At 69.6% G+C, this 55,684-nt stretch carries 55 protein-coding genes (2 of these 55 cut by a window edge); 23 read left to right on the top strand and 32 right to left on the bottom strand.

Features of this window, described 5'->3' with window-relative positions:
* Positions 1-507, top strand: partial view of an ABC1 kinase family protein gene (locus N2M23_RS13305; protein ID WP_265446135.1) — the 3' portion only. 813 nt of this gene lie to the left of the window's left edge; only the last 507 of its 1,320 coding nucleotides appear in the window; the start codon falls outside the window, past its left edge; its stop codon occupies positions 505-507.
* A gap of 81 nt (positions 508-588) precedes the next feature.
* On the opposite strand, the gene N2M23_RS13300 is transcribed toward N2M23_RS13305, so the two are convergent.
* The 6 genes from N2M23_RS13300 to nudC form a co-directional block, all read right to left on the bottom strand.
* A complete protein-coding gene (locus N2M23_RS13300) occupies positions 589-1,227 on the bottom strand; it encodes a DUF6801 domain-containing protein (protein ID WP_265446133.1) in 639 nt (212 codons plus the stop codon).
* Between the two features lie 325 nt (positions 1,228-1,552).
* Positions 1,553-2,182, bottom strand: a complete 630-nt coding sequence (locus N2M23_RS13295; RefSeq protein WP_265446132.1) for a DUF6801 domain-containing protein — start codon at positions 2,180-2,182, stop codon at positions 1,553-1,555.
* A 493-nt stretch (positions 2,183-2,675) separates the two neighbouring features.
* On the bottom strand, positions 2,676-3,068 hold the full coding sequence (locus tag N2M23_RS13290; protein ID WP_425270233.1) for a WhiB family transcriptional regulator: 393 nt from the start codon (positions 3,066-3,068) through the stop codon (positions 2,676-2,678).
* 105 nt (positions 3,069-3,173) lie between these two features.
* Positions 3,174-3,476 carry a hypothetical protein gene (locus N2M23_RS13285; protein ID WP_265446131.1) on the bottom strand — a complete coding sequence of 101 codons (303 nt, stop codon included), beginning with the start codon at positions 3,474-3,476 and terminating at the stop codon, positions 3,174-3,176.
* 200 nt (positions 3,477-3,676) lie between these two features.
* Entirely contained in the window at positions 3,677-5,830 is a 2,154-nt protein-coding gene (locus tag N2M23_RS13280) for an ATP-dependent DNA helicase UvrD2 (RefSeq protein ID WP_265446130.1), read from the bottom strand.
* Positions 5,827-6,735, bottom strand: a complete 909-nt coding sequence (gene nudC, locus N2M23_RS13275; protein WP_265446182.1) for an NAD(+) diphosphatase — start codon at positions 6,733-6,735, stop codon at positions 5,827-5,829. The genes N2M23_RS13280 and nudC overlap by 4 nt, the downstream gene beginning before the upstream one ends.
* Positions 6,736-6,782: 47 nt before the next feature.
* On the opposite strand from nudC, the gene N2M23_RS13270 reads away from it, so the two are divergent.
* Positions 6,783-8,042, top strand: a complete 1,260-nt coding sequence (locus N2M23_RS13270; protein WP_265446129.1) for a phosphotransferase — start codon at positions 6,783-6,785, stop codon at positions 8,040-8,042.
* A gap of 45 nt (positions 8,043-8,087) precedes the next feature.
* Here N2M23_RS13270 and N2M23_RS13265 read toward each other — a convergent pair whose 3' ends face one another.
* The 4 genes from N2M23_RS13265 to moeB form a co-directional block, all read right to left on the bottom strand.
* The gene (locus N2M23_RS13265; RefSeq protein WP_265446128.1) at positions 8,088-11,438 is read right to left on the bottom strand and encodes an ATP-dependent helicase; all 3,351 of its coding nucleotides are present in this window, start codon (positions 11,436-11,438) and stop codon (positions 8,088-8,090) included.
* Positions 11,435-14,551: an ATP-dependent helicase gene (locus tag N2M23_RS13260; protein ID WP_265446127.1), complete on the bottom strand. Its 3,117-nt coding sequence runs from the start codon at positions 14,549-14,551 to the stop codon at positions 11,435-11,437. The genes N2M23_RS13265 and N2M23_RS13260 overlap by 4 nt, the downstream gene beginning before the upstream one ends.
* Before the next feature lie 150 nt (positions 14,552-14,701).
* Entirely contained in the window at positions 14,702-15,019 is a 318-nt protein-coding gene (locus tag N2M23_RS13255; protein WP_265446125.1) for an MGMT family protein, read from the bottom strand.
* Entirely contained in the window at positions 15,019-16,194 is a 1,176-nt protein-coding gene (moeB, locus tag N2M23_RS13250; RefSeq protein ID WP_265446124.1) for a molybdopterin-synthase adenylyltransferase MoeB, read from the bottom strand. The genes N2M23_RS13255 and moeB overlap by 1 nt, the downstream gene beginning before the upstream one ends.
* 78 nt (positions 16,195-16,272) lie before the next feature.
* Here moeB and N2M23_RS13245 point away from each other — a divergent pair, with 78 nt between their 5' ends.
* Both N2M23_RS13245 and N2M23_RS13240 read left to right on the top strand, forming a co-directional pair.
* Positions 16,273-16,902, top strand: a complete 630-nt coding sequence (locus N2M23_RS13245) for a TetR/AcrR family transcriptional regulator (protein ID WP_265446123.1) — start codon at positions 16,273-16,275, stop codon at positions 16,900-16,902.
* A 75-nt stretch (positions 16,903-16,977) separates the two neighbouring features.
* The gene (locus N2M23_RS13240) at positions 16,978-17,199 is read left to right on the top strand and encodes a DUF3107 domain-containing protein (RefSeq protein WP_265446122.1); all 222 of its coding nucleotides are present in this window, start codon (positions 16,978-16,980) and stop codon (positions 17,197-17,199) included.
* Between the two features lie 185 nt (positions 17,200-17,384).
* On the opposite strand, the gene N2M23_RS13235 is transcribed toward N2M23_RS13240, so the two are convergent.
* Both N2M23_RS13235 and N2M23_RS13230 read right to left on the bottom strand, forming a co-directional pair.
* Entirely contained in the window at positions 17,385-19,952 is a 2,568-nt protein-coding gene (locus N2M23_RS13235; RefSeq protein WP_265446121.1) for an ABC transporter permease, read from the bottom strand.
* A gap of 15 nt (positions 19,953-19,967) precedes the next feature.
* Positions 19,968-20,771 (bottom strand): ABC transporter ATP-binding protein, encoded by an 804-nt coding sequence (locus N2M23_RS13230; protein ID WP_265446120.1) that lies wholly within the window; start codon positions 20,769-20,771, stop codon positions 19,968-19,970.
* Between the two features lie 411 nt (positions 20,772-21,182).
* On the opposite strand from N2M23_RS13230, the gene N2M23_RS13225 reads away from it, so the two are divergent.
* Positions 21,183-21,455 (top strand): GlsB/YeaQ/YmgE family stress response membrane protein, encoded by a 273-nt coding sequence (locus N2M23_RS13225; protein WP_265446119.1) that lies wholly within the window; start codon positions 21,183-21,185, stop codon positions 21,453-21,455.
* Between the two features lie 66 nt (positions 21,456-21,521).
* Here the strand turns inward: N2M23_RS13225 and N2M23_RS13220 are convergent, their stop codons facing one another.
* Positions 21,522-22,247 carry a ferritin-like fold-containing protein gene (locus tag N2M23_RS13220; protein ID WP_265446117.1) on the bottom strand — a complete coding sequence of 242 codons (726 nt, stop codon included), beginning with the start codon at positions 22,245-22,247 and terminating at the stop codon, positions 21,522-21,524.
* 222 nt (positions 22,248-22,469) lie between these two features.
* Between N2M23_RS13220 and N2M23_RS13215 the strand changes: the two genes are divergently transcribed.
* Positions 22,470-23,990: a DEAD/DEAH box helicase gene (locus N2M23_RS13215; protein ID WP_265446115.1), complete on the top strand. Its 1,521-nt coding sequence runs from the start codon at positions 22,470-22,472 to the stop codon at positions 23,988-23,990.
* Between the two features lie 12 nt (positions 23,991-24,002).
* Positions 24,003-25,016, top strand: a complete 1,014-nt coding sequence (locus N2M23_RS13210; protein WP_265446114.1) for a LuxR C-terminal-related transcriptional regulator — start codon at positions 24,003-24,005, stop codon at positions 25,014-25,016.
* A gap of 149 nt (positions 25,017-25,165) precedes the next feature.
* On the opposite strand, the gene N2M23_RS13205 is transcribed toward N2M23_RS13210, so the two are convergent.
* Positions 25,166-26,014 carry a PHP domain-containing protein gene (locus N2M23_RS13205; RefSeq protein WP_265446112.1) on the bottom strand — a complete coding sequence of 283 codons (849 nt, stop codon included), beginning with the start codon at positions 26,012-26,014 and terminating at the stop codon, positions 25,166-25,168.
* A gap of 34 nt (positions 26,015-26,048) precedes the next feature.
* On the bottom strand, positions 26,049-26,657 hold the full coding sequence (locus tag N2M23_RS13200) for a trimeric intracellular cation channel family protein (RefSeq protein ID WP_265446111.1): 609 nt from the start codon (positions 26,655-26,657) through the stop codon (positions 26,049-26,051).
* 53 nt (positions 26,658-26,710) lie between these two features.
* On the opposite strand from N2M23_RS13200, the gene N2M23_RS13195 reads away from it, so the two are divergent.
* From N2M23_RS13195 to N2M23_RS13185, 3 genes are read left to right on the top strand one after another with little or no spacing between them, the layout of a single operon-like run.
* Positions 26,711-27,202 (top strand): hypothetical protein, encoded by a 492-nt coding sequence (locus N2M23_RS13195; protein ID WP_265446110.1) that lies wholly within the window; start codon positions 26,711-26,713, stop codon positions 27,200-27,202.
* Positions 27,203-27,216: 14 nt separating this feature from the next.
* The gene (locus N2M23_RS13190) at positions 27,217-27,822 is read left to right on the top strand and encodes a hypothetical protein (protein WP_265446109.1); all 606 of its coding nucleotides are present in this window, start codon (positions 27,217-27,219) and stop codon (positions 27,820-27,822) included.
* Between the two features lie 28 nt (positions 27,823-27,850).
* On the top strand, positions 27,851-29,356 hold the full coding sequence (locus N2M23_RS13185) for an aminopeptidase P family protein (RefSeq protein ID WP_265446107.1): 1,506 nt from the start codon (positions 27,851-27,853) through the stop codon (positions 29,354-29,356).
* A 235-nt stretch (positions 29,357-29,591) separates the two neighbouring features.
* Here the strand turns inward: N2M23_RS13185 and N2M23_RS13180 are convergent, their stop codons facing one another.
* Positions 29,592-30,290 carry a L,D-transpeptidase family protein gene (locus tag N2M23_RS13180; protein ID WP_265446106.1) on the bottom strand — a complete coding sequence of 233 codons (699 nt, stop codon included), beginning with the start codon at positions 30,288-30,290 and terminating at the stop codon, positions 29,592-29,594.
* Between the two features lie 178 nt (positions 30,291-30,468).
* On the opposite strand from N2M23_RS13180, the gene N2M23_RS13175 reads away from it, so the two are divergent.
* From N2M23_RS13175 to N2M23_RS13160, 4 genes are read left to right on the top strand one after another with little or no spacing between them, the layout of a single operon-like run.
* Positions 30,469-30,888 (top strand): hypothetical protein, encoded by a 420-nt coding sequence (locus tag N2M23_RS13175; protein WP_265446104.1) that lies wholly within the window; start codon positions 30,469-30,471, stop codon positions 30,886-30,888.
* A gap of 3 nt (positions 30,889-30,891) precedes the next feature.
* Positions 30,892-32,190: a magnesium transporter MgtE N-terminal domain-containing protein gene (locus N2M23_RS13170; RefSeq protein WP_265446102.1), complete on the top strand. Its 1,299-nt coding sequence runs from the start codon at positions 30,892-30,894 to the stop codon at positions 32,188-32,190.
* The gene (locus tag N2M23_RS13165) at positions 32,190-32,753 is read left to right on the top strand and encodes a DUF1003 domain-containing protein (RefSeq protein ID WP_265446101.1); all 564 of its coding nucleotides are present in this window, start codon (positions 32,190-32,192) and stop codon (positions 32,751-32,753) included. The genes N2M23_RS13170 and N2M23_RS13165 overlap by 1 nt, the downstream gene beginning before the upstream one ends.
* 25 nt (positions 32,754-32,778) lie before the next feature.
* The gene (locus N2M23_RS13160; protein WP_265446100.1) at positions 32,779-33,912 is read left to right on the top strand and encodes an Mrp/NBP35 family ATP-binding protein; all 1,134 of its coding nucleotides are present in this window, start codon (positions 32,779-32,781) and stop codon (positions 33,910-33,912) included.
* A gap of 128 nt (positions 33,913-34,040) precedes the next feature.
* On the opposite strand, the gene N2M23_RS13155 is transcribed toward N2M23_RS13160, so the two are convergent.
* From N2M23_RS13155 to sigE, 3 genes are all read right to left on the bottom strand, one after another.
* Positions 34,041-34,424 (bottom strand): twin-arginine translocase TatA/TatE family subunit, encoded by a 384-nt coding sequence (locus N2M23_RS13155; protein ID WP_265446099.1) that lies wholly within the window; start codon positions 34,422-34,424, stop codon positions 34,041-34,043.
* Positions 34,425-34,530: 106 nt separating this feature from the next.
* Complete coding sequence (locus N2M23_RS13150) at positions 34,531-35,115, bottom strand: zf-HC2 domain-containing protein (RefSeq protein ID WP_265446098.1); 585 nt, start codon at positions 35,113-35,115, stop codon at positions 34,531-34,533.
* Positions 35,112-35,750: an RNA polymerase sigma factor SigE gene (sigE, locus tag N2M23_RS13145; protein WP_265446096.1), complete on the bottom strand. Its 639-nt coding sequence runs from the start codon at positions 35,748-35,750 to the stop codon at positions 35,112-35,114. Before sigE ends, N2M23_RS13150 begins: the two co-directional genes overlap by 4 nt.
* A gap of 204 nt (positions 35,751-35,954) precedes the next feature.
* Between sigE and N2M23_RS13140 the strand changes: the two genes are divergently transcribed.
* Positions 35,955-36,587, top strand: a complete 633-nt coding sequence (locus N2M23_RS13140) for an O-methyltransferase (RefSeq protein WP_265446095.1) — start codon at positions 35,955-35,957, stop codon at positions 36,585-36,587.
* A gap of 88 nt (positions 36,588-36,675) precedes the next feature.
* On the opposite strand, the gene N2M23_RS13135 is transcribed toward N2M23_RS13140, so the two are convergent.
* On the bottom strand, positions 36,676-36,843 hold the full coding sequence (locus N2M23_RS13135) for a DUF3117 domain-containing protein (RefSeq protein ID WP_115923734.1): 168 nt from the start codon (positions 36,841-36,843) through the stop codon (positions 36,676-36,678).
* Between the two features lie 219 nt (positions 36,844-37,062).
* Between N2M23_RS13135 and N2M23_RS13130 the strand changes: the two genes are divergently transcribed.
* From N2M23_RS13130 to N2M23_RS13120, 3 genes are read left to right on the top strand one after another with little or no spacing between them, the layout of a single operon-like run.
* On the top strand, positions 37,063-37,866 hold the full coding sequence (locus tag N2M23_RS13130; protein WP_265446093.1) for an enoyl-CoA hydratase-related protein: 804 nt from the start codon (positions 37,063-37,065) through the stop codon (positions 37,864-37,866).
* A gap of 52 nt (positions 37,867-37,918) precedes the next feature.
* Entirely contained in the window at positions 37,919-38,347 is a 429-nt protein-coding gene (locus tag N2M23_RS13125) for an NfeD family protein (RefSeq protein WP_265446092.1), read from the top strand.
* 2 nt (positions 38,348-38,349) lie between these two features.
* Positions 38,350-39,729 carry an SPFH domain-containing protein gene (locus N2M23_RS13120; RefSeq protein ID WP_265446090.1) on the top strand — a complete coding sequence of 460 codons (1,380 nt, stop codon included), beginning with the start codon at positions 38,350-38,352 and terminating at the stop codon, positions 39,727-39,729.
* 114 nt (positions 39,730-39,843) lie between these two features.
* On the opposite strand, the gene N2M23_RS13115 is transcribed toward N2M23_RS13120, so the two are convergent.
* From N2M23_RS13115 to dapE, 7 genes are all read right to left on the bottom strand, one after another.
* Positions 39,844-41,541: a peptidoglycan DD-metalloendopeptidase family protein gene (locus N2M23_RS13115; RefSeq protein WP_265446088.1), complete on the bottom strand. Its 1,698-nt coding sequence runs from the start codon at positions 41,539-41,541 to the stop codon at positions 39,844-39,846.
* Between the two features lie 161 nt (positions 41,542-41,702).
* Complete coding sequence (locus tag N2M23_RS13110) at positions 41,703-42,977, bottom strand: hypothetical protein (protein ID WP_265446085.1); 1,275 nt, start codon at positions 42,975-42,977, stop codon at positions 41,703-41,705.
* The gene (locus N2M23_RS13105; RefSeq protein WP_265446084.1) at positions 42,974-43,570 is read right to left on the bottom strand and encodes a DNA-3-methyladenine glycosylase I; all 597 of its coding nucleotides are present in this window, start codon (positions 43,568-43,570) and stop codon (positions 42,974-42,976) included. Before N2M23_RS13105 ends, N2M23_RS13110 begins: the two co-directional genes overlap by 4 nt.
* Entirely contained in the window at positions 43,563-44,015 is a 453-nt protein-coding gene (locus N2M23_RS13100) for an SRPBCC family protein (RefSeq protein WP_265446082.1), read from the bottom strand. The genes N2M23_RS13105 and N2M23_RS13100 overlap by 8 nt, the downstream gene beginning before the upstream one ends.
* A 4-nt stretch (positions 44,016-44,019) precedes the next feature.
* Positions 44,020-44,322, bottom strand: a complete 303-nt coding sequence (locus N2M23_RS13095; protein WP_265446081.1) for a DivIVA domain-containing protein — start codon at positions 44,320-44,322, stop codon at positions 44,020-44,022.
* Positions 44,323-44,398: 76 nt separating this feature from the next.
* Positions 44,399-45,154 carry an LOG family protein gene (locus N2M23_RS13090; RefSeq protein ID WP_265446080.1) on the bottom strand — a complete coding sequence of 252 codons (756 nt, stop codon included), beginning with the start codon at positions 45,152-45,154 and terminating at the stop codon, positions 44,399-44,401.
* A 12-nt stretch (positions 45,155-45,166) separates the two neighbouring features.
* Positions 45,167-46,237 carry a succinyl-diaminopimelate desuccinylase gene (dapE, locus tag N2M23_RS13085; RefSeq protein WP_265446079.1) on the bottom strand — a complete coding sequence of 357 codons (1,071 nt, stop codon included), beginning with the start codon at positions 46,235-46,237 and terminating at the stop codon, positions 45,167-45,169.
* Positions 46,238-46,315: 78 nt separating this feature from the next.
* Between dapE and dapD the strand changes: the two genes are divergently transcribed.
* Positions 46,316-47,254 (top strand): 2,3,4,5-tetrahydropyridine-2,6-dicarboxylate N-succinyltransferase, encoded by a 939-nt coding sequence (gene dapD / locus N2M23_RS13080; protein ID WP_265446077.1) that lies wholly within the window; start codon positions 46,316-46,318, stop codon positions 47,252-47,254.
* Positions 47,255-47,264: 10 nt separating this feature from the next.
* The gene (locus N2M23_RS13075) at positions 47,265-48,314 is read left to right on the top strand and encodes a hypothetical protein (protein ID WP_265446076.1); all 1,050 of its coding nucleotides are present in this window, start codon (positions 47,265-47,267) and stop codon (positions 48,312-48,314) included.
* Positions 48,315-48,335: 21 nt separating this feature from the next.
* Here the strand turns inward: N2M23_RS13075 and N2M23_RS13070 are convergent, their stop codons facing one another.
* Positions 48,336-48,974: a hypothetical protein gene (locus tag N2M23_RS13070; protein WP_265446074.1), complete on the bottom strand. Its 639-nt coding sequence runs from the start codon at positions 48,972-48,974 to the stop codon at positions 48,336-48,338.
* Between the two features lie 170 nt (positions 48,975-49,144).
* Here N2M23_RS13070 and N2M23_RS13065 point away from each other — a divergent pair, with 170 nt between their 5' ends.
* Positions 49,145-50,068 carry a lipase family alpha/beta hydrolase gene (locus tag N2M23_RS13065; RefSeq protein ID WP_265446073.1) on the top strand — a complete coding sequence of 308 codons (924 nt, stop codon included), beginning with the start codon at positions 49,145-49,147 and terminating at the stop codon, positions 50,066-50,068.
* A gap of 71 nt (positions 50,069-50,139) precedes the next feature.
* Here the strand turns inward: N2M23_RS13065 and N2M23_RS13060 are convergent, their stop codons facing one another.
* The 3 genes from N2M23_RS13060 to fdxA all read right to left on the bottom strand — a co-directional run bounded on the left by N2M23_RS13060 (position 50,140) and on the right by fdxA (position 52,971).
* The gene (locus tag N2M23_RS13060) at positions 50,140-51,435 is read right to left on the bottom strand and encodes a citrate synthase (protein WP_265446072.1); all 1,296 of its coding nucleotides are present in this window, start codon (positions 51,433-51,435) and stop codon (positions 50,140-50,142) included.
* 99 nt (positions 51,436-51,534) lie between these two features.
* Positions 51,535-52,641 (bottom strand): succinyldiaminopimelate transaminase, encoded by a 1,107-nt coding sequence (gene dapC / locus N2M23_RS13055; RefSeq protein ID WP_265446071.1) that lies wholly within the window; start codon positions 52,639-52,641, stop codon positions 51,535-51,537.
* Positions 52,642-52,647: 6 nt separating this feature from the next.
* Positions 52,648-52,971 carry a ferredoxin gene (gene fdxA, locus N2M23_RS13050; protein WP_171153647.1) on the bottom strand — a complete coding sequence of 108 codons (324 nt, stop codon included), beginning with the start codon at positions 52,969-52,971 and terminating at the stop codon, positions 52,648-52,650.
* Positions 52,972-53,083: 112 nt separating this feature from the next.
* Here fdxA and N2M23_RS21010 point away from each other — a divergent pair, with 112 nt between their 5' ends.
* Both N2M23_RS21010 and N2M23_RS13040 read left to right on the top strand, forming a co-directional pair.
* Positions 53,084-54,121, top strand: a complete 1,038-nt coding sequence (locus tag N2M23_RS21010) for a GNAT family N-acetyltransferase (RefSeq protein ID WP_265446069.1) — start codon at positions 53,084-53,086, stop codon at positions 54,119-54,121.
* A gap of 160 nt (positions 54,122-54,281) precedes the next feature.
* On the top strand, positions 54,282-55,235 hold the full coding sequence (locus tag N2M23_RS13040) for a hypothetical protein (protein ID WP_265446067.1): 954 nt from the start codon (positions 54,282-54,284) through the stop codon (positions 55,233-55,235).
* A gap of 149 nt (positions 55,236-55,384) precedes the next feature.
* Here the strand turns inward: N2M23_RS13040 and N2M23_RS13035 are convergent, their stop codons facing one another.
* Positions 55,385-55,684 carry the 3' portion of a VanW family protein gene (locus tag N2M23_RS13035; protein ID WP_265446065.1) on the bottom strand. The gene runs 1,434 nt beyond the window's last position, so the window shows 300 of its 1,734 coding nt (coding positions 1,435-1,734); its start codon lies off the right edge, out of view — the gene reads right to left on this strand; it ends in the stop codon at positions 55,385-55,387.

Genomic DNA, 55,684 nt, shown 5'->3' with positions numbered 1-55,684 from the left:
CCCGAGCGGGCCGGTCTCTTGCACGCCGACCCGCACCCGGGCAACTTCCGGCTGCTGCCCGACGGGCGACTCGGGGTGCTGGACTTCGGCGCCGTCAACCGATTGCCGGATGGTCTGCCGCCCGCGATGGGTGAGCTCATCACCGCCGCGGTGCGGGGCGACGCGGAGACGCTGCTGGACGGGTTGCGCGACGAGGGGTTCGTCAAACCGTCGATCGACGTCGACGCCGAGGATGTGCTCGACTACCTCGGCATCTTCCTGAAACCGTTGCGCAACAACGATTTCCACTTCGACCGCGACTGGCTGCGCGGCGTCTTCAACTACCTCAACGACCCACGCAACGCGACCTTCACCGTCGGCCTACGCCTCAACCTGCCGCCCAGCTACGTGCTGATCCACCGCGCCTGGCTGGGCGGCATCGCGGTGCTGTGCCAGATCGGCGGCACGGTGCCTGCGCGCGCGATCTTTGATCGCAACGTGCCCGGGTCGGACCTGCCAGTGGTCTGAACCGCACAAGCCGCACGCACGGAGCGGCCCGGAGGACGAATCCTCCGGGCCGCTCCCTGGTGCGGGTGTCCCCCGAGTTGCTCAGTTGATCGGGATGCTGGCCAGCGTGACCGGGGCGGCGAGCGTGCAGGTCACCGCGACGTTCGGGCTGGTCGCGCTGTCAGTGACCAGAGCGATCTCGATCGGACCGGTCACCTGCACCGTTGCGCTACCGGTGCCGGGGCCGGCGGTCTCGCCCTGACCAACTCCCGAGGCCGTGGTGTTCACCGGCTGGCCACCGGTCACCGCGATCGGAGTGTTCTGCACAGTCAGCGACGCGGTTCGACTGCCGCCGTTCACGACGGCACCGCTCACGCTGTAGGTCGAGTCCGCGGTGCCCGACAGGATGTTCTTGGCGCCGACCAGAGACATGGCGCTGGTCGCGCTGCCGGGCACCGTGACATCCGCGCTGATCGGCGGTGAGTTGAGCTGGTCGCCCGGCGCGGCGGACGACGGCAGCTGCGTGCTGATCGTGGCGTCCCAGGTGCCCAGGTCGAGGGCTAGCGGCGCCGTGGCCTTGCACGCCATCTGGATCGGCGCCGAGTAGGTCTGGACCGGGCCCGGGCTGGCGGTGGCGGCAGGAGCGGCGACGGCGGTCGCGACCACCGGGACCGACCATGCCGCGCCCTTGGCGAGCGTGCGTCGGGAGATCTGCTTCTTCACAGGGTTCTGCTGGGTCATGCGTCCTCCAGGGGAGACATCCGAAATGGGGTGCACCGCCCCGAGCCCCCGCCTGTGCTGCATGCGACCCGTCATCGGGTCATGGCTTGTCTCGAGACAGCTACCTACCAGTCAGTAGTGTGAGGAGGCTAACAGTGATCCACGACGCCCGTGGGGATTCTCCTACGATTTCGTAACCCGTTTTTGGTAGGTGTCCAATTTTTCTGGCGCCACGGCACTGGAGTCGGCAGCGACACCTGCCGAGCCGACGAAACGGCCCCGGAGGTCGGTTACCTCCGGGGCCGTTCGCCCGCCCACCCGAGGGGCGTGATGTCGTCGCTTCGCGTCAGCTGACCGGAATCGTCGCCAGCGTCACGGGGCTGGGCAACGTGCAGGTGACGGCGACATTCGGGCTGGTCGGGCTGTCGGTCACGAGCGCAATGCTGATCGGGCTCTGAATCTGCACAACGGCATTGCCCGATCCCGACGCCGTCTCGGCCTGGCCGACACCGGTCGCGGTCGTGGTCACCGGCTGACCCCCGGTGATCGGGATCGGCGTGTTGGCGACGGTCAGGTTCGCGCTGCGATTGCCCGGGCTCGCAACCGCACCGGTCACGCTGTACGGCGCCTTGGCCGTCCCGGACAGGATGTTCTTGGCGCCGATCAGGCTCATCGCGGAGGTCGCACTGCCGGGCACATTGATGGTGGCCTTGAGCGGCGGAGGCGCCAACTGGTCACCGGAGGCGGCCGACGAGGGCAGGTCCACCGAGACCGATCCGGTCCAGGTGCCGAGGTCGACCGCGATCGGCGACGTCGCCTTGCAGCCCATGCTGAGCGAGGCGGTGTAGGTCTTGGTCGGGCCGGGAGCCGCCTGCGCGGACGGCGCAACGGCCGCGGTGGCGAGTCCGGCAGCGAGGATCGGCGCCGCGATTGCCGCGCTGCGCCGAAGGGAACGAGACGTGTGCCGCTGCTTCATGAAACCTCCAGGATTGACCGCCGAACGGCGGAGCTGACGCTGGAATACCAGCGAGTAGGTGTGATGAAGCTAACACTGGGCGAGTGTCCGAAAAAACCAATATTACGTATGCGTAAGTTAAAAGTTTGCCAAAGTCAGCGGCTGGCCGCGAACAGCACGAAGCCGGCCACGGTGAGCCGTGGCCGGCTTCGGGTCGCACTGTCGGTGCCGCGTTATCGCGGCGTACTTGCTCACTTGGCGGGAACGGTCGTCGGGACCGGCCTGCGCACCGGAGGTGTCCGGTGCGGTTGCCGTCCCGGCGGCGGAGCGCCCGGCTGCCGAGCCCGCAGGGGCTCGACCCTCAGCAACTGAAACATGATGAAAGCCTTTTGATAACAAGCATTTTCACGTATGGCGGAGGACCGGCTTCCACCGACGAGGGCTGGCCGGCCCTCCGTCATACGGACTGATGAGTGGGTCGATGAGACGACCCGACGAGCAGACGGCACGGCGATCACGCGGCCACGGTCTGCTTGCGCGGGCGGCCACGGGGCCGCTTGCGGGGGATGACGACGCCGTGCTCGAAGAGCTCGCCGCCCCAGACGCCCCAGGGCTCCTCACGCTCCAGGGCGCCGCTCAGGCAGGCCTCGCGCAGCGGGCAGTCACTGCACAGCGACTTGGCGAACTCCAGGTCGGCCGGGCGCTCGGCGAACCACAGCTCCGGGTCGTTGACCCGGCATGGCAGCTGTTCGCCGCATTGCGCGGCCAACTCGGTGGCGTCTATCAGATCGGTGAGCATCATCGGTGGCACCTCCTTGTCGTGGCGACCCCGGGTGCGGGGTCCTTCCTGCTCGGCACCGGCCTGGTGGGCCGGTGCTGCGTTCTTCGTGGTCGTGCTCGGCAACATGAGCTGGGCTTCCCTGTTGTGGTTGGACGGCCTGCGACACGAAAAAGGCCGCGGACCCTGGTGTCGGGTTCCGCGGCCTTGGAAGGACCTGTCTGAGTTGTCGCCTCAGACGGGAGGTCTCCCCACTGCGGAACGGCTGACACCGCCGGCAAACTTGGAGTTGTGGTAGGTCGGCACGTCGCGATCGATGACCAGCGCCGACACCTCACCCGTGACACGGGCACCGAAAGCGACAGCGCGGTCACGCACGATGAGCTGACCGCCGATGCCGTTGCTGGCGTCGATCGCCGCGAAGACACTGGTGCCCTGGGATCCAGCACGCGCGGGCTTGAGGGCCGGCATGGCGAGAAGGGCAGGGGTCATCGCGGCAGGTGTTTCACACAGCAGCGGCATCATGATGTTTCCCATCGTTGCCGACCCTCCTTTCGCTTCTCGCGGTCCCCAGCGCGCCACCGAGACGTCTGGGCTGGACGTCGTTCAGGCTACGGCGTGCTCATTGCCGCGAGCAACTTAATTACTGAAAAACTTTGCCCGGCACGTCGCGCTATTTGAAACATGTTGTGAGACAACGGATTTCACCACTCCGAGTCAAAGATCGGCCGCCCGGATCAGGCCGATGCGGCACGGTCCGCGACACATCGGGCGGCGACCTCGGTCGGGTCCTCACCGGCCAGCACCGCTAGGACGTACTCGCCGTAGGTGTCCAGCTTGTGCTTGCCGACGCCGGAGATCCGCGCCAGCGCGGCGGTGTCGGTCGGTAGGCGTTCGGCAATCGCGACCAGCGTCGCGTCGGTGAACACCACGAAGGCCGGCACCTTGCTGCCGGTGGCGACCTCCAGCCGCCAGGTCCGCAAGGCCTCGAATTGCGCCTCGTCATAGGTCGCCGGGCAGTCGTTGCAGCGGCCGATCTTGCGCTCGGCGGCCGACTCCAGCATCTCGCCGCAGGTGCGGCAGGCGCGCGGCTTGACCGACTTGCCGCCCCGGCCGCCCGAGGGCGCGGCTGATTTCGCCGATTTCGGGGTGCTGCGGGCACCCTCCCCGAGCACCGGGGCCGCCGCGTCGAGGAAGCGGGACGGTCGCCGGGTCGCCCGGCCGCCGGGGTTGCGCGCGGCCGCCCAGGTCAGCGTCAGGTGGGTGCGGGCGCGGGTGAGCCCGACATACAGCAGCCGGCGCTCCTCCTCGATCGCCTGCGGTCCCTCGGCCAGTGAGATCGGGATGAGGCCGTCGGAGCAGCCGACGAGGAAGACCGCATCCCATTCCAGACCCTTGGCGGCGTGCAGCGAGGCCAGCGTCACGCCCTCGACGGTGGGCGCGTGTTGTTCACCGGCTCGCCGGTCGAGCTCGGCGACCAGCTCACGGATCCGCACGCCCTCGTCGGCGGCGCTGAGGTCATCGGCGAGTTCGGCAAGTGCGTTGAGCGACTGCCAGCGTTCGAGGACCGCGCCGCCCGTCGGGCGCTGCGGTGACCAACCGGCGCCGGTCAGGATGTCGCGCACCAGTCGGCCGAGCGGTTCGCTGCCGTCGTCGCCGCGCACCGCGCCGCGCAGCAGCACGATTGCCTGCTGCACCTCCTTGCGCTGGAAGAAGCGCTCGCCGCCGCGCACCAGGTAGGGCACGTCGGCTGCGGACAGCGCCTGCTCGATCGCCTCACTCTGCGCGTTGACCCGGTAGAGGACGGCGATCTCACTGGCCGGGACCCCTTGCGCGAGAAGCTTTTTCACCTCCGCAGCGATGTATGACGCCTCGGCGTCGTCATCGGGCTGCGCGCTCAGGACCGGCATGGGCCCGCCATCGCGCTGGGCCTGCAGCTGCACCGACTCCGCGCGGCGCGGCCCGGCGTCGAGCACCAGGTTGGCCAGACCGACCACCTGCGGGGTCGAACGGTAGTTGCGCACCAGCCGGACGGTGCGGGTGTCCGGGCGGCGCCGGGCGAAGTCGAGCAGGTGGCGCGGTGTCGCGCCGGTGAACGAGTAAATGGTCTGCGCCGGGTCACCGACTACGCAAAGGTCGGGCCGCTGCCCCACCCACTGGTCGAGCAGCGCCTGCTGGACGGCGTTGACGTCCTGATACTCGTCGACCACGAAGTGGCGGTATTGGCCGCGCACGGTCGCCGCGATGTCCTCCCGGTCGGCGAGCACGCCGGCCATCAGCAGCAGCACGTCCTCGAAGTCGATCACGCCACGCGCCGACTTCACCTCCTCGTAGGTCTCCCAGAGCCGCGCCATCGCGGTCAGGTCGAGGTCGGCGGGTGACCGGCCGGCCCGGGCGGCGGCGGCGCGGTAGGTCTCCGGGGTCAGCATCGACACCTTTGCCCACTCGATCTCGGCGGCCAGGTCGCGGATCACGACCCGGTCCAGCTCCAGGCGCAGCCGCGCGCCCGCCTCGCCGACGGCCGGCGCCTTCTGCTTCAGCACGGTGGGCGTCGGCCCGCCGATCGCCTGCGGCCAGAAATACTGCAACTGCCGCAGGGCGGCGGAGTGGAAGGTGCGGGCCTGCACGGTGGGCAGGCCGAGGCCGCGCAGCCGGGTGCGCATCTCCCCCGCGGCGCGGGCGGTGAAGGTCACCGCGAGCACGCGATCGGCACGGTAGGCGCCCGAGTGCACGCCGTAGGCGATGCGGTGGGTGATGGCCCGGGTCTTGCCGGTGCCGGCGCCGGCCAGCACGCACATGGGCCCGAGCGGGTTGCTCGCCACCTCGCGCTGCTCGGGGTCGAGGCCGGCGAGGACGTCGTCGGCCGTTGTGGCGCTCGTCTGGGTGGTCATCGGGACGACCGCAGGAACGGCTCGCCGGCGGGCTGGTCGATCGCCCCGCCATACCAATGCTCGATGAGGTGCCGGGCGATCGACAAACGCGGCGACAGACGCAGCTGCCCGTCGGCGACCGCGTCGGCCAGTTCGGTGCGGCTGAACCAGCGGGCGTCGGCGATCTCGACCGGGTCGAGGGTGAGCTTGGTCGCGGTGGCCCGGCAGGTGAACCCGACCATCAGGGATGCCGGGAACGGCCACGGCTGATCGCCGAGGAACTGCACATCCGTGACCGGCACTCCGACCTCCTCCATGACCTCGCGGGCGACGGCGGCCTCCAGCGACTCGCCGGGCTCCACGAAACCAGCGAGCACCGACATCCCCTTGCCGGCGAAGTTGTGCCCGCGGCCGAGCAGGATGCGGTCGTCGGCGTCGATGACCGACATGATGACCGCCGGGTCGGTGCGGGGGTAGTGATCGCGACCGCATCCCGGGCAGTGCCGCAGCCAGCCCGCCTCGGCGACCTCCGTGGCGTGTCCGCTGAACGGGCAAAACCCTTGTGCCGCATGCCAATTGGCGATGCCGATCGCAGTCACCGCGATGCCGACGTCGTCCGGGCCGAGTGAAGCCCCGACGTGGCGCAGCCCCGACAGGTCGTCGCGGTCGTCGCGCGGCAGTGCCACACAGATCACCGCGCGTCCTGCGACCTCGCCGAGATAGATGAGGAGCTCGCCGGCATCCGCCGGAGCGGGTGGCCGCAGGACGAGCGTTTTCCCGTCGTCGCTCACCGGGAAGCGATCGCCGTGCAGTTCGAGCACGCCGGTCATGGGGTCGGCGAGCAGCCGCGGCAGGAGATCGGGGTCACGGCGCAGCTCGGAGCCGCGGTCGAGGGTGGTGTGGGAAAGGGAAAGATCGAAAGCCATGGGCACGGCATCCAGGTTATGCCGCCGGTTCGGCATACCGTGGGGCCGTGCTTCGCAGTCCGCTTGCCCTTGCCGCGCTCGCCAGCGCTGCGGTGCCCCGCATGCGCCCGACCATGGTGCAAGGCACCGAAACTCATCGCGACGATCGCTTCCAGGTGGCCTACCTGACCACCGACGACGACAAGCAGTGGGTGGTGCGCGCCAGTCTCAGCACCGCCGCCGGCGCACAGATGGAGCAGTCCGATGCGTTGCTGAAGCTGCTCGCCAAGCGCCTGCCCTATGCGCTGCCGCGCATCGAGGGCACCATCACCGCCGATGACGGGTCGACCGTGGCGGTCCAGCCGCGGCTGCGCGGCACCCCGTCGGTATGGCGGGAGCTCGCCGCCGGCGGCGACCTCGCCCGGGCGGTCGGCAGCGCGCTCGCGGTGCTGCACGACGTCGACCCGCGCGTGGTCGAGGAAGCCGGTCTGCCGACCTACGACGCCGACGCCTACCGCGCCCGGCGCCTTGCGACCCTCGACCGGGCGGCCGCGACCGGGCAGGTGCCGACCGGCCTGCTCGCCCGCTGGGAGCGCGCGCTGGAGGAGGTCACGCTCTGGAAGTTCGCGACCTGCACCGTGCACGGACCCCTGGAGGGCGCCCACGTGCTGGTCGACGGCGACATCTCGGCGATCACCGGCTGGGAACGGGCCGGAGTCTCCGATCCTGCCGAGGATTTCGCGGTGTTGTCGGTGCTGGCGCCGTCGGAGTCGTTCGACACCGTGCTCGAGGCGTATGCCGCAGCCCGCCGCGACGCGCCCGACCCGCACCTGGAGCGCCGGGTGCGGCTGGCGGCCGAACTGCAGCGGGTCAACGCGCTGCTCGACGCCGTGTCCACCGACGACGACGACCTGATCCACCGCCGGGCGTCCGCGTTGCGGCGGCTCGACGAGGCCACCCAGGACGACGAGTCACTGATGCCGCCCACACCTGGCCGGCGCCGGCCGGCGCCGGTCGAGGAGGAACCAGCGCCCGCGGTCGATCCCGCGGACATCGAGGTGGTGGAGCTCACCGACGCCGAGTCCGACGACGAGACCGTGGAGATCCCCATCGCGCGCGCCCCGGATCAGGAGCCGGAAACCGTTGCTGCGCAGGATGTTTCGGACGACGCCGCGGCGGGGACACCCGCACCGGGCGAGGCCGACGGCGACGCGGCCGAGCCGGAGCAGATCGGGGGCGACGCGGCTGAGCCGGCGGAAGACGTCGACGAAGGCCCGGAGCCCTCGTCATACCCGCTGGAGGACGGCGAGGACGCCGAACGCCGCTGAGGTCGCGGGCGCGCCCAGTCGCACCCGACGGCGCGCGCTCGCCCGTCAGCCGGGGATCTCCGCCAGCAACTGCGCGATCGCGTCGTCGGCCGGCAGATCCGGCCAGACCGTCTCGCCGCTCGCGGCGTAATAGAAGGCGGCGTCGACCTGCTCGGTCGGCACGCCGCGCAATCGGGCGAAGGCCAGCCGGTAGGCCGCGAGCTGCAGCACCCGTGACGCGGCGCGCGCCCCGTGCGGCTTCTTGCCGGTCTTCCAGTCGACGATGACGTAGCCGCCGTCGGCGCGGCGGAAGACTGCGTCGATGCGGCCGCGCACCGAGACGCCGTCCACCCAGGTCTCCACCGCGACCTCGATCTCCTCAGGGGTACGCGCGGCCCATTCGGAGGCGAGGAAATGCGCTTTGAGCGTCTCCAGGTCGGCGCCGTCGTCGGCGTCCTCGTCGGCCGCGCCGGGCAGCTCGAGCACGTCGACCAGCGCCGCCCGGGCGTAGTGCTGCTCGATCCAGGCGTGGAACGCGGTGCCGCGTCGCGCGGCGAGCGCCGGCGGGGACGGCAGCGGCCGGCGGATCTGCCGGGCGAACTCGACCGGGTCGTCGGCGAGCGCGACCACCTGGGAGGCCGACAGGTGCCGTGGCAGCTGGACCGGTCGCTGCTCACGGTTGCGGGCCCGGTCGCGTTCGATCAGCAGCAGGTCGATCTCCTGGTCGCGATCGTCCAGGGGCAGCATGCCGGGGTCGGCACCGGAGGCGATCGCCTCGCGCACCCGCAGCGCCCCATCGGCCAGCTGCCCGCGCCGTTGGGCGAGCGGGTCGGTCGGCCAGGCCAGGGTGTCCTCGTCCTCCCCACGCGGGTTGGCGACCTTCTTCTCCCCCGGCGGCGGCTCAGGCATCGGCTCGGCCGGGTCGAGGTGCACCAGACCGGCGTCGACGAGCTCGGTGAGGTAGCGGGAGGTGATCCGTGGAGTCGCGCCGGTCGACCAGACCGGTGCGGTGAGCAGCAGCTGCGACCTTGCGCGGGTGAAGGCGACATACGCCAGGCGACGTTCCTCGTCGAGATCGTGAGCGCCGGCCTCCGCCCGGAACTCCTTGACCGCATCGCGCAACTCCCGGGCGTCGCTCGCCTCCGCCCAGCGCAGCTGCGGGAGCCCGTCGGCGTCACCGCGCAGGTCGAACGGCACTCCGTCGAGCCCACCGGTCCATTCCGCCGAATTGATCTCCCAGCTGCTCGGATCGCCCGGCAGCCCCTCCTTGCTGATCTTCCAGCCGTGCAGGTCCTCGTGCCAGCTGACCGCGCCCGAGTGACTGGGGAAGGTGCCCTCGACCATGCCGGGCACTGCCACCAGATCCCATTCCAGTCCCTTCGCGGCGTGCACGGTCAGCACCTGCACGGCCCGTGGCTCAGCCTCCAGGCTCGGCCGGTCCAGCCCACGCTCCTCGCGCTCGGCGGCAGCGAGCCAGTCGAGGAATCCGCCGAGGGTCGGTCGGTCGGCTGCGGCCGCGAAACCCGCTGCCACCTCTGCAAATCCGTCCAGGTGGACCCGTGCTGTCTCCGGCGTTTGACCGGGTATGGCGAGGACCTCGATGTCGAGGCCGAGCGCGCGCTCGGCCTCGACCACAAGCTCACTGAGTGGCAATCCGGTCAGTGAACGCAGACGTTTGATCGTCCGGCCCAGCCCCTGCAGCCGCCCGAGCGCCGCCGCGCTGATGCGTTGTCCCGCCGGGCCGCGCCAGTCCTCGTCGGGCAGCTCCTCGAGCGCCTCGATGATCGAGGCGCGGTCGCGGGTGTCACTCTCGATATCCGCCTGCTCGCGCTGCACCGGCGGCCGGTCGCGCTTCTCGACGAAGCGCGCCCACTCGCCGAGACCATCGAGGTCGGCCGCCCCCAGCCGCACCGCCGGGCCGGTGAGCAGCCGCATCAGCTGGTCGCCGCGCGTCGGATCCTGCACTGCCCACAGCAAACTCACGATGTCGGCAACCTCTGGCGTGGTCAGCAGACCACCGACGCCGATCACCTCGACCGGGATGCTTCGAGCGCGCAACGCCTCCACCACTGGCACGAAACTGCTGCGCTTGCGGCACAGCACGGCTGCGGTCCGGCCGGTCCACTCCCCGTCTTCACGAGTGTGCCGCTCGGCGATCCAGTCCGCGACGTATGCCGCCTCCGCCTCCGGGTCGAGCAGCCGGGCTGCGCTGATCAGCCCCACCGACGCCCCGGGCCGCGGTCGCAGGATCTCAACCGGCACCCGACTCGCGGCGCGCAGTGGTCCAGCGGCGCGGTTCGCCGCAGCGAGGATCGACTCGTCGTTACGCCAACTCGTCGACAGCGGAAGGACTTTCGCCGGACCTGACGCGTCGGCGAACAGCTCCGGGAAGCTGCCAAGGGTGGTCGCGCTCGCACCGCGCCAGCCGTAGATCGATTGGTGCGGATCGCCCACGGCGGTCACCCGCACCGGGTCGGTCGATCCTGCCTGGCCGCCCGCGAACAGCGAACGCAGCAGCACCAGTTGCGCCTCGCTGGTGTCCTGGAACTCATCGAGCAGGACAGCACGGAACCGCCGGCGCTCAAGGCCACCGAGCTCCGGGTAGCTTCGGGCAAGCTGCGCGGCAAGCGCCATCTGGTCGGCGAAGTCGAGGGCGGTGCGACGTCGTTTCAGCTCCTGGTAGCGCTGCACGATTGGCACGATCTGCCGACGCTTGGCCAACGCCGCCAGCACCTTGCCGTGCGGTTCGCCGGTGAGGGTCAGTCGCCCGGAGGGCGGCAATTGCTCTGTGTCGGTGAGGAATTGGTCGAGGTATTCGGCCAGTTGGTCGGCACTCACCAGATGTTCGGCCATCTCGCCGGCCAGGCTGACCACAGCACTGGTGACGTTGACGTCGACGTTGTCGACCAGGTCCATCGGGCCGTCGTAGCCGAGCACCGCCTCGGACGCCAGCTGCCAGGCGGCTGCTTCCGACAGCAGCCGGGACTCAGGCTCGATGCCCAGCCGCAGCCCGTGCTCGCCGACGAGCCGTCCGGCGTAGGCGTGGTAGGTCTGCACAGTCGGCAGGTCGTCGAGCGCGGGTGTGCCGTCGACATCGGTGACCGGCGTCCACAGCCCCTCGCGGCGCAATCGGCGCAATCGCTGGCCGATGCGTTCGGCGAGCTGGCTTGCCGCCTTGCGGGTGAAGGTGAGGCCGAGCACTTCATCGGGCTGCACGTGCCCGTTTGCGACCAGCCAGACGACGCGGGCCGCCATCGTCTCGGTCTTGCCGGAGCCGGCACCGGCAACCACCAGCAGTGGCGCATCGGCCGGGGCCTGGGTGACCTCGATCTGTTCGTCGGTGGGTCGCGGCTGACCCAGCGCCTGCGCGATTTCGACTGCGCTGTAACGCTTTTGGGGCCCTGCTGAACTCCTCATAGCACGGTTCCCTCGGGCTGGAGCGGGCAGGACTTGCGCACCGAGCAGGTGCCGCAACGTGTCGAGCGACGCGCCTGGAAGACATCCCCCGCCATACCGTCGGCTGTGTCGGCCAACAGGTCGTAGGCCCACTGCGGGTCTTCCTGATCGGCGAGCGGCTCCTGCACCTGCGTGGCGGCGGACTTGCCGGCGGCCTTGCCGATCTGCACCAGCGCGGCGCCGCCGGACTCGGTGCCCTGCGGGAACGCACCCTCCGCGATCGCCACCTGGTAGGTCCCGAGCTGCGGGTTGGTCGGCAGTTCCGGTGCCGACGGCTTCGCGCTGCCGGTCTTGAGGTCGATGACGCGCAGCTTGCCGTCCCGCTGCTCCAGACGGTCGACCCGGCCGGTCACCAGCGCGCGCCCGACGAGCGCGCGGAAACCGACCTCGACGCCGGCCCGTTGCCAGCCCTGCGCCTTCGCCTCGTCCAGGTATGACGTGAGCCGCGCAAGCATCTGGTGCGCCAGCGTGCGCTTCTGCTCCGACACCCAGGTGTCCCCCAGACCAAGACGCGCCCACCGCCGGTCCAACTCGGCCGGCATCGCTTCGGGGTCGGTGTCGGCGAACTCCTGGGCGATCTCGTGCACCAGCGTGCCGAGCGACGCGGCGCCGACATCGGGACCGTCACCGCCGGCGGTGGTGAGCAGCCAGTTGAGGCCACAGGTGCCGAATCCCTCGACGCGAGAAGGGGATACCTGCACCGGCGTGCCGTCAGCGCGCAGCGGCCGGTCGTCGGACAGCTCGCGCATCGCCCACCACCGCGCCGGGTCGGCGCCGGGCACGCCCTCGGCCGCCAGCCGGGCCAGCCGAGTCGCGGCCTGCTGCCGGCGCTCGTCGTCGCCGACGGCCAGCTCGCGTCGCAGCTCGGCGACCGCCGCCGACAATGTCATCGGCCGAGCCACCTCCGTGAGATCGCGCAGCGCGTCGGGGTCGGTCTCGCCGTGTCCTTCGAGCGGGTCCACCAGGTCGAGGTATGGCGACGGCTGCTCGTCCTCGCTGCGGACCGCGGTCACCAGGAGTCGTTCCCGCGCCCGGGTGATCGCGACGAGGAACTGACGCGTCTCGTCATACCGGACGGCAGTCTGCGCAGCACGCAGCGAATCCCCGCGCTGGGCAAGGACATCCACGAGTCGCTCGGACCCGAGGAGGGACCCGCGCAGCCGCAGATCCGGCCAGACACCCTCCTGCACCCCGGCGACGACGACGAACTGCCATTCCCGCCCGGCGGCCGCCTGCGGGGTGAGCAGCGCCACTGATTCGTCGTCGGGCGCCGCTGCGACCAGCCGGTCGCCGGGAACGTCCTGGCCGCGAATGTGCTCCAGGAAACCGAGCGGGCTCGAACCGGGCAGCCGGTCGACATACGCGGCGGCCGCCCCGAAGAGCGCCACGATCGCGTCGAGGTCACGGTCGGCTCGCGCGCCGGTGACGCCGCCGCCGAGCGCGGTCTCGGCCCACGGGTCGGCGAGTCCCGACGCCTGCCACATCTCCCACAGCACGGTCTCGGCGGTGCCGTCCGGGTCGGCCGCCGCCTCGAAGCCGGCGCGCAGCACCGCGTGCACCCGCCGGGCCGGCGCCGCCTCTGGCCCCAGCAGTTGCAACCAGGGCAGGTCGACCACCGCGGCGGCGAGCAATTCGTCGGACGAACGCGACCCGTCAGCGGCGATCTCCTGCGCGCGCAGCGCCCGCCGCAGCCGGCGCAGCGAGACCGAGTCGGCGCCCCCGAGCGGTGAGGTCAGCACGTCGATCGCGGTCTCGGTCGAGATCGGCGTCGGGTCATCGGTGAGCATCGCGCCGATCGTCTCCAGCAGGGCGAGGAAGGGCCGCACCGCGGGCTCCTCGCGCAGGGGCACGACGGTCGGCGGGGACGTGACCGGCACCCCCGAGGCAGCGAGCGAGCGCCGCAGCGACCCGGCCCGTGCCTGCCCTCGCACGATCACCGCCATCTGTGACCACGGCACCCCGTCGGCCAGATGTGCCCGGCGCAGCCCGGCCGCGATGTGCGCGGCCTCCTGCGGCGCCGCACGCAGCAGGGCGACGTCCACGACACCGCCCGGACGCGACTCGACCTGACGGTGCTCGGCTCCCGCGACGGCGCCGATGCGCTCGCTGACCCGGACCGCGGCGGCGCGCAGTGCCTCCGGCTGGCGGTGCCCGATCGGCAGCACCAGCCGGTCCGCGGCACCGAGCTGGTCGCCGAGCGCACCGAACACCAGCGGGTCGGCGCCACGGAATCCCTGCACGGTCGCGTCCGGGTCGCCGATGAGCACCACCCGCGTGTCGTCGGCGACGACGAGCTCCAGCAACCGCGCGGCGGGTCGGGTGAGCTCGTGTGCGTCGTCGACCACGACGAGCCGGATCTCGCGCTGCACCCGCTCGAGCTCGGCCGGGTCGGTCTCGAGCACGTCCGCTGCGGCGCCGAGGATCCACGCAGGGTCGAAGGCGCCCGGTCGCGACAGCGCGGTCACCCGGTCGTACTCGTCGAGCACACTCGCGGCGGCCCGCCATTGCGGGTGGCCGTGCTCGTCACCGAGCGCGGCGAGATCGTCCGCGCTCAGCCCCCACTCGACCGCGCGCATCAGCAGATCGCGCAGCTCGGCTCGAAAACCCCTGGTGGACAACGCTTCCCGGACGAAATCGGGCCACTGCGGTGGTATGCCGTCACCGGCCGCGTGACCGGCCAGCAACTCACGCAGCACCACGTCCTGCTCGGGTCCGGAAAGCAGTCGCGGGGCCGGCTCCCCCAGCAGAGCGGCGTGCCGGCGCAGGATGCCGAAGCCAAGCGCCTGGTGGGTGCGGGCGAGCGGCTCGGTCGAGGTGCCCTGCAGGCGCGCGGTGACCTGATCACGCAGCGCGGCCGCCGCGAGGCGGGTGGGCGCGAGCAGCACGCACTCGTCCGGTCGCAACCCGCGCTCGACACCGGCGACCACCGCCTCGACGGCGACCGTCGACTTGCCGGTGCCGGGAGCACCGTGCACCACCAGCGCCCGGTCGGTGCTGTCCCGCACCTGCTGCTGCACGTGGTCCAACTGCGGCGGACTCGCCGACACGTCGGGCGCACGTCGCAGGTTCAGCACGTCGTCATCCCATCACGTCGCGCCGACAGTCGTCAGCCCGCGCAAAAGTCGACCCTCGGCATACGGACGCGCCGACGATCGCGACTTTCCCGGCGTGTTCGTATGCCGAGGGTCGAGAAATGCGCGGCCGCGGACGGGCGCCGACGATCGCTAGACCTCGGTGAGCGGGAACCGCGCGCGCCGCAGGTCCACGCGGTCCAGGAACGCGCCGGCGAGTGGCGTGCCCTCCTCGCGGTAGTGCGCGAGCGCCTCGTCCTCGTTGCACTGCGGGGGCCGGCCGTCGGCGCGCAGCACCCGCCACCAACTGACCAGCGAGCCATACTGCGACATCACCTGGCCCACCTGCCGCGGGCCGGCGCCGACGACCTTGCCGATGTCGCCGTACGTGACGACCCGACCCGCCGGCACCCGGTCCACGACGTCGAGCACCGCGTCGGCGAGGTCGGGCAGGTCGTGGACGGTCGCCATCAGTAGCGCGCGAGGGTCGGGTCGACCTCGTCGATCCACGCCAGGATGCCGCCGGCGAGCGACCGCGCCTCGACGCCGGTGGCGTCGCGCACCAGGCGGACCGCCTCCGCCGACCGGGTGCCGCCCTTGCAGTAGAAGACGGTGTCGGCGTCGATCGCGTCGAGCCGGCCAAGACCCGTGCCGTCGCGCAGCGTCTCAATCGGGACGTGTATGCCGATCGGCAGCCGCACGATGTCGCGCTCGGCCTCGGAGCGCACGTCCACCACGACCGGCGGGTGGTCGCCGGCGACCTGGTCGGCGAGCGCGAGCGCGTCGACCTCGCGCACGTCGTCGGCAGCGTCCGGCACCGGCGGTGCGCACGAGGCGACCGTGTCGGTGAGCGTGGTGATCGTCGGGTGCGCCCCGCACACCGCGCACTCCGGGTCGCGCTGCACCGGCACGCTGGACCAGGTCGCGTGCAGCGCGTTGTAGAGCATCAGCCGCCCGGCGAGCGGCTCGCCGATGCCGAGCAGCACCTTGACCGCCTCGGTCGCCTGCATCGCGCCGATCACGCCCGGCAGCGCACCGAGCACACCCGCCTCGGCGCAGGACGGCACGGCCCCCGCCGGCGGAGCCTCGGGGAAAACGCAGCGGTAGCAGGGGCCCTCGTCATACGACCAGACGGTGACCTGACCGTCGAACCGGTGGATCGACCCCCACACCAGCGGCAGCCCGAGCAGCACACAGGCATCGCCCACGAGGTAGCGCGTGGCGAAGTTGTCGGTGGCGTCGACGACCACGTCGTGGTCGGCAAAGAGCGTGAGCGCGTTGTCGGCGGTCAACCGCTCGGGCACGCCGACGATCTCGACGTCCGGGTTGAGGTCGTGCACCGCGCGTATGGCGGATTCGACCTTCGACACGCCGACATCCTCGGTGCGGTGGATGACCTGGCGCTGCAGGTTGCTCAGGTCGACCGCGTCGTCGTCGACCACGGTGACCCGGCCGACCCCGGCCGCAGCCAGATACGACAGCACGGGAGCGGCCAATCCCCCTGCGCCGACGACGATCACGCGGGACTGCCCGAGGCGCTCCTGCCCCGGCATACCGAGTTCGGGCAGCAGCAGGTGCCGGGCATACCTGCGTGGGTCCGGGCGGTCCGGCGTCGTACCGGCGCGTAACTTTGCTGGGCGGGTCACGCTAGGCAAGCGTAGTCCTGGCCATAGGATGCCGGGATGGGTCGCCCTCACGCGGCCCGTGCACGTAAGGAGCCTGAAGTGAGTGTTCCCGACACCGGTGTGCGCGGTGGCCGGTTGCCGCGGTCTGCGCGGCGCGCCCAGTTGTTGGAAGCCGCCCAGTCGGTGTTCGTCGAGTACGGCTACCACGCCGCGGCGATGGACGAGATCGCCGAGCGGGCGCACGTGAGCAAACCCGTGCTCTACCAGCACTTCCCCGGCAAGCTTGACCTCTACCTGGCGCTGATCGATCAGTACACCGCCGAGTTGCCGGCACTGGTGCGCGAGGCGATCGCCTCGACGACCGACAACAAGCAGCGCGTGGCCGCAGCCGTCGGCGCGTTCTTCTCCTTCGTCGAGCGCGAGGATGCCTCCTTCCGGCTCGTCTTCGAGTCCGACCTGCTCGGTGAGCCCGCGGTCGCCCAGCGGGTGCAGCAGATGGGCGCCGAGTGCGCCGACGCCGTCACCAAGGTGATCCAGGAGGACACCGAGCTGCCGCCGGAGCAGAGTCATCTGCTGGGCGTGGCCACCGTCGGCATGTCGCAGATCGTCGCCCGCTACTGGATGCAGGACAAGACGATCCCGCGCGAAGAGGCCGAGCGGCTGGTTTCGATGCTGGCGTGGCGCGGCCTGGCCGGGTTCCCGTTGCACCCCGAGAGCGGTTCGGACTGAGCCGCCCGGTCGCCATACCTGCGGCGCTCGTATCGTGTGCTGCAACTGTTGCCTCTCCCCGCAAAGGAGCTCCTCGTGGAGGTCAGGATCGGCGTCCGGAACGTCGCCCGCGAAGTCGTCATCGAGTCCAACCAGTCCCCCAACGAGGTGCGCACCCTGGTGGGCAAGTCGCTCAACTCCGGTGAGCCGCTCGAGCTCACCGACGAGCGCGGTCACACGGTGATCGTGCCGGCCGACGTGCTCGGCTACATCGACATCGGCAGCGAGCAGCGCGGCCGCGTCGGCTTCGGCGGCTGAGACTTCTGCTGCACTCCTCGCGTGCGCCGACTGACACCGCGCTCGCAAGCTCGCCGCGCCGCCAGCCGTCCCACGGTCGTCGCCGCAGCGTGTCCTTTCCCGCAGGCTGAGCAATCCCGCACAGCAAGGCGCCGACCGGGTCCCCCGAGGATCCGGTCGGCGCCTTGGCTGTTCATGCCGATCTTTTACAGATCGGCGATGGCCTCCAGCGGCTTGGTGCGTGCCGCCCGGATGCCGGGCCACAAGGCCGCCAGCACACCACACACCGCCGCGGCAACGAGCGTGAATGCGATGGTGCCCCAAGGGATTTCCGGTTGTATGCCGGTGAGCCACTCGCGGAAGGTGCGCACCAGGCACCAACCGATCGCGACACCGATCACCATGCCGAGCAGTGCTCCGAAGATGGAGATCAGCATCGACTCCAGGTAGATCGTCCGGCGCACCTGCTTACGGAGCATGCCGACCGCCCGCAGCATCCCGATCTCACGCTTGCGCTCGACCACCGACAGCGCCAGCGTGTTGATGATGCCGAGGATCGCGATGAGCAGGGCCAGCCCGAGCATGCCGTAGAGCACGGTCAGCATCTGGTTGATCGTCGCGGCTTGCGCGTTGGCGAACTCCGCACGGGTCTGCACCTTGACGGTGAGGAAGTCGGCCGTCGCGTCCTCGATGCCGGTCTGCACCTTGCCGCTGTCCGCGCCGTCCTTCAGCTGCACCAGGTCGACGAAGTCGGCGCGCAGCTGCGGCGGGGTCAGCTTCTCGTACGCCGCGCTGCCGATCTGCCACGGGTCGAGCAGCGCCGAACTCTTGTAGACCCCGACCACCTTGACCGGCACCGAGCCACCGAACTTGCTGTCAAAGGTGATCGTCTTACCGAGGGTCCAGCCCTTCTGCTTGGCGGTCTTGTCCGAAACCAGCAACCCGTCGGCGGGCAGCCTGTCGGTGCCGGACACCATGTGGAAGTTGGCCGCGGAGCTCAGGTCGCCGCTGGGCGAGTTGCCCGAGACATCCTTGCCGGCCACCTTGGCGTTGACGCCGCGGATCGAGACCACGCTGGCGACCCCGTCGACCTTGGCGATGTTGCCGCTGACCGTCGGCGGCAACGCACCGGTGCCACCGGAGCCGGTGACGAGGATCGGCGCCTTCACGTCGTTGCTGACCGCCTTGTCGATGGTCGCCTTGAACGACGACCCGAGGGTGCCGATCACCGCGACCAGCATCAGGCCGAGCGTCAGCGCGAACGCGGTCGCAGCGGTACGGCGGGGGTTGCGCATCGAGTTGGTGCGCGCCAGCTGGCCGAGCTTGCCGAACGGCTTGGCGAGCACGAAGCCGAGCAGCCCGATGACCGGCCGGGACAGCGCCGGGGCGGCGAAGACCACGGCGAGGATCAGCAGCACCGCGCCCAGGCCGACCTGACCGGCCGGTCCGCCGCCCTTGCCCTGTGCGCCGATCGCAAGCAGCGCCACCCCGAGCACGGCGAGCACTGCCCCGATCAGGGTGCGCACCTTGAGCGAGGCCGCCCCGTCCGTCTGGCTCTCCCGCATCGCCTCGACCGGCGCCACCTTCGAGGCGCGCCGGGCCGGCGCCCAGGCGCTGACCATCGTGACGATGATGCCGACCGCGAGACAGGCGATGATCGGGGTCGGTCCGACGACCAAGCCGCCGGACGGCAGACCGGAGCCGGTGCTGGACAGCAGTTGCTGCAGCCCGATCGCCAGGCCGGCGCCGATGACCAGGCCGATGACCGAGCCGATCAACCCGACGACGAAGGCCTCGAACAGCACCGACCGGGTGATCTGCTTGCGGGCCGCTCCGATCGCGCGCAGCAGCGCCAGCTCGCGCACCCGCTGAGCGACGATCATCGAGAAGGTGTTGTAGATGATGAACGTGCCGACGATCAGCCCGATCGCGGCGAAGGCGAGCAGGATGTAGTTGAAGATCTGCAGGAACGAGTTGACCGCGTCCTTGTTCTCCTGACGGACCTCGTCGCCGGTCTGCACCTTGTAACCGGGGAACCGCTGCTCGATGCGCTGCTTCAACTGGTCGGCGCTGACCCCCTGCGCGGCACCCAGCTGCACGTTGGCCACATGCGACCCGTCACTGAACAACTTCTTGGCAGTCGCGGTGTCGAAGTCCATCTCGGTGTAGCCCGAGGCGTCGCCCGCGATGTCCATCAGGCCGACGATCGTCACCTCGAAGGGCTTGGCCGTCCCACTGTTGACCACGACCTTGGTGCGCGAGCCGACCTTCAGCTTGGCCTTCTTCGCGGCGCTTTCGTTGAGCACCGCCTCGTTCGGGCCGTTCGGCGCCCGGCCGCCGGGCAGGATTTTCGCGCTGTTCGGGTCGAGTGCCCGATCGTTCGGGATCCAGTTGGCGCCGACGCTCGGCGCGCCGCCGGTCTGGATCGCCTTGCCCTCGGAGTCGGCGATCGTCATCGTCGAGCTGTAGGCGGTGACGATCTTGTCCACCCCGAGTTGTGCCTTGTCCTGCTCGATGGTCCGCACCACCGAGTCCGGCACGCCGAGGGTTTCGGATCCGCCGAACCCGCCGGCGTCATTGCCGCTGGACTTCGGGCTGATCTGGGTGTCCACCCCGACCGCGACCTGGTCGAAGATCCCGTTGAACGAGTTGGAGATGGTGGAGGTGAAGATCAGCGAGCCGGCGACGAACGACGTACCGAGCACCACCGACAGCACGGTCAGGGCGAGACGCAGCTTGTGCGCCGCCAGATTCCGCAAGGAGACCTTGCGCATGGTGTTCGCCATAGCTCAGCCCGCCTGTTCGGGCCCGGCCTGCGCGGCCGGCTCGTCCAGGTGCTTCATGTACTCGAAGATGTCGTCGCTGGAAAGGCCCCGCTGATCGCTGACGATCTGACCGTCGGCCAGGAACACCACTCGATCGGCGTATGACGCAGCCCGCGGGTCGTGCGTCACGATCACTACGGTCTGGTCGAACTCGTCGACCGACCGGCGCAGAATCGACAGCACTTCCCCCGAGGAGCGCGAGTCGAGGTTGCCGGTCGGCTCGTCGCCGAAGATGATCTGCGGCCGGCCGACCAGGGCGCGCGCACACGCCACGCGCTGGACCTGTCCGCCCGACAACTCACTCGGCCGGTGACCCAGTCGGTCGGCGAGCCCGAGCCGGTCGACGACCATGTCCATCCACTGCTTGTCGACCTTGCGGCCGGCGATGTCCAGCGGGAGGGTGATGTTCTCGCGAGCGGTGAGGGTCGGCACCAGGTTGAATGCCTGGAAGACGAAGCCGATCCGGTCCCGACGCAGCTTGGTCATCTGCTTGTCGTTCAGGCCCGTGAGCTCGATGTCCCCGATGCGCACGACGCCACTGGTCGCGGTGTCGAGCCCGGCGAGGCAGTGCATGAGCGTGGACTTGCCCGACCCGGACGGGCCCATGATCGCGGTGAACTCCCCCGCCGCGAAGTCGACCGACACCGAGCGCAGCGCGTGCACCGTGGTCTCGCCCTTGCCGTAGGTCTTCACCAGCTGCTTGGCCGAGGCAGCGGCGGTCGCCTGTCGCGGTACGGCCGCCAGCGGCGCACCTGCTGAGTGGGACATGAGGTTCCTTTCCCCGAATGAACTGCTGATCTGAAGCTGGATGGTCGAGCTGATGGTCGAGCTGATGGTCGATACGACTATGACGGCGCCGGCGGGCCGCGGCCATGAGGGTCGACCCTGATCCTGCCCGGGTCGACCCTGGCCGCGCATCCACCGTTGGTCTGAGCCTGCCGGCACCCGATCAGACCAAGGGCTGAGGTCGCATTGTCGTCGGTTGTTGCTGGCCGTTCGGCAAGAAGCACCCCCCTGCAGCGCCGGTCGACGCACATTCTTCACCCCGAGGGGTGGTTTATCGAACCGATATTCGCCGCGCCCCGAGGAAATGTTGCGGAACGGCCCTCAAAGGGAGCAAAGTCGCTTCGATTGGTCGCGCATCCCCGGCGTGGCCTGTGACCTCAAGGAGTGAAGATCATGATCGGCGCAATTATCGGCGCAATCATCGGTGGCCTCATTATCGGCGCACTTGCCCGCCTCGTGCTGCCCGGAAAGCAGAACATCTCGATCGTGATGACGATCGTCATCGGCATCGTCGCCTCGCTGCTGGCGAGCCTGGTCGTCGGGCTGATCGGTTACCGCAACGCGAGCGGCTTCGCCTGGATCCCGTTCATCGTCGGCATCATCTTCGCCGCGGTCATCATCGTGATCTACGGCAACATGACCGGCCGCAAGCAGGTCGCTCGCTGACCCGCAGCACGTATGACGAGGCCCACGACCGGACCGGTCGTGGGCTTCGTCATACCCCCGCGGGAGTCAGGCGGACAGCCCGAGCGCTGCCATCCGTGCGGTGTGCGCGTCGGTGATCCGGGTGAACATGTGCATCCAGCCGCCGAGGTCCAGCCCGTAGCCGGAGCCGTCGTCGACCAGCAACGCCATCAGGTCGTCATCGTCGGCCGCGACCCGCTGCGCCTGGGACAGCGCCTCGCCGACCATGCGCCGACCCCACAGCGCGAGCCGGCCGGCGACCTTCGCATCCGCTGCGATCGCCCGGCGCAGCTCGCCGGCGGCGAACTCGACCTGGCCGCCGTCCTCCAGCACCTCACGCACCAGCCCGCGGGTCGCCGGGTCGACGTAGTCGGCGACCTCCCGGTAGAAGTCGGTCGCGATCGAGTTGCCGACATACACCTTCATCAGCGCCTCGAGCCAGTCCGACGGCGTCGCGCGGCGGTGCCACTCGTCGACCGCGGTGGTGAACGACGCCATTGCCTCGTGCGGGTCGACGCCGAGCTCGCGCAACCGGGCGACCAGGCCCTCGTAGTGGGAGAACTCGACGGTCGCGACCCTGGCGAGTGCCTCCTTGTCGGTGGAGCGCGGCGCGAACGCCGCCTCCTGCGCGATGGTGAAGAAGCCGACGAGTTCGCCATACGCGAGCACGCCGAGCAGGGCGGCCACCCCACGGCGGTATGCCGGATCGGCGAGGTCCTCCTCCGTCCGGGCTCTGGGCGTGCGGGGAGCGGGTGCGGAGCCGGCGTCGGACATGCCGCAGATGGTAACGGTCCAAGCCTGGCGGCGATTGACGATAGACTTCCTCCGACACCTCCGTCACGACGGTGCCCGGTCGGCATACGACACGACTTGACCGCGGGTCTGGCCCGCACGAAGAAATCCGATCGGCTCCGCTTCACCCACGCGCCCCGCCGCGTGCCCGGCACACCTGCCGCTGCAGCATCCGGGGCCTGCCGATAGGAACTCCACAAGCGAATGTCAGAACAGACCACCGAATCCACCACCGCGCCCGAGCAGACCTTCGCCGACTTCGGCGTGCACGAGGACATCGTCGCGTCTCTCTCCGACGCCGGCATCAAGCACCCGTTCCCGATCCAGGCGATGACCCTGCCGGTCGCCCTCGGCGGCCACGACATCATCGGACAGGCCAAGACCGGCACCGGCAAGACGCTCGGCTTCGCGGTGCCGATGCTGCACCGTGCCGTCGGCCCGAACGACCCCGGTTTTGCGGATCTGCCCGCGCCCGGCAAGCCGCAGGCGCTGGCCGTCGCGCCGACCCGCGAGCTCGCCGTGCAGGTCGCCGGCGACCTCACCACCGCCGCGAAACGGCGCGGCATCCGGGTCGCGACCATCTACGGCGGTCGCGCGTTCGAGCCGCAGATCGAGCAGTTGAAGAAGGGCGTCGAGATCGTCGTCGGTACGCCGGGGCGGCTGCTCGACCTGGCCGCGCAGGGCCACCTCGACCTGTCCTACGTGAAGTCGGTCGTGCTCGACGAGGCCGACGAGATGCTCGACCTCGGCTTCCTGCCCGACGTGGAGAAGCTGCTCGCGCAGACCCCGGCGTCCCGGCAGACGATGCTCTTCTCGGCCACCATGCCGGGTGCGGTGGTCACCTTGGCACGTCGCTACATGACCCAGCCGACGCACATCCGCGCGATGAACGAGGAGGGCGACGACGGCCACACGGTCAAGGCGATCGAGCAGTTCGTCTACCGCGCGCACGCGCTCGACAAGGTCGAGATGCTCTCGCGCATCCTGCAGTCCCGCGACCGCGGTCTGACGATCATCTTCACCCGCACCAAGCGCACCGCCGCCAAGGTCAGCGACGAGCTGACCAGCCGCGGCTTCGCGGCCGCCGCGATCCACGGCGATCTCGGCCAGGGCGCTCGCGAGCAGGCGCTGCGTGCCTTCCGCACCGGCAAGGTCGACACGCTGGTCGCCACGGATGTGGCCGCCCGCGGCATCGACGTGGAGAACGTCACCCACGTCATCAACTACCAGTGCCCCGAGGACGAGAAGACCTACGTGCACCGCATCGGGCGCACCGGCCGCGCGGGCAACACCGGCGTCGCGGTCACCTTCGTCGACTGGGACGACCTGTCCCGGTGGGGCCTGATCAACAAGGCACTCGACCTCGGCATTCCCGAGCCGCCGGAGACCTACTCGGCGTCCGAGCACCTCTACGCAGACCTGGACATCCCGTCGTCGGCCACCGGCACCCTGCCCCGGTCCGAGCGCACTCGCGCCGGCCTCGGCGCCGAGTCGGTGGAGGACCTCGGCGAGACCGGCAAGCGCGCACCCAAGGGCGGCGGCCGCGGTCGTGCCGGGTCGCGCGCCGGTGGCCGTTCCGGCGGTGCCCGGCGCAGCAGCGCCGGCGCGTCGCAGGACGGCCCCCGTCATGCCTCGGGCGAGGGAGGGTCGGCCACCCGCGCTCCGCGCCGGCGGCGTCGGACCCGTGGTGGCGCCAGCGGCTCGCCGCGCGCCGAACAGGGCTAGGACGCCTCGCCGATGGGACGCATTGGCGGCGGGTTCTCCGCGGAGTTCGTCGAGCGGCTGCGCTCGGCCGACCAGCGGTTGAGCACGATCGAGCGCGGGCAGCACGCGACGCGCTACGCCGTGTGCCGGACGACGATCTCCGAGCTCACCCGGGTCGACAGCTTCTACATCGGTTTCTACCGGGACGAGGACACGATCTTCATCCCGTACATCTACGACCACAACCAGTTCCTCCGGCCGGACATCGGCACGTTCGGCAAGCAGGGCGTGTCCTTCTGGGTGCGGGCCAGCAAACGCCCCTACCTGCACAGCGACGACGACGGTGCGCGGCTGGCCAACGCCATACCGTTCGGCGACGAGACGGAGGTGTCCCGCGACGCCGCGGTGGTGCCGCTGCTCGACGCGGGCAATGGCGACGTGGCCGGGTTGATGAGCATCCAGAGCCTGGAGCCCGACGTGTACGACGACGAGGTCGTGCGCGCCTTCGACTGGCTCGGTCGCGCGCTCATGCACTCGTTCGCGCGAGACGCCGCCGAGCAGGACGAGCTGGATCTCTACAGCATCTACCCCGAGCTGAACAGCGCCAACCTGCGCAACGAGCTCGACCTGATCGGCGAGGTCAACGTCCGGCTGGACCGCATCCACGACGCGATCGGCGGCCTGGCCGACCGGGCCAGCGACGACAGCCCGGCGATCGCGGACGACGCCCGGCAACTCCTGGACCTGTGTGAGCAGTTGCAGGTCGAGATCGGCGACCTGGTGGGCCAGTTGCGCAGCAAGGCACCGGCGGGCCCCGATCCGAAGGCCGGGCTGACCAGCCGCGAGGCCGAGATCGCCGAACTCATCGCCCAGGAGGGCCTGAGCAATGCCGAACTGGCCGACCGGTTGCACATCTCGCAGAAGACGGTAAAGACACACGTGGGAAACGTGTTGCGCAAGCTCGGGGTCGCCCAGCGATCCGCGATCGCCTGGACTCTCGGGATGGCCGGCCCCCACGACGCCACGCCCTCACAGTGGACGAACTAGGACTTGGTCTTAGGACCGGGACGGCAAACTTCGGCCGGAGTCCGATGGCGGTCTGACCGGCTGACCGGCAGGATTGCAGTCATCGGGGAATTCGGTCGCCGGCACCTCCAGGGGTGTGCCGGCGGCCTTCCCTTTTGCGGGCGGGCCCGTCAGGGCCGGATGACCTGGGTGCCCGAGGTTGCTTCCTCGACGATCTTGTCGAAGACCGCCGGGTCGGTGGTGTTCTCGCCGAGTTCGTTCTGCTTGCCGCTGCCGTGGTAGTCACTGGAGCCGGTCACCAGCAGCCCGAGCCGGTCGGCCAGCCGCAGTCCGGCGCCGATCTCGCTGTCGGAGTGGTCCCGGTGGTGCACCTCGAGCCCGGCGAGGCCGGCATCCGCCATACGTTCGATCACGGACTCGTCCACGACGCGGCCGCGTGCGCCGGCAAACGGGTGTGCCATGACCGGCACGCCGCCGGCCGACCGCACCAGCCGGGTCGCGAGCGCGGGGTCGGGCGCGTAGTGCGAGACGTGATATTTCGATCCGCTCGCCAGGTATGACGCGAACGCCTCGTCGCGTGAGGCCACCACCCCGCGCCGGACCAGTGCATCGGCGATGTGTGGCCGGCCGATGGTGGTTTCGGCGCCGAACTGCTCTTTCACGTCGGCCCAGGTCAGGCCGGTGTCGGGCGCGAGCCGTTCGACCATCCGCTGCGCACGGGTACGCCGGGAGGCGCGCGCGTGCTCGAGTTCGCCGAGCAGTGCAGCGTCGAGCGGGTCGACCAGGTAACCGAGCAGGTGCACGCTGACACCGTCGACGGCGCAGGAGATCTCGATGCCCGGCATGAGCGCGACACCGACGTCGCGCACCGCCCGGGCCGCCTCGCCCCAGCCCCGCGTTGTGTCGTGATCGGTGAGTGCGACGACATCCAACCGAGCGTCGGCGGCCGACCGCATCAGGTCCGCCGGGGACTGGGTCCCGTCGCTCTGGGTGGAATGGGTATGCAGGTCGATGAGCACGCCGCGAATCTAACTCAGCGTCGGGCGCGCGCCGTCATCGGTCGGGCGCCAGCGGCAGGCGCCACTTCAGCCTGAGGGCAATGAGCCGGAAGCCGGAAGCCAAAACCGTCCCGGCGATGAGCGACTGGCCGTCGCTGATCCCGGTGTCGACCATCAGCACGAGGACGGTCGCACCGGCCATTGCCGGCACGGCGTACAGGTCCCGTTGCTGGACCAGCAGCGGCACCTCGTTGACCAGCACGTCACGCAGCACGCCGCCGCCGACTGCGGTGGTGATGCCGACGAGCACGGCGGCGAACCCGCTGGCGTGATGATGCAGCGCGGTCAGGGCGCCGGTGGTGGCGAATAGCCCCATCCCGAACGCGTCGAGGATCAGCACGCTGCGACGCAATGCCGAGAACTGCGGGTGTAACTCGAACACGACCAGCGCCGCCCCGCTTGCGGTCGCGATCAGCCGCCAGTCCTCGATCGCGGTGGGCGGGTGGATGCCGAGGAAGACGTCCCGCAGGACGCCGCCACCGACCCCGGTCAGCACCGCGACCACCCAGATGCCGAACAGGTCGAGCCGGCGGCGAACACCGAGCAACGCACCGGACGCCGCGAAGACCGCGATACCGGCGAAGTTCAGCACCGAGAGCAGCACCGCAGAACCCTATCGACCGCGCATCGGAGGCGGGATGCTGACAGGCTGTGCGCATGACGCGCACGTCCCCGCCGCGGCCGGTGATCAACGCCCTCCGCCTGATGTATGCCGCGGCCGCCCTTGCCGCGGTCGGCATCGTCGTGACGGCAGCCTCGCGGGGCGCCATCCGGGACAGCCTGCGGCAGTCGAATGCGTCGCGCCCGGCCGGCGACCGGTTGGATGCGGGCGAGTTGCAGCGGGCCGGCGACCTGGCGGGCAACGGCTTCCTCACGATGGCGATCGTGGCGACCGTGCTGTGGCTGGCGATGGCGTTGCTGCTGCGGTCGGGCCGTGCGTGGACCCGGATCGTGGCCACCGTGCTGGCGGTGCTCAACGTGCTGCTCGCGATCGGCATGATCACCCGCGGGGTCGCGGGGATGGCGGTGGTGCAGTCGGTGACGGCGTTGATCGGGGTGTTGGTCGTCGCGCTGCTCTGGCAGCGTCGCAGCACCCGCTTCTTCGACGGCCCCGTGTCGCACGGTGGTGTGGACGCACCGCCCTCGTAGGGTGTGTGCTCGTGATGAGCCGACGACGCCTGGCGACCGGTGCCCTTGCTCTCGCTGGCACGCTCACCCTCTCCGCTTGCTCCGGCGGTTCGGGCTCGACGTCGGCCAGTTCGACGAGCACGCCGCCGGTGGCGACCACGGTCAGCACCTCAGCCTCGCCGTCACCGGTCACCTCGGCCGCCGATGGCAGCACGGCCAGCACGGACAAGACGTTCTCGGTGGTCATGCCGACGGGTTGGAAGTCAGTCAAACGATCCCCGTCGGTGCTGGCCTTGCAGGCGCCCAAACCACAGGACGAGGTCACCACCAACGTCGGCGTGACCGTGCAGTCGCCGAAGACGTTGCCGGAGTTGGACGACGTGATGAGCCAGGCCGCGATCACCTGGCGGCAACAGGGCATCACGATCAAGGAGCTGCCCGACCGCACTGTCGGCGGATTGCCTTCTCGCGGCTACTCATTCGACCGCACCGCGCAGGGCGCGAAGGTCACCCAGACCCAGTACATCGTGATCTTCGACGGCAAGATCTACACGATCACGCTGACCTCCGCCCAGTCTGCCGTCGCACAGGGGACGCAGGCGTTGGACGGCATCTTGGGCACCTGGGCCTGGAAGCAGTGATTTTGCCCACGCGTGCGACGATGAGGCGATGAGCGAGAAGCAAGCCAAGTCGCAGGCCCGTGGAGGGCAGTTGCCGGATGTGTTCCGAGAGTACATGCGCACCGGGTGGGCGCCGCGCGATGCCGCGCCGCCGGAGCGGTCGGCGGTCGCCGACCCCGCCGCGCAGCGCCGCGACGCGGTGTCGCGACAATTCCCCGGCGAGCGTCTCGTCATACCTGCTGGTGGACTGAAGGTCCGCAGCAACGACACCGACTACGTCTTCCGGCCGCACTCGGCGTTCGCGCACCTGACCGGCTTCGGCAGCGACCGCGAGCCGGATGCCGTGCTCGTGCTCGAGCCGCGTGAAGGCGGCGGCCACGACGCGGTCGTCTACTTCCGGCCGCTCGCCGGCCGCGACTCGGACAACTTCTTCGCCGACGGCCGCTACGGCGAGTTCTGGGTGGGTCCGCGCGCGACGCTCGAGGACGTCGAGGCGGAGTTCGGCCTGACCGCACGGCATCTCGACGAGTTCGCCGACGCGGTCGCCAAGGACGCCGGCGAGGTCGGCGTGCGGGTGGTGCGCGATGCCGACGCCGACGTGACGGTCAAGGTCGATCAGGTGCGCGCGACCGAGGGCGAGGCGCAGGACGCCGCGGAGACCCGCACCGAGGCCGACGAGGAGCTCGCCCGCTTCCTGTCGACGTTGCGAATGATCAAGGACGAGTACGAAATCGAGCAGCTGCGCCAGGCCGTCGAGGCGACCGGACACGGTTTCGAGGCGGTCATCGCCGAGCTCGCCGAAGCGGTCCGCCGCGGCCGCGGCGAGCGCTGGGCCGAAGGCGTCTTCGGGCTCTATGCCCGGCACGAGGGCAACGGGGTCGGTTACGACTCGATCTGCGCCTCCGGCGACCACGCCAACACGCTGCACTGGACCCGCAACACCGGCGACCTGCGGGAGGAGGACCTGCTGCTGATCGACGCCGGTGTGGAGCTCGACTCGCTCTACACCGCCGACATCACCCGCACCCTTCCGGTGAGCGGGAAGTTCAGCGAGGCGCAGCGCAAGGTCTACGAGGCGGTGTATGCCGCGCAGCAGGCCGGCATCGACGCGGTCAAGCCGGGGAACAAGTTCTCCGACATACACGCCGCCGCGATGGAGGTCATCGCCAAGTACGTCGCCGAGTGGGACATGCTGCCCGACGGTGTCGACCTGGAGATCACCCTCGACGCGGACAAGGGCCAGTTCCACCGCCGGTGGATGGTGCACGGCACCAGCCACCACCTCGGCCTCGACGTGCACGACTGTGCGCTGGCGCTGCGCGAGGATTACCTGGACGCCGAGCTCAAGCCGGGGATGATCCTGACCGTCGAGCCGGGGCTGTACTTCAAGGCCGACGACGAGTTGGTGCCGGAGCAGTTGCGCGGCATCGGCGTGCGCATCGAGGACGACGTGCTGGTCACGCAGGACGGGCACGACGTGCTGTCCGGTCACCTGCCGCGGACCGCCGATGATGTCGAGGCGTGGATCGCGCGGTTGCGGGCCGACCGCGACTGACGGTGCCGTCGGGGCCGACAAGGTCCGGGCGATGGCGAAACGGCCGGTGCCGGCACTCCCCCAAGGTGCCGGCACCGGCCGTTCCTACCCCTGATACTTCACTCGGCGGCCCCGACCGGCGAGTGTGGTGAGCGCCCCCGAGCGCCCACACCCAAAAAGACGCAACGGCCACCGGATCGGTTGCACGGATCCGGTGGCCGTTGCCAGTTCGTTACCGAACCAACTGCCTCGCCAATCAGTAGACGACGACTTGACGACCGATGGCCATGTACCCGCCGGCGATCAGCATGTCCTGGGTCGACGTCGACAGCCGGCAGCAGCCGTGTGACGCGGGGTACGGCGGGATGCTGGTCGCACCGTGCACCGCGATCGCGCCGTTGAAGAAGTAGGGCCGGTAGAGCGAGCCGAGCGCGTCGTTGGTCCAGCCGTTGACCCTGCGGAACACCTTGAAGTTGCCGCTCGGGGTCTGCCCGTTGTACCAGCGACCCCAGGCGTAGAACGGCTTGTTCGCGCCGGTGCTGGTGTTGAAGGTGTACCGCACCGAACTGCCCCACACCACCAGCAGGAGCTGGCGGCGCTTGTCGATCTCGATCCGGTAGCCGGCGCCGAACCTCGCGCCGGGGCGCGAGTTGGACGCGACCTTGGCCCAGGTGTTGGGGCCGACGATGGCGTCCCGGTAGAGGCCCCACGCCTTCTGCAGTGCGTAGACCGCCTGCTGGGTCTGAGCGCCGAAGATGCCGTCCGCGGCACCGCACCAGTAGCCCACGTAGTTGAGCCGCTGTTGCAGGTAGGTGACGTTGCTGCCCCGGCTGCCGATCCAGATCGTCGGCCGGGTCGCCGCCTCGGCATTCCCGGCGGTCGCAATGCTGAGCGCGCCGAGCGCACCGGCCCCGGCAACCCCGGCCATCACCTGGCGTCGTCCGACTTCAATCATGACGTTCCCCCTCTTGCGATGTACGCCGCGCGAAGCCCCTCCCCGGCGGCACCGGCCTCGCCATACAGCCGGCCGATCTACCAACTAGACGCACGACCGGGCCGAAAGGTTCGCACCCGCCGCCGCTTTTCTTGGCTTCGTCGGACAGTACGCCGGGGCGGCCCGTTAGTGTCGGGGTATGCCCACACTGGCCGATGCGGTGTCGAAGGCGCTGTCCAAGTCGAAGGTGCTCTGGCTGGTGCTGCCGGACGAACGCACGCTGCCGGTCTGGTATGCCGCGGCGGCCGACACGGCGTATGTCGTGGGCGGCCCCGGCGAGCAACACGTGCCGGACCTGCCCGCTGCACTGCGGGTGATCCTGCGCGACAAGGACACCCGCGCAGCCGTGGGACCGGTCGACGCGTGGCCGGTGCGCCTGGAGACCGGCAGCGATCCCTGGGAGGTGGCCGCGACGGCGCTGCTCGCCGCGCGGCAGAACAACCCGCCCTCCGGGCTGCGGGAGCACTGGGCGGCCGAATGCGCGCTCTGGGCAATCGGGTTCACCGAGCCGGCGCCCGACCGGCCTGCCAACGACGAGACTCCGGTCGCCACTGGCTAATCTTTGCTGGTGAGCAGCCGCGTCTTCGTAGCCAGAATCGCCGGACTCACCGTCTTGGACCCGCTCGGCGATCGGGTCGGCCGGGTCCGTGACGTCGTCGTGACCTTCGCCGGCAACTGGCCTCGCGCGATCGGTCTGGTCACCGAGGTGCCGGGCAAACGCCGCGTCTTCGTGCCGATGACGCGGGTGACCAGCATCGACGCTGGTGCGGTGATCACCACCGGGCTGGTCAACATGCGCCGCTTCGAGCAACGTGCCTCCGAAACCCTCGTGCTGGCAGAGCTGTTCGACCGCCAGGTCGAGGTAAGAGCGGACGGCGAGGAGTTCACCGGCGTCGTCGAGGACGTCGCGATCGAGCAGAACGCACGTCGCGACTGGGTGCTGGTCAAGGTGTTCGTCCGGGAGATCGGCGCGTCCTCCGCGATGTCCCGGCTGACCCGGCGCCGCAGCGGCCGCACCATGCTGGTCGATACCCGCGACGTCACCGGGCTGCACCAGCAGGCGGCGGCACAGAGCGCCGAACGGTTGCTGGAGACCTACGACGACCTGCGGGTGGCCGACCTGGCCGAGGTCATCCACGACCTCAACCCCAAGCGCCGCGCCGAAGTGGCCGCCGCACTGGACGACAACAAGCTCGCCGACGTCCTGGAGGAGTTGCCGGGCGACGACCAGGTGGAAATCCTCGCCGGCCTGGACACCGAGCGCGCGGCAGACGTCCTGGAAGCGATGGAGCCGGACGACGCCGCGGACCTGTTGTCCGATCTGCCGTCCGAGCAAGCCGAGCAACTGCTGCAACTGATGGAGCCCGACGAGGCGGCACCGCTGCGCCGGTTGCTGACGTATGACGAGAACACCGCCGGTGGCCTGATGACCACCGAGCCGGTGATCCTCGGCCCGGAGGCGACGATCGCCGAGGCGCTTGCCGTCGTACGCCGGGAGGAGCTCGCGCCCGCGCTGGCGTCGGCGGTCTTCGTCTGCCGGCCGCCGCTGGAGACGCCGACCGGCCGGTTCATCGGCGTCGTGCACACCCAGCGGCTGCTGCGCGAGCCGCCACATACCGCGATCGGGCAGATCGTGGACAAGACCATCGAGCCGGTGGCCGACTCCGCACCGCTCGGCGAGGTGACCCGGATGCTCGCGACATACAACCTGGTCAGCCTGCCCGTGGTGGACGAGCCCGGCCGCCTGCTCGGCGCGGTGACGGTCGACGACGTGCTCGACCACATCCTGCCGGAGGACTGGCGCGAGGCCCGGCACGACGTGCGCTCGGGTGATGGTGCGACGACCGGGAAAGCGGTCTGATGGCCGACCGTGAGGAGCAGTCCCGCACGGGCCGCGGCCGCGGACGGGAGACCCGCCTGGACCAACCGCGCGAGGCGGGGCGCCGCTGGCTGCCGAAGACACCCATGGACTCGGAGACCTTCGGCAAATTCGCCGAGGACTTCGCCCGGTTCATGGGCACCGCGCAGTTCCTGGTGTGGATGACGGTCTTCGTCATCGTGTGGGTGCTGATCAATCTGATCGGCCTGTTCGGGCTGCAGTGGGACCCCTACCCGTTCATCCTGCTCAACCTGTTCTTCTCGACCCAGGCGTCGTATGCCGCTCCGCTCATCCTGCTCGCGCAGAACCGGCAGGACGACCGCGACCGGGTCGCGCTCGAGGCCGACCGGGCGCGCGACGAACGCAACCTGGCCGACACCGAGTTCCTGACCCGCGAGGTCGCGTCGCTGCGGCTGGCGATGCGCGACACCGCGACTCGGGACTTCGTGCGCTCCGAGCTGCGCTCGCTGCTGGACGAGATGGAGGACCGTGGTTACCTGCGCTCCGATCCAGAGCCGGAGGGGTCGGCCGGCGCAGAGGCCTGAGATCGGCCGACCTACCATGGAAGACATGCCGATTCCCTCCGAGGACGCTGTCCGCGACGCGCTCGCGACCGTCCAGGACCCCGAGATCAAGCGACCGATCACCGAGCTCAACATGGTCGAGTCGGTCGACATCAGCGACGGCGGCAAGGTCACCGTGACCGTGCTGCTCACCATCGCCGGTTGTCCGATGAAGACCCGCCTACAGACCGACACCACCGAGGCGGTCGGCAAGGTGGAGGGCGTCACCGAGGTCGAGGTGCGCCTCGGGGTGATGTCCGACGAGCAGCGGGCCGCGCTGAAGGACCAGTTGCGCGGTGGCCAGGCCGAGAAGGAGATCCCGTTCGCCAAGCCGGGTTCGCTCACCCGCGTCTTCGCCGTCGCGTCCGGCAAGGGCGGCGTCGGCAAGTCGTCGGTGACGGTCAATCTCGCTGCCGCACTTGCGGATTCGGGGTTGAAGGTCGGCGTTGTCGACGCCGACATCTACGGTTTCTCGGTGCCGCGCATGCTCGGTGTCGAGCGGCGTCCGACCCAGGTCGACGACATGATCCTGCCGCCGGACAGCCACGACGTGAAGGTCATCTCGATCGGCATGTTCGTGCCCGGCAACCAGCCGGTCGTATGGCGCGGGCCGATGCTGCATCGTGCGTTGCGGCAGTTCCTCGCCGACGTCTTCTGGGGTGACCTGGACGTGCTGCTGCTCGACCTGCCGCCCGGCACCGGCGACGTCGCGATCTCGGTCGCGCAGTTGATCCCGAACGCCGAGATCCTCGTGGTGACCACCCCGCAGCAGGCGGCGGCCGAGGTCGCCGAGCGCGCCGGCGCGATTGCGCTGCAGACCAAGCAGCGGGTGGCCGGCGTCATCGAGAACATGTCCTGGCTGGAGCTGCCGGACGGCACCCGCCAGGAGATCTTCGGCAGCGGGGGCGGCAGCGCGGTCGCCCGCTCGCTCTCCACGTCGGTCGGCGTACCGGTCGAGTTGCTCGGTCAGATCCCGCTGGACGTGACCCTGCGCGAGGGCGCCGACGCCGGCACTCCCGTCGTACTCGGCAACCCCGACTCCCCCGCCGCCGTCGCTCTGCGCGGCATCGCCAAGGGGCTCGGCACCCGCGCCCGCGGACTGTCCGGCCGGTCGCTCGGCCTCACCCCGACCGGCCGCTGAGTGACGGCATACGCCCGTCGCATCCTCCCAGCGCTCCAACCCCCCAGCGAAAGTCACCGATAAGGTGCGCGACGCGCCGCCGATCACGCATTACGCGGCGCGTCGCGCACCTTATCGGTGAAAGCGCGTCAGGTGGCGTCGTAGTCGAACGGCGTCGCGCGGTCCGGGTCGAACTTGTGCGGGTCGTATGCCGGTGCGAGCGCCGGGACAGCCGGCGTCGCCGCACCGGCGGCGTCCGCGGTCGCGGCCGGCTCGGGCTCGGGGTCGAACAGCGCGTCCCGCACGATCTTGCGCGGGTCGTACTGGCGCGGGTCGTAAGCGCGCCAGTTGACGTCCTGGAACTCCGGACCCATCTGGTCCTTCAACTGTGACTTGGCCCCGTCGGCCATGTCGCGGACCTGGCGGATGTAACCGCGCAGCTTTGCGACGTACTCCGGCAGCCGTTCCGGTCCGATCAGGGCTGCGGCCAGCGCAGCGAGGATGAGAAACTCCCATCCGCTGATGCCCAACATGTCGCCTCAATGCCCCTTCTGCCGGCGCGGACTACCGATCCGCCGACGATTGTCGCACCCGCCCCTGCGAGCCGGGGCCTTGCCCGGCGAACTCGACTCGGCGAGGTCAGGGAGTGGCGCGCACCGCAACCTGTTGGATCAGCGGCAGCGGGTCGCTCGGACGGGTGGCCGGTCGGGTGGGTTCGCCCGGGGCTGCGGGCAGCTGGCGCACCAGTCGTGCCGGCGCGTTGCCGCCGCCGAGCTGGGTCGGCTCCGGGCCGCTGGCGGCACCGGTCGCGGTCGAGGCGACGAGCGCGACCCCGACGCAGCCCGCCACCGCGACGAGCGCGCACGCCATCGAGCGACGGGCCGACTGGTACTGCGGGGGCGCACTGGCGGTCACCACCGCCGGCGCCGGCCGGTGCGGCGGTATGACGGGAGCCGCGGCCGAGCCCGACCCCTGCGGCTCGACGGCCGCGAGCGACAGCAGACCGGCCATCAACTGCTGGTGGCCTCCGGAGTCGAAGCGCACCGAGCGCAGTTGGGCGATGATCTCCCGCTCCTGTTGCACCGCGTGCCGGCAGTGCTCACAGATCATCAGGTGCAGGTCGGCCCGGTGCTCCTGCTCCGGGCTCAGGTTGCCGTCGACATACTCGGCGACAGCATCGCCGAGATGCTGTTGTTGCTGTTGCCGGTTGCCGAAACTGATCATCGGGTGCCTGCCGCCGGGGACAGCGTCAGTGCGCCGGTCGCGGCGCGGGTGCGGGCGGGTCGGTTCTCCGGTGCGCGGTGGGCGAGCGCTTCGCGCAACTGGGCGCGACCGCGGTGAATGCGCGATCGCACCGTGCCGAGCTTGATGTCCAGCGTGGCAGCGATCTCCTCGTAGGACAGGCCCTCGATGTCGCACAGGACGACCGCGGCGCGGAAGTCGGGTGCGAGCGCGTCGAGCGCGCGCTGCACGTCGTCGTCGAAGTGCGCATCGGCATACACCTGCTCCGGGCTGCCCTCGCGACTGGGCAGCCGCGCGGCGGCGTCGTCGGCGAGCGCGTCGAAGCGGATGCGCTGCTTGCGGCGCATCTTGTCCAGGAACACATTGGTGGTGATGCGGTGCAGCCAGCCCTCGAAGGTGCCCGGGCGGTAGGAGTGCAGCGACCGGAAGACCCGCACGAACACGTCGTGGGTCAGGTCCTCGGCGTCGTGCACGTTGCCGGTCAGCCGGTAGGCGAGACGGTAGACGCGAGCGGAGTGCTCGGTGACGATCTCTTCCCAGGTCGGCGGCTCCCAGCCGGGCGGTGCCACATCGGGCACCTCGGTCTTGACTGCACCCCGCAGCAGCTGATCGGTCATGACGTGCGATTCACCTCGAAGTAAATAAACCTCATCAGGAAAGGCCATCCTTACCGATCAAGCTATGCGTTCGCTGTGCGCGGGCATTGCCAACCGGTGAGTTGCCTGTAGAACGTCCGGCGTCGGCGATTCGTTACCGCCGGCGGCGCACCCTATTGCCGCCCGCGTCCCGCGGCGCGGCGCGGAGGGTCTAGTTTCGTCGCCATGTCTTCCATGCGACCGGCGACCTGGGGGTATGCCGAAGAGTTCGTCCCCGAGCCAGAGATCGTCGAGCAGGCGCGTCGCCGCGGTGAGGAACTGGGTGCGACGCCGATCGGCGCCGGCACCGGACCGGCACTGCGGATGCTCGCCGCTGCGGTCGGTGCGCGCGCGGTCGTCGAGGTCGGCACCGGAGCCGGCGTCTCCGGCCTGTGGTTGCTGGACGGCATGCCGGCCGACGGCGTGCTGACCACCATCGATGTCAAGACCGAGCACCAGCGCGCCGCGCGACAGGCGTATGCCGAGGCCGGCGTCGCACCGGGGCGCACCCGGATCATCACCGGTGACGCGTTGAAGGTCATGTCGCGCCTCGCCGACGGCGGCTACGACCTGGTGCTGGTCGACGCGCACAAACCCGACTACCCCGCCTACGTCGAAGCGGCCCATAAGCTGCTGCGTCCGGGTGGGCTGCTGGTGATCGACAACATGCTGTGGCACGACAAGGTCGCCGACCCGGCGGTGCGCGACGAGACCACCGTGTTGCTGCGGGACCTGGGTAAGCAACTGCGCGACGACCCGGCGTGGGTGACGAGCCTGTTGCCGGTCGGCGACGGCCTGCTCGCCGCCGTGCGCCGCTGACTGCGGTCGCCCCGTCATACCGAAGACGAGAACGGCCCCGCACCAGTGACTGGTGCGGGGCCGTTGCTCACGTGCGCGGGTGGTCGGGTCAGCCGATGCAACCCTTGATCGCGTCGCCGAGCGCCTGGGCTTCCTCGGCGTTCATCTCGACCACCAGGCGGCCACCACCCTCGAGCGGCATGCGCAGCAGGATGCTGCGGCCTTCCTTGGTGACCTCGAGCGGGCCGTCTCCGGTCCTCGGCTTCATAGCCGCCATGGCTGCTTCCCCTTCCGCCCGCGCGGCGTCAGCGTGCGGCCGCATCTTTGCCACGCGGTGTTTCGGATGCCGGGTGTCCCGGCCGATGCAGCCATCAAGTTGGCTCATTATTTCAGCAACTTCGCTGAGTAGGGAAATCCTGCACCGATCCGATCGCGTCGCGGCATGGCGCAGAATGGCGGGCGAAGCGCACGCCCTCGGACCAAGGAGTCAGCCCGCATGACCGATGCCGCCACCGACCAGCCCGTCGTCGTCGAGTACGCCGAGGGGGTGGCGACCGTCCGGCTGAACCGCCCCGATGCGATGAACTCCCTCGACATTGCCACCAAGGAGGCGCTGCTCACGGCCCTGCAGCAGGTCGCCGGCGACCCGGAGGCACGGTGCGTCGTACTCACCGGCACGGGCCGGGCGTTCTGCGTGGGCCAGGACTTGAAGGAGCACGTCGGGCTGCTGGCGAAGGGTTCGGACAGTCTGTTCACCACGGTCGCCGAGCACTACAACCCGATCGTCGAGTTGCTGTCGACGATGGACAAGCCGGTCATCGCGGCAGTGAACGGCGTGGCGGCCGGCGCGGGGGCCGCGTTCACCTTCGCCTGCGACCTGCGGCTGGTCAGCGACGCCGCCGGCTTCAACCTGGCATTCGCGGGGATCGCCCTCTCCAGCGACTCCGGGTCGTCGTTCTGGCTGCCGCGACTGGTCGGCGTCGCCAAGGCGAAGGAGTTGCTGCTGATGCCGCGCACCGTGAAGGCGGACGAGGCGCTGCAGCTCGGGATCGCGACTCGCGTCATACCCGCCGGCGAGTTCGCGGCGGAGGTGGCCAAGACCGCGGGTGCGCTGGCTGCCGGGCCGACCCGGGCGTACGGCGCGATCCGGCGCGCGGTCGAATACTCCGCGACGCACACGCTCGCCGAGTCGCTCGCCCATGAGGGCCAGCTGATGAACGAGACCGGGGCGACCGCGGACCACAAGGCGGCGGTCGATGCCTTTCTTGCCAAGGAGCAGCCGGTCTTCACGGGTCGGTAACGCACCACCCGTCACATCAATGGTGTGACGTCGCCCATGAAACAATGCCGCCATGGCAGCCATCGTGTGGTTCGCCGCGGGGGTTCTGCTGGCAGCAGCGGAAGCGCTCAGCGGGGATTTCGTGCTGCTCATGCTGGGCGGCGGAGCGCTCGCGGCAGCACTCGCCGCGTGGCTCGGAGCGCCGTTGTGGCTCACCGGTGTCATCTTCGCAATCGTGTCCGTCGGGCTGGTGCTCGGCGTACGACCCGTGCTCAAGCGCCACCTTTTGCGCTCGCCCGGGACGCGGATGGGCATCGAGGCGCTGCGCGGCGAGGAGGCGACCGTGCTCGCCGCCTTCGGCAACACCGGCGGCCAGATCCGGCTGGCCGGTGAGATCTGGTCGGCGAGACCCGCCGACGAGGACGACACGTTCCGCACCGGCGAGACCGTGATCGTCCAGGACATCGACGGCGCCACCGCTGTCGTGAAACGGGGAGATTGAAGATGGAACCAGTGCTGATCGTCGTCGCGATCCTGGTGATCCTGGTGATCGTCGTGGTCGTGAAGTCCGTAGCGCTGATCCCACAGGCGGAAGCCGCGGTGATCGAGCGACTCGGGCGTTACACCAAGACCGTGTCGGGGCAGCTGACGCTGCTGATGCCGTTCATCGATCGGGTGCGCGCCCGCGTCGACCTGCGTGAACGAGTCGTGTCGTTCCCGCCGCAACCGGTGATTACCGAGGACAACCTGACGGTGAACATCGACACCGTCGTCTACTTCCAGGTGACGGACCCGCGGGCCGCGGTCTACGAGATCAACGACTACATCGTCGGTGTCGAGCAGCTGACCACCACCACGCTGCGCAATGTCGTCGGCGGTATGACGCTGGAGGAGACCCTCACCTCCCGCGAGACCATCAACGCGCAGCTGCGCGGGGTGCTGGACGAGGCCACCGGGCGCTGGGGTCTGCGGGTCGCCCGTGTCGAGCTGAAGTCGATCTTCCCGCCGCCGTCGATCCAGGAGTCGATGGAGAAGCAGATGAAGGCCGACCGCGAGAAGCGGGCGACCATCCTGGCGGCCGAGGGCCACCGGGAGGCCGCGATCAAGTCGGCCGAGGGTGACAAGCAGAGTCAGATCCTGGCGGCCGAGGGTGCGAAACAGGCCGCGATCCTGGCGGCCGAGGCCGACCGGCAGTCGCAGGTGTTGCGGGCCGAGGGTGACCGGGCCGCGCAGTACCTGCAGGCGCAGGGTGAGGCCAAGGCGATCGAGAAGACCTTCAACGCGATTCGCGCCAGCAAGCCGACGCCGGAGCTGCTCGCCTACCAATACCTGCGCACGCTGCCCGAGATGGCCAAGGGCGAGGCGAGCAAGGTGTGGGTGGTGCCGACCGACTTCGGGTCGGCGTTGCAGGGCTTCGCCAAGTCGTTCGGGACCAAGGGCGAGGACGGCACCTTCCGTTACGAGATGCCGCCGTCGGAGGACCTTGCGCCGGTCGAGGACGAGGACGTCGCCGAGTGGTTCAAGCTGACGCGCGACCCGGCGGTCGCCAAGGCGGTCGCCGACGCCGAGGCGGTCGCCCGCCAGTCCGCCGACCCCGAGCAGGACAGCCTGGCCGGACGGTTGGCCAAGCGCGCGGCCGAGACTCCGTCACCCGCGTCTCCGGCGACACCCGCGGCTCCCGCCCAGCCGGCGCCGGCCGACGAGCGGTCCAGCGGCGGGCCGGCCGAAGGCTCCCCCGAGACGACGGCCGCCCAGCCGCAGATCGGGCAGGGCGAGCCGCCGCAGCTCGGCCAGGGCGCGCCCCCGGCATACCCGCAGCAGGGTGTGCAACTGCCCGGCCAGCCGCAGCCGCGGCACGGCGACGGCCCGGACCAGCAGGGCTGAGACCCCGCCGCGAGTGACGGCTCCCCCACCGACCGACGGTCGCTCCCGACCGTCAGTCGCCGACAGAGCCGTCACTCGCGAAGCTGTGCCGGCCGGATCGTCAGCTCACCCGGCTCACGGCCAGAGGTTGGGGTCCAGATCGGACCCGTACTGGCCACCGCGCGGGCGCCGCTCCAGGTGCAGGTGCGGACCTGAGACGTTGCCGGTCGCGCCCGAGTAGCCGATCAGCTCGCCGGTCTGCACCCGCTGACCGACGTTCACCACCTTGCGGGACAGGTGGCAGTAGCCCCAGTCGGAGCCGTCGACGTCGTCGTTGATCACCACGAAGATGCCGTACGACCCGCCCCACGGCCGGTCCCGGACATCCCCGCCGATGGTCGCGTAGATCGGGGTGCCGGTCGGGCAGACGATGTCGATGCCGGTGTGGTGACCGGCCTGCCACCGGCTGCCCGGCTGCTTCCAGGGGGTGCCGATGGGGTTCTTGGCCGGATCCTTCACCGGCCGCACGTACTGCGCGGGCGCGGGTGGCGGTGTGCCGCCGGCGACGTCCATCCGGCCGCCCTCGAAGTCCTGCTCCCAACCGGCGTCAGTCCGGCGCTCGTCGCTCACCGGGTAACCCCAGCGGCCGCCTTCCCAGCCGTCCTGGGTGTAGCGCTCGAGCATCAGACCCCACACCGGATGTGCGTCGCCCGCCTGGGTCCAGTACATGACCCCGCCCTGGAATCGCTGCACTCGCCCGCCGGGCTTGCTGCCGTCGAACTCGTCCGAGGTCGGGTAGCCCAAAGCGCCGTTCTCCCAACCGAGTTCACCCCAGCGGTCCCGGATCCGGCCGTACACCGCGTGCGCCTCGGTGGCCGGCGACCAGTAGATGGCGCCGTTCTCGAACTCCTGCCAGCGGCCGTCCTCCTTGATCTGGTATTCGTCGCTGATCGGATACCCGAGCAACCCGCTCTCGTAGTCGTAGTCGGCATAACGCTCGCGGATCGCACCATAGTTGGGGTGCGCGTCCGTCTCCGGTGACCAGATCATCACGCCGTGCTCGAACTGCCGCCACGCACCGCGTGGGGTGGCGACCTCCTCACCGGTCGGATTGCCGAGCGGCGAGTTGGGGCCGCCGAGCTCACGCCACCGCTCCCCGATGCGGCCGGAGACCTCGGGCACCGGCTGCGGTTGCTCGCCGCCGCCGACGTTGCCCGCCCAGTCGATCAGCCGGCCGGGCTCGACGTAGAACTCGTCGAGGTCGAGGGTGCTCGAGTAGCCGTCGAGGTGGCCCTTGTCGGTGAACTGCCAGGCCACCACCCGCCGGAAGGGCGCACCGTTGGGCTGCACAGCCGGTCGGTCGTCATACCCACCGGTCGTCTGCGTTCTGCCGTAGTTGGCGATCCAGAGCGGGTTGTTCTCGGCGATGTCGGTCCCCTCGAACATCGCGAGGTTGGACTGCTGTGCGTAGACCCACGGACGCTTGCCCAGCGCCGGCTCGACGATCTGGCACCAGCGGCGCGCCCAATCGACACCGTTGTCGACGCCGGCGCCCTCCCAGTCCAGGCAGATGCAGTCCTGCGGCCGCAGCCGGTCGCGGACGGTTTCGATGAAGTTGGCCGCCTCCTGCTCGGCCGTGTTGCCGGTCGAGACGAAGTGGTAATAGACCTCGTCGGCGTTCTTGGTGCGGCGGTTCAGGTCGGAGTGGCGTGGCATCCACTGGTCACGGTAGCCCTGACCCTCCGTCGCCTTGAGCCCGAGGATGTCGTAGGGCACGGCGGCCAGATCGATGTCCCCGGTGTTGTTGCTGATGTCAATTCCGTACAAAGGCATCAGACGAATTCCCCTCATTCACAATGTGTTTCGCCGCGAACGCGCCTCCCCAGACGCGAACATCCGTCTCGCCGTATTGCGAGCCCCTCGGACGACAGCCCCCCTGCCGCGACACCGCCAACGTAACTGGCCGAGCGTCCGATGTGTGGATTAGCGGGCGATCAAATCGGGTCGCCCCCGATATGGGTCAGCACCAGCAGCGTCCAACACCACCACACCTGCCAGCCCAGACCGAGCGCCACCCAGATCGCTGTGCGCCAGCCGACGAACAATCGTTTGCCGCGGTCCTGCCAGCCGGCACCGATCAGCACGATCGCGATCGGGAACATCAGCAGCAGGTAGCGATAGGTGCTGGTCCACGCGTCGAGGACCGCCAGCAGGTACAGCCCGTAGGCGAGCACCCAGGTGCGCATGACGGTGCCGAGTCCGGCGGCCCACGGACCCAGCATCAGTGCCAGGAATCCGCCGATCATCACGATCAGCCCGAAGGCCGCTCCGACCGGGCCGAAGAGCCGATCGAAGTTGCCGGCCCACGGCACGAAATAGGTGATCGTGCCGCCGCCGCGCCAGGCCGCCATCGTGTCGGTGTATGCCGAGAAGCTGCCGGTGCGCACTCCCGCGATGACCGGCCAGATCGCCCAGGAGAGTCCGCACGAGGCGAGGGCTGACGCCATACCGAGCCATTCGCGGCGGGCGATCGGTTGCTCCACCCGCTCCTGCCAGCGCTGCCACACCACGACCAGCCCGACGAGCGCCAACGGCACCGCAATCGGGCGCGCCACCCCGCAGGCCAGCGCCGCAACCGTCACCAGCCACCAGTTGCGGCGCTGGAAGCCGAGCAGCGCGATCAGCAACAGCACCATCGCCAGCGACTCGGTGTAGGTCATTTGCAGCACCGGCGACGGTGGTGACGCGGCGTAGACGCACACCGCGCCGAACGCGGCGACCGCACCCACCTGCCGGCGGAAGAGAACTGCCATCAGGAGGGCGGCGACCAGCCCGAGCACCAGCGACAACAACGAACCGACCACCGCGAACGACCCGCCGGTCAGCCACATCAGCCCGGCAACCAGCATCGGATACATCGGGTAGAACGCCCACGCGTTCTGCGCGACATTGCCGTTGCGGTCGAGCGGCAGCGTCGACGGATAGCCGTCCTCGACGATCCGCTGGTACCACCGGCCGTCCCAGACGTGGGTCATCTCCCAGTAGTCCTGGCGACCGGTCGAGTAGAAGACGAAGCCGAGATCCTGGTGCGGCGCCACCAACGTCATGACGATCGCCGAGAACAGCCGAAAGACCAGATAGGCGACCGCTACGCAGAGCAGCAGCCGTTGGTCGACCAGCCGGGCGAGGCGAGTGCGCCACCGCAGCCACGCAGGTATGACGGGGGCCGCGGCCTCTGGCGCCGGCGCCGGGGAGGTACGCACGCTCACGAGCCGCTCCGGAAGCAGCCAGCCACGTGATCATCGACGATCCCGCAGGCCTGCATCGCGGCATACATCGTGGTCGGCCCGACGTGCGCGAAACCGGCCTTCTTGAGCGCCTTCGCCAGGGCGACGGATTCGCTTGTCGTTGCAGGTGTTTCGGCAAAGGATGCGGGACGGGTGTGGGCGGCCGGCCGGTGCGACCAGATGAGTTCGTCGAGGCCACCGGCATCCCGCAGCCGCAGCACAGCGGCGGCGTTGGTGATCGCCGCGTCGATCTTGCGGCGGTTGCGCACGATGCCGGCGTCGTGCATGAGTCGCTCGCGGTCGGCGTCGTCATACCGAGCGACGACCTCGGGGTCGAAGCCCGCGAAGGCGGCTCGAAAGGCCGGGCGCTTGCGCAGGATCGTCAGCCAGGACAGCCCGGACTGGAAGGCTTCCAGGGTGATGCGTTCGTAGAGTGCCTGCTCGCCGCGCACCGGCACTGCCCACTCGGTGTCGTGGTAGACGCGGTAGTCGTCGGTCGATGCTCCCCAGGCGCATCGCGCCAAGCCATCGTCGCCGACGACGAGCGACGCCGGGTCAGGGGGTGCGTCAGCCATGGTCCGCCTCCGCGACGAGTCGGGTGACGGCATGCCGGTAGACCGGCCGCCCGAACACCCGGGAAACGGGCCCGCTCAGCCGGCGAATCCATGCGGCAGCCGGTCCGGCGTCGGTGCGCCAGGTCAGCCGCGAGCCGCGGGGCGTCGGTGTCACCTCGATCGTTGCTCCTCCACCGAGCACCCGCCCGGTCTTGCGGATGGCGAAAACCCCTGGGGCCCCGGCCTCCTGCGGCGCATCCCAACGCGTCACGGTCATCGGGTCGTGCAGCCGCAGCGGCCCGACCCCGGTGACTGCGTCCAACCGCTGACCGACACCGGGCGCGCCGGCGAGCACCGTCATACGGGTCAGTGGGAAGGCGCGCGTGTGGGCGTCCCAGTCGGTGACGACCTGCCAGAGGCGCGCTACCGACGCACTCGAATCTGCACTGATGACAAGCTCTTTCACGGGGTCAGTCGCGCACCGGAAGACCACCGGTGCGGCCGGCCCGCAGGCCGGCGATCTCCTCGTCGCGCGCCTTCAGCTCGGCGCGCAGCCGGTCGAGCACCTCGTCGACTTGGCTCATGCGGTAGCCGCGGAGCGTCTGGTCGAAGCGCACCTGGTCGATGTCGTCGGCGCCGATCTCACCGCGCGGCAGCGGCTCGAACGGCGACGTCGAGGTGGGCGCCTCGAGGTGGGCGCCGAACCGGCCGAGCACCGCGAAGACGACCAGGCCGATCACGACCAGCAGCAGGGCGATGAGAAAGACGAGCACGAGGGACAGCGTACGACGAGGGCGGCCGACGTCGATCGGCGTCAGTCGAGCGCCGACGTCGATCCAGCCGCGAGCATCACTCCGGGCGGCTGACGCCGAGGCCTTCGCCGCCGCCGATGATCAGGCGGACCGCCTCGGCGGGCTCGTCGGTGACCTGCAGCCGGTGCAGATCGGCCTCGCCGATCATCCCCTGCGCGAGCAGGGTGTCGCTGATGAACGTCATCATCGGCTCCCAGAAGGCCCTGCCGAGCAGCACGATCGGGAAGCTGGTGATCTTTTGCGTCTGCGCGAGCGTGACCGCCTCGAACAACTCGTCGAGCGTGCCGAAACCACCGGGCAGCACGACGTAACCCTGGGCGTACTTGACGAACATCGTCTTGCGGGCGAAGAAGTAGCGGAAGTTGACGCCGAGGTCGACATACGGGTTGAGGCCGGCCTCGAAGGGCAGCTCGATGCCGAGGCCGACGCTGGTGCCGCCAGCCTCGCTGGCGCCCTTGTTGGCCGCCTCCATCGCGCCCGGCCCTCCGCCGGTGATCACTGCGTAGCCCGCCTCGACCAGTAGCCGGCCGAGCTCGACGCCCTTGGCGTAATAGTCGCTGTCCGGTTTGATGCGTGCCGATCCGAAGACGCTGACCGCCGGGCCGAGCTCGGCGAGCGTGCCGAAGCCCTCGACGAATTCGGCCTGGATGCGCATCACCCGCCACGGGTCGCTGTGCACCCAGTCGGTGTCCTGCGACTGGTCGAGCAGCCGCTGGTCGGTGGTGGTGTTCGGCACGTGGCGACCGCGCAGTGACGTCGCCCCTTTGCGATAGGTACCCCGCTCAACGCTCACGGTGCCAACCTCTCACGCCGGGTTCAGCCAGCGACGCAGGGCCGTCAGGGCGTCGGTGATCTGCTGCTCCGGGCACCGCTCGTCGTCGGTGTGCGCCAGGTTGGGGTCGCCGGGCCCGAAGTTGACCGCGGGCACGCCGAGCGTGGAGAAGCGCGCCACATCGGTCCAGCCCTCCTTTGCGGTCACCGGCAGATCGAGCGCGGCGACGAACGATTGCGCGGCGGGCTTGTCGAGGCCGGGGCGGGCGCCGTCCGCGAGGTCGCCGAGGCTCACGTCATACCCGGTGAAGACGGTGTGGACGTGCGCAAGCGCCTCCTGCCCGCTCTTGTCCGGTGCGAAGCGGTAGTTGACCGTCACCGTGCAGCGGTCGGGGATGACGTTGCCGGCGATGCCGCCGCTGATGCCGACCGCGTTGAGGGCCTCGTGATAGTCCAGGCCGTCGACCGTCACGGTCGCCGGTTCGTATGCCGAGAGCCGCTGCAGGATCTCCCCCGCATCGTGAATCGCGTTGTGCCCGTTCCACGGTCGCGCCGAATGGGCCGAGATGCCCTTGGTCGACACGTCGACCCGCAACGTCCCCTTGCAACCGCCCTCGATGCCGCCGTCGGTCGGCTCGAGCAGCACCGCGAAGTCTGCGGCGAGCCAGTCCGGATGGTCCCGCGCGATGCGTCCGAGGCCGTTGAATTCGTCCTCGATCTCCTCGCAGTCGTAGAAGACGTAGGTGACGTCGCGGCTCGGCTCGGGCACGGTCGCGGCGAGCGCGAGCTGCACCGCGACGCCGCCCTTCATGTCCGTGGTGCCACGCCCGACGAGCATCCCGTCGACCCGGCGCACGGGCAGGTTGGGCGGATCGGTCAGCGGGACCGTGTCGAGGTGCCCGGCGAGCAGCACGCGTTCGTCGCGGCCGAGGTCGGTGCGGGCCACGACCGTGTTGCCGTCGCGGTCCACCCGCAGGTGCGGCAGCGCCCGCAGCGCCTTCTCGACCGCGTCGGCAAGCGTCTGCTCGTGCTTGCTCACCGACGCGATGTCGCACACGTCCGCGGTGAGGTCGACGACGTCACGGGTCAGGTCCAGGTCTGCCATGCACCCGAGTCTCCCGTATGACGTTCCCCTCACGCGCGCCGCGTCGGCGTCATACTCAGGGTCACCTAGGCTTGCCCCATGACTTCTTCGCCACGGCGCGCCTGGGGCTACGGCCTCGCCACCGAGACGTATGACGGGACGGTCCTCGACACCTGGTTCCCCACACCGGTGCTGGGATCCGCTCCCGATGACGACCCCTACGGCGAACCGGCGGAACTGGCCGCCCTCGCACGCGACTACCCGCAGCGCGAGGTGAAGACCCGGGTCGTGCTCACCGACATCGATCTCGACGCGGCGCCCGCCGACGCGTCCGACGCCTACCTGCGCCTGCACCTGCTCAGCCACCGGCTGGTGCTGCCCAACTCGATCAACCTCGACGGCCTCTTCGGCAAGCTGGCCAACGTGGTGTGGACCAGCGAAGGCCCTTGTGCCGTCGACGGATTCGAGACCACCCGGATGCGACTGAAGCAGGACGGCCCGGTGCAGGTCTTCGGCATCGACAAGTTCCCGCGGATGACCGACTACGTCGTGCCGAGCGGCGTGCGCATCGCCGACGCCGACCGGGTCCGGCTGGGCGCGCACCTTGCCGAAGGCACGACGGTCATGCACGAGGGCTTTTGCAACTTCAACGCCGGCACCCTCGGCACCTCGATGGTCGAGGGCCGCATCGTGCAGGGCGTCGTCGTGGGTGACGGTTCGGACATCGGGGGCGGCGCGTCGATCATGGGGACGCTCTCCGGTGGCGGCACCGAGCGGGTGTCGATCGGCAAGCGCTGCCTGATCGGCGCCGAGGCCGGCATCGGCATCGCGCTGGGTGACGACTGCGTGGTCGAGGCCGGGCTCTACATCACTGCCGGCACCAAGGTGACCCGGCCGGACGGCAGCGTGGTCAAGGCGCAGGAGCTGTCCGGCGGTGACTCGATGCTCTTCATCCGCAACTCCACCACCGGCGTGGTCGAGGTCCGTCAGCGCAAGGGCGACGGGATCGCGCTGAACGACGAGCTGCACGCGAACTGACCACTGCCGCATGCCATTTCGCCGCAACCGAAACCCCGGGGACCGAGAGTTCGACGGGCTCTACGGCGCGCGCACCGAAGACGCCCCGGACGACTACCCCGAGGACTACGAGTACGACGACGCCGACTACGACGAGGAGGATCCGCACCCGGCCGACTCGCTCGGCTTCGGCGACGACGACTACGTCGCCGAGGAACACAAGCCGCGCGGTCCGGTGCGCCGGACCCTCGGGTGCCTGATCCCGGTCGCCATCGTCGGCGGCATCGCGTATGGCGGCTACGCGGCATACCAGCACCTCGTCAACAACTTCGGCTCGCCCTCGTGCAAAGTGGTCGCGAACGGCTTTGACTACCAGTGGGATCCGGAGCAGACGGCGAACGCCTCGACGATCGTCGACGTCGGCGTCTTCAAGAAGGGACTGCCCGCCCGCGCGGCGACCGTCGCGACGACGACCGCGCTGCAAGAGTCGAAGCTGCGCAACCTGACCTACGGCGACCTCGACTCACTGGGGCTGTTCCAGCAGCGCCCCAGCCAGGGCTGGGGCACCGCGGACCAGATCCAGGACCCGATCTACGCCAGCGGCTCGTTCTACAACGCGCTGACCAAGATCCCCGAGTGGCAGTCGCTGTCCATCGGCGCCGCCGCGCAGGAGGTGCAGCGCAGCGGCTATCCCGATGCCTACAACGACCACGAGACGCAAGGCGAGACGATCACCGCGGTGATGGCCGGGACCGCCACGGAGGGTGTGGGCTGCCGGCTCGACCCCGCCAAGTCGGCGAAGACACCGGCGCAGGTCGTCACCGAACTGCAGGCGCAGAGCGCGCTCGTCGCGCGTCCCGGCGATGGCTCGGTCACCTTCACCGGCGCCAACACCGCGACCGCCTGGGCAGTCGCCTCCTGGGCGGTCGCCCACGCCGACGCCGACGGCATCCAGACCGTCACCGTCGGCGACCGCGCCTGGGAACGGCACCGCGGCAAGGACGGCTGGAAGTGGCAGAACGCCAAGCGGGCGACCTCAGGCGTCAACGCCGTGCGGATCGACCTGGCGCAGCCGAAATAGCGGGAGCGCTCAGTCGCGCAATCAGCTCGTGACACCGTCCCAGGTAGCAACCGGCCCATCGACCGTGTTCACCGCAATAGTTAGCGGTTGCCCGACGACGACGGGATACGCAAGGAAGAACCTCAAGGTGCGGCCTGGGAGCATCGTAGACGTTGGCGTGTCGATACCAGCCTCCACGTCCGTCACCATTCCCACCTCGCGGTCCCCCGCCGTGGCTGTGAAGTAGAGGTCATTGGTGTCGAATGGGGCAGCGCTCTTGTTAACGAGCGTTACCTCAAACTTCCGATACTTCGCGCCCGCGGGCACGTTGTCTCCAACATAAGCCGATTCGCCTGGCGTGTAGGGCGCTCCTTTTCCGATAGAGATAGTGCGCCCAGTAGGTGATGTGTAAGTCGCTCCAAATGCGACGGTCCCCGATGAACCGGCATCCACCGTCCCCGAGGCCGAGTCCGACGAAGCACCGACGACTCCGTCCTCGGCACCCTCGACGATCGGACTCTCGGACGAGTCGGTCGCCGCTGACTCCGGAGCGGCGCCTGCTGTAACGGTCTTTGTGACGGTGCCGCCATCGTTCGTTGCAGTGTCGCCATTGCACCCCGCGAGCGCCAGTGACGCGGTTATGGCAACGGTCACCGCTATGCGGCGGGTGAAGGGGGTCATGAGCGAAATGTACCGGCCTACTCCCAGGAAATACTCAGAATGGCAAATCGTGCGTAAAGCTCGCCGCATGCCGGACGCCCACCTCACTGGCCTGCCACCCAATTGAGACACAACTTACCCAAAAGTAGCTAACCTGGAGTGACCTGTCTCACGTCGATGAAGGGTCACTCATGCGCATCCCCCGTCGCTCCCTGACTGCACTCGCCTGCACCGGCGCCACGACCGCGCTGTTCGTCGCGGCCGCCGCACCAGCCCAGGCGGCACCCCTGCCGATCGGCGGCCTGCCCGAGGCCACTGCCGGATACACCCTGTCGCCCGGCACCGTCGCGGGCGCCAACGACTGGAGCTGCAAACCGTCCGCGGCCCACCCGAACCCGGTCGTGCTGCTGCCCGGCACGTTCGCCAACATCGGCTCCAACTTCGTGGCGCTCTCGCCGATGCTGAAGAACGCCGGTTACTGCGTCTTCGCCACCAACTTCGGGATGAGCTGGTTCTCCGCGGACCGCATCGGCGGGATGAAGAGCGAAACCGACTCCGGCAACGAGGTCGCCGCGTTCATCGAGAAGGTGCGCGCCACCACCGGCGCTGCCAAGGTCGACATCGTCGGGCACAGCCAGGGCGGGTCGATGGGCGTCAACTACCTCAAACTGCACGACGGCGGCAACAAGGTCGGCACGTATGTCGGGTGGGGCCAGAGCTCGAACGGCACGACGCTGTCCGGGCTGACCACCCTCGGCAAGGCGTTCGGCGCGCTCGGTTTTGTCAACCTCGGCTTCCAGGCCTTCGGTGCCCCGTCACTGGTCGACCAGCAGGTCGGCTCGGCATACAACACCCGGACGGCGGCGATCCCGCTGCCGCAGGGACCGAAGTACGTGACCATCCAGACCACCAAGGACGCGGTCGTGACGCCATACGCCACCCAGTCGCTGCCCGGTGCACAGAACATCGTGGTGCAGAACCTCTGCCCGAGCGACCCGGTCGGACACGTCGGGTTGTTCCTGGATCAGCCCACCCTGCAGCTGACGATGAACGCGCTCGGCGGCGGCCCGGCGGACTTCAAGCCGGCCTGCTCCGGCTACGGGCCGGCGCTCTGAGCAACGGCGAGCATGCGAAAGGCCCCGATTCCCAAAGGAATCGGGGCCTTCCGTTCTAAAAGCAGGGCCGCTCAGCGGTCACCCATGGCGACATACTTGCGCTCGGTCTCACCGATGTAGACCTGTCGCGGACGGCCGATCTTGGTCGCCGGGTCCTCCATCATCTCGCGCCACTGGGCGATCCAGCCCGGCAGGCGACCGATGGCGAAGAGCACCGTGAACATCTCGGTCGGGAAGCCCATCGCCTTGTAGATGATGCCGGTGTAGAAGTCGACGTTGGGGTAGAGCTTGCGCGAGACGAAGTAGTCGTCGGAGAGCGCGATCTCCTCCAGGCGCATGGCCATGTCGAGCTTCGGGTCGTTGACGCCCATCTGCTTCAGCACCGCGTCGGCCGACTTCTTCACGATGGCGGCGCGCGGGTCGTAGTTCTTGTAGACCCGGTGCCCGAAGCCCATGAGCTTCACGCCGTCTTCCTTGTTCTTGACCTTCTCGACGAACTTGTCGACGTCGCCGCCGAACTGGTTCTCGATGTTGTCGAGCATCTCCAGCACCGCGGAGTTGGCGCCGCCGTGCAGCGGGCCGGACAGCGCGTGGATGCCGGCCGAGATCGACGCGAACAGGTTGGCGTGGCCGGAGCCGACCAGGCGCACGGTCGAGGTCGAGCAGTTCTGCTCGTGGTCGGCGTGCAGGATGAAGAGCTTGTCGAGCGCGTCGGCGACGACCGGGTCGACCTGGTAGTCCTCCGAGGGGAAGCCGAAGGTCATCCGCAGGAAGTTCTCGACCAGACCCAGGCTGTTGTCCGGGTAGAGCGTCGGCTGGCCCTGGCTCTTCTTGTGCGCGTATGCCGCAATCGTCGGCAGCTTGGCGAGCAGGCGCACGGTGGACAGCTCGATCTGGTCCTTGTCGGTGATCGACAGGCTGTCCTGGTAGAACGTGCCGAGTGCGGACACCGCCGCGGACAGCACCGACATCGGGTGCGCGTCACGCGGGAAGGCCGCCAGCAGGTCCTTGAGGTCCTCGTGCAGCATCGTGTGGCGCCGGATGCGCTCGGTGAAGTTCGTCAGCTGCTCCTGGGTGGGCAGCTCGCCGTAGATCAGCAGGTAGGAGACCTCGAGGAAGGTCGAGCCCTCGGCCAGCTGGTCGATCGGGTAACCGCGGTAGCGCAGGATGCCCGCGCCGCCGTCGATGTAGGTGATGGCGGACTCGCAGGACGCGGTGTTGACGAAACCCACGTCCAGGGTTGAGTTGCCGGTTTCCTTCAACAGCGCCGAGATGTCGTAGCCGTTGTTGCCTTCAGTCGCGGGGATCACCCCGAACTCGAGCGTCTTGTCACCCGTTGTGAAGGTGGCGGGCGCCTGGTCAGTCATGTGCTTTCCGTCCTTCGTGGTTACCGGCTCCGATGCCGGAGAAGTCAGCGCTTTCGACGTTACCGCAGAGTCACCTGCCCCTTCGGGGCGACCCCGGCGTCAAGAAACCAATCTCTTTGACGCCGCGGCAATACGTTCGTCCGTTGCGGTGAGCGCTATGCGTACATGCTGCGCCCCGGCCGTTCCGTAGAAGTCGCCGGGGGCGGCAAGTATGCCGAGAGTTGCGAGCCGGTCGACGCTCTCGCGGCACGAATTGCCTTCTGTAGCCCACAGATAGAGCCCCGCGTCGGAGTGATCGATGCGCCAGCCGGCCTGCTCCAGGGCGCCCCTCAGCTGAGCGCGGTGCGCGGCATACAGCTGCTTCTGGGCGGCGACGTGCGCGTCGTCGCCGAGCGCGGCCTTGATGACCCGCTGCACCGGCCACGGCACGATCATCCCGGCGTGCTTGCGGACCTGGACCAGCTGCTGCACCAGCTTCGGGTCGCCGGCCACGAACGCCGCGCGATAACCGGCCAGATTGCTCTGCTTGGAGAGGGAGTAGACCGCGAGCAGGCCCTCGTGGGACCCGCCCGTGACGCGCTCGTCGAGGATGCTCGGCGTGGTCGGGCCGTCGGCGTCCTCTCTCCAGTCGAGCTCGGCGTAGCACTCGTCGCTGGCGACGATGACGCCCCGATCCCGAGCCCAGGCAACGACTTTCGCAAGATGGTCGACCGGGAGCACCTGGCCGTGTGGGTTGGCGGGGGTGTTGAGCCACAACAGCTTGGGCGCCCGCGGGCCGTACTGCAGCAGACCTGCGGCCGGCTCGGGGGTGGCCCCGGCGATGCGGGCGCCGACGTCATACGTCGGGTAGGCGAGCTGTGGGAAGCCGACGCTGTCGCCGGGGCCGACGCCGAGCAGGGTCGGCAGCCAGGCGACCAACTCCTTGCTGCCGATCGTCGGCATGACACCGTTCGGGTCGACACCGGGCGCATTGCGCCGTCGGGCGAACCAACTGGCGACCGCCTCGCGCAGGTCGGGGGTGCCCCACACCTGGGGATAGCCCGGCGCGTCGGCCGCGCCGGCGAGCGCCTCCTGCAGGATGGCCGGGGTCGGGTCGACCGGGGTGCCGACCGACAGGTCGACGATGCCGCCCGGATGCGCGGCGGCCTTCGCCTTCGCGCCGGCCAGTGAGTCCCAGGGAAAATCGGGCAGGTCAGCGACCGGCACGCGAGGTCACTCTTGGTTCTGCGGGGGCAGGTCGGCGATCAGCGGGTGGTCCTTGGCGATGACGCCCATCTTGGCCGCGCCGCCCGGGCTGCCCAGGTCGTCGAAGAACTCGACGTTGGCCTTGTAGTAGTCCGCCCACTGCTCGGGGGTGTCGTCCTCGTAGTAGATCGCCTCGACCGGGCAGACCGGCTCGCAGGCGCCGCAGTCGACGCACTCGTCGGGGTGGATGTAGAGGCTGCGCTCACCCTCGTAGATGCAGTCGACCGGGCATTCCTCGATGCACGCCTTGTCCTTCACATCGACGCACGGCTGTGCAATGACGTAGGTCATGACGAACGGGTCCTCCTGCTTGACGGATATGCGAGCGATGACGTGCGAAGCAGCTGGTCAGGCGCGAAGCGACTGCCCGGCTACGTTGCACACGCTCGCCTAGTATGCCGCCGTGCAGCCCGAGCCCTTCAGCCAGTCTCGACTCGCGGGGTTGCGCCCGGGCTCCCGGGTCGTGCTGCGAGTGCGACTGGCGGCGGACGAGGTGCCACCCGGCGGGCCGCACTTTACAGATGTAGTGGGAGAGCTTGCACACATCGCGGACGGAATGTTCGCCATTCGGACACGGCGCGGTGAGGTCACCGTGCGGGCGTCCGAGGTGGTGGCGGCCAAGGAACTTCCTCCGGCACCCGCACGGCGGGGTCGGCCGCACCGCGCGATCGACATTGCGGATCTGGAGCGAGTGATGGCTGTCGGCATGCCGCCGCTGGACTCCTCACACGTCGGCGACTGGTGGTTGCGGTCTGCACACGGCTACACCGGACGGGCGAATTCGACTCTGCCGCTTGGCGATCCGGGTGCACCGCTGGACCTGGCCGTGCAGCAGGTGACGGACTGGTATGCCGAGCGTGACGCTCCCGCACTGTTCCAGCTCTACGGCCCGGTCGGTGCCGACCCGACGAGCGACCCACTCGGCGCACTGCTCGCCGCCGAGGACTGGCGGATCTTCCAGCGCACGCTCGTGATGACCGCAGACGCCTCGGCTATCGCGTCGGATTCGACTGGTGCGGCTGCGATTTCGGTGACCGATCGACCTGACTCCGACTGGTGGTCGGGTGCGTCGCCACGGGCGCTCGCACACCGGGAGACGCTGAGCGCGATGCTTCGGCTGGTGCCGGACGGTGCGTATCTCTCGTCATACATCAATGAGGAGGTGGTGGGCCACGCGCGGACGGTGCACTCCTCCGGCTGGTGCGGCGTCTTCGACGTGCACACCCGCGCAGACGTGCGTCGACGCGGCGTCGCGCGGGCGCTGCTGGCGGCGAGCGCACGCGATGCGCTCGAGCACGGCTCGCGGCTGCTTTACCTGCAGGTGAGCGCCGACAACGAGCCCGCCACCACGCTCTACCGCTCGCTCGGTTTCGAGGTCCACCACGAGTACCACTACGCCCGCTCCTCCCCTGCCTCTCCTCCCCGGCGTCCCCGACCCTGACGGCGATTCCGGCCGCTCCTCGCGACGCTGACGGTCCTTGCGACGATTGACGCCGAGATCTCACCGTCAACCATCGGAACGGCCGTCAGGGTCAGCAGGGATGCCAGCTGCCTGTGGATAGAGTCCGGGCCACGACGCGACCGAGTGCAAACATGCGCGGATGACCGGCGAGCCCATCAAAGAGTCGGAGATCGCGAGCGCCGCGGAGCTGCTACACCGCGGACTCATCCCGTGGCGCGACGTACGACGGCCCGACAGCCTGCTCCGTCGTATCCGGCCCGGTGACTACGTCGACGCGGACCGCTGGGCAGACCTCCATCCGATCGAGCGACACCGCGCCCTGATCTTCGCGACGCTGCAGCGGATGCGAGAACCGCTACCGATGCTTTCGCACGTCTCGGCTGCGGCCGCGTGGGGTATGCCGATCATCGGCGCCTGGCCGCAGCGGGTCGAGGTGCTCATGGACTCAGCGGCTGCCGGGTCCAGCGCGCTCATCAGGCGTCACCGAGTGCGCAATGTGCCCGAACCGGTGATGTTCGGCCGCATTCCCGTCACGTCGGCGGCGCGCACCGTGATCGATCTGGCTCGCACCTGCGACCTGGCCACGGCATTCGCCGCTGGCGATTGGGCTCTCCGGAGTGGGTTGTGCACCAGCGACGAACTGGCCGACGAGGCGCTCGCCATCCCCCGGCGTGGGTATGGCCGCAAAGCAGCCCTCACCGTCCACCTGCTGGCCGACCCCCGAGCCGAGTCCCCTGGCGAGTCGTTGAGCCGGGCGCGGATGTACGAAGGCGGCTTCCCGCAGCCCGAGCTCCAGGTCGACCTCATCGACTCCGCGGGCACGTTCGGTCGAGGTGACTTCGGCTGGAAAGGTCTGATCGGCGAGTTCGACGGCGAGCGGAAGTACCGCGCGACCGGTGACGCAGGCGACGTCGTGAGCGAGACCATCGTGATCAAGGAGAAGAAGCGCGAAGATCGAGTGCGCCGCACCGGCAAGGACGTCGCGCGTTGGTGCTGGACGGATGCGCTCTATCGGCGGGGACTGTACGAGGTGCTGACCGCCGCCGGCCTGACGCGATCCGGCAATCGCGAGTGGCGGCCTTACCGGCAGTGACATGCGCGAGCCCGACGGTCTTTCCGGCAGGTAGATACGACCCTGACGGCGCTTCCGACGGTTGACGGCGAGATCTCGCCGTCAACCGTCGGAAAGGCCGTCAGAGTTGGAGCTGGGTGGGTATGCAGGTGGTGGGGCGGGCGGGGAGGTCAGTTGCAGGTGACGCGGACTGCGGGCTCGTACTTGGTGGTGACGCTCTCGTCCTTGACCACCTTGCCGGCCCGGTCCTTGACCACGCGGGTGACGGTCACCTTGAAGCCCTCCTGCGGCGGTTGCGCGATGCACTTGTCGCCGGTCAGGTGCTTGGCCTTTCCGGGCTGGACGAACGCGAACTGGTCGCTGGTCGAGGAGGTGACCGAGAAGACCTTGGTGCCGTAGAGCCGGATCACGGCGGCGTCGCCCTCGATGCCGGCTTCGATGCGCACCGGGTGGCCGGAGTCGTTGGTCCA

Source organism: Flexivirga meconopsidis, from assembly GCF_026162425.1.
GTDB classification, from domain to species: domain Bacteria; phylum Actinomycetota; class Actinomycetes; order Actinomycetales; family Dermatophilaceae; genus Flexivirga; species Flexivirga meconopsidis.
The sequence above is the reverse complement of the archived record's forward strand: the minus strand, read 5'-3'. Positions and strand labels throughout refer to the sequence as shown.

Coding starts and splice junctions, on each gene's coding strand:
- N2M23_RS13300 (WP_265446133.1), bottom strand. CDS start 1,227: ATGACCCAGCAGAACCCTGTGAAGAAGCAGATCTCCCGACGCACGCTC.
- N2M23_RS13295 (WP_265446132.1), bottom strand. CDS start 2,182: ATGAAGCAGCGGCACACGTCTCGTTCCCTTCGGCGCAGCGCGGCAATC.
- N2M23_RS13290 (WP_425270233.1), bottom strand. CDS start 3,068: ATGTTGCCGAGCACGACCACGAAGAACGCAGCACCGGCCCACCAGGCC.
- N2M23_RS13285 (WP_265446131.1), bottom strand. CDS start 3,476: ATGGGAAACATCATGATGCCGCTGCTGTGTGAAACACCTGCCGCGATG.
- N2M23_RS13280 (WP_265446130.1), bottom strand. CDS start 5,830: ATGACCACCCAGACGAGCGCCACAACGGCCGACGACGTCCTCGCCGGC.
- nudC (WP_265446182.1), bottom strand. CDS start 6,735: ATGGCTTTCGATCTTTCCCTTTCCCACACCACCCTCGACCGCGGCTCC.
- N2M23_RS13265 (WP_265446128.1), bottom strand. CDS start 11,438: ATGAGGAGTTCAGCAGGGCCCCAAAAGCGTTACAGCGCAGTCGAAATC.
- N2M23_RS13255 (WP_265446125.1), bottom strand. CDS start 15,019: ATGGCGACCGTCCACGACCTGCCCGACCTCGCCGACGCGGTGCTCGAC.
- N2M23_RS13235 (WP_265446121.1), bottom strand. CDS start 19,952: ATGCGCAAGGTCTCCTTGCGGAATCTGGCGGCGCACAAGCTGCGTCTC.
- N2M23_RS13230 (WP_265446120.1), bottom strand. CDS start 20,771: ATGTCCCACTCAGCAGGTGCGCCGCTGGCGGCCGTACCGCGACAGGCG.
- N2M23_RS13225 (WP_265446119.1), top strand. CDS start 21,183: ATGATCGGCGCAATTATCGGCGCAATCATCGGTGGCCTCATTATCGGC.
- N2M23_RS13220 (WP_265446117.1), bottom strand. CDS start 22,247: ATGTCCGACGCCGGCTCCGCACCCGCTCCCCGCACGCCCAGAGCCCGG.
- N2M23_RS13215 (WP_265446115.1), top strand. CDS start 22,470: ATGTCAGAACAGACCACCGAATCCACCACCGCGCCCGAGCAGACCTTC.
- N2M23_RS13210 (WP_265446114.1), top strand. CDS start 24,003: ATGGGACGCATTGGCGGCGGGTTCTCCGCGGAGTTCGTCGAGCGGCTG.
- N2M23_RS13195 (WP_265446110.1), top strand. CDS start 26,711: ATGACGCGCACGTCCCCGCCGCGGCCGGTGATCAACGCCCTCCGCCTG.
- N2M23_RS13190 (WP_265446109.1), top strand. CDS start 27,217: ATGAGCCGACGACGCCTGGCGACCGGTGCCCTTGCTCTCGCTGGCACG.
- N2M23_RS13185 (WP_265446107.1), top strand. CDS start 27,851: ATGAGCGAGAAGCAAGCCAAGTCGCAGGCCCGTGGAGGGCAGTTGCCG.
- N2M23_RS13180 (WP_265446106.1), bottom strand. CDS start 30,290: ATGATTGAAGTCGGACGACGCCAGGTGATGGCCGGGGTTGCCGGGGCC.
- N2M23_RS13175 (WP_265446104.1), top strand. CDS start 30,469: ATGCCCACACTGGCCGATGCGGTGTCGAAGGCGCTGTCCAAGTCGAAG.
- N2M23_RS13165 (WP_265446101.1), top strand. CDS start 32,190: ATGGCCGACCGTGAGGAGCAGTCCCGCACGGGCCGCGGCCGCGGACGG.
- N2M23_RS13160 (WP_265446100.1), top strand. CDS start 32,779: ATGCCGATTCCCTCCGAGGACGCTGTCCGCGACGCGCTCGCGACCGTC.
- N2M23_RS13155 (WP_265446099.1), bottom strand. CDS start 34,424: ATGTTGGGCATCAGCGGATGGGAGTTTCTCATCCTCGCTGCGCTGGCC.
- N2M23_RS13150 (WP_265446098.1), bottom strand. CDS start 35,115: ATGATCAGTTTCGGCAACCGGCAACAGCAACAACAGCATCTCGGCGAT.
- sigE (WP_265446096.1), bottom strand. CDS start 35,750: ATGACCGATCAGCTGCTGCGGGGTGCAGTCAAGACCGAGGTGCCCGAT.
- N2M23_RS13140 (WP_265446095.1), top strand. CDS start 35,955: ATGTCTTCCATGCGACCGGCGACCTGGGGGTATGCCGAAGAGTTCGTC.
- N2M23_RS13135 (WP_115923734.1), bottom strand. CDS start 36,843: ATGGCGGCTATGAAGCCGAGGACCGGAGACGGCCCGCTCGAGGTCACC.
- N2M23_RS13130 (WP_265446093.1), top strand. CDS start 37,063: ATGACCGATGCCGCCACCGACCAGCCCGTCGTCGTCGAGTACGCCGAG.
- N2M23_RS13125 (WP_265446092.1), top strand. CDS start 37,919: ATGGCAGCCATCGTGTGGTTCGCCGCGGGGGTTCTGCTGGCAGCAGCG.
- N2M23_RS13120 (WP_265446090.1), top strand. CDS start 38,350: ATGGAACCAGTGCTGATCGTCGTCGCGATCCTGGTGATCCTGGTGATC.
- N2M23_RS13115 (WP_265446088.1), bottom strand. CDS start 41,541: ATGCCTTTGTACGGAATTGACATCAGCAACAACACCGGGGACATCGAT.
- N2M23_RS13105 (WP_265446084.1), bottom strand. CDS start 43,570: ATGGCTGACGCACCCCCTGACCCGGCGTCGCTCGTCGTCGGCGACGAT.
- dapE (WP_265446079.1), bottom strand. CDS start 46,237: ATGGCAGACCTGGACCTGACCCGTGACGTCGTCGACCTCACCGCGGAC.
- dapD (WP_265446077.1), top strand. CDS start 46,316: ATGACTTCTTCGCCACGGCGCGCCTGGGGCTACGGCCTCGCCACCGAG.
- N2M23_RS13075 (WP_265446076.1), top strand. CDS start 47,265: ATGCCATTTCGCCGCAACCGAAACCCCGGGGACCGAGAGTTCGACGGG.
- N2M23_RS13070 (WP_265446074.1), bottom strand. CDS start 48,974: ATGACCCCCTTCACCCGCCGCATAGCGGTGACCGTTGCCATAACCGCG.
- N2M23_RS13065 (WP_265446073.1), top strand. CDS start 49,145: ATGCGCATCCCCCGTCGCTCCCTGACTGCACTCGCCTGCACCGGCGCC.
- N2M23_RS13060 (WP_265446072.1), bottom strand. CDS start 51,435: ATGACTGACCAGGCGCCCGCCACCTTCACAACGGGTGACAAGACGCTC.
- fdxA (WP_171153647.1), bottom strand. CDS start 52,971: ATGACCTACGTCATTGCACAGCCGTGCGTCGATGTGAAGGACAAGGCG.
- N2M23_RS13040 (WP_265446067.1), top strand. CDS start 54,282: ATGACCGGCGAGCCCATCAAAGAGTCGGAGATCGCGAGCGCCGCGGAG.